Source organism: Paractinoplanes ovalisporus (assembly GCF_016834655.1).
Taxonomy (GTDB): domain Bacteria; phylum Actinomycetota; class Actinomycetes; order Mycobacteriales; family Micromonosporaceae; genus Actinoplanes; species Actinoplanes ovalisporus.
This window is the reverse complement of the sequence record NZ_JAENHP010000024.1, coordinates 115,344-156,894: the sequence shown is the minus strand read 5'-3', so window position 1 is coordinate 156,894 and position 41,551 is coordinate 115,344. Positions and strand designations below refer to the sequence as shown.

Genomic DNA, 41,551 nt, shown 5'->3' with positions numbered 1-41,551 from the left:
GCTCCAAGGCGATGGCCAGTGAGATCGTCTCGCCCTTGAGCGCCACACCCGGCCCGGAGGTGGTGGTGACCCCCAGAGCGCCGCCGTACGAGGCTCCGAGCGCGGCCCCGATGGCGGCGATCTCGTCTTCGGCCTGCATCGTCGTGATGCCGAACTTCTTGTGCTTCGACAGCTCGTGCAGGATGTCGGAGGCCGGGGTGATCGGGTAGGCGCCCAGAAACAGCGGCAGTTTCGATTTGACGCACGCCGCGACCAGGCCCAACGCGAGCGCCTGGTTACCGGTGATGTTGCGATACGTGCCCGGCTTCATGCGGGCGGGTTTCACCTCGTACCGCACAGCGAAGTCTTCGGTCGTCTCACCGAAGTTCCACCCGGCCTGGAAGGCGGCCTTGTTCGCCGCGACCAGGTCGGGGCGTTTGGCGAACTTCGCCTCCAGGAACCGCAGGGTCGACTCGAACGGACGCGAATACATCCAGCTCAACAACCCGAGCGCGAACATGTTCTTGGCCCGCTCGGCGTCCTTCTTGGCGACCCCGAGCTCGGCCAGCGCACCCACCGTCATCGACGTGAGAGCAACCGGGTGCACGGCATACTCCGACAGCGACCCGTCCTCGAGCGGGCTCACCGCGTAACCGACCTTGGCCAGGTTGCGCCTGGTGAACTCGTCGGTGTTGACGATGATGTCGGCGCCCGCGGGCAGGTCGGCCAGGTTGGCCTTGAGCGCGGCCGGGTTCATCGCGACCAGCACGTTCGGCGAGTCACCGGGCGTGAGGATGTCGTAGTCGGCGAAATGCACCTGGAAACTCGACACGCCCGGCAAGGTGCCCGCAGGCGCCCGGATCTCGGCCGGGAAGTTCGGCAGAGTGGAGATGTCATTACCCAACTGGGCGGTTTCCGAGGTGAATCGGTCACCGGTCAGCTGCATGCCGTCGCCCGAGTCGCCGGCGAAACGGATGACCACCCGATCCAGCTGTTCGACTCGCTTCGCTCCAGCGGAAGCGGACACGTTCGCAACCTCCCAATGGTGCCGGCCGGCGCGGTGAGCACGTCTGTGGGCCGGCCCGCGTAGTCATCTCCAGCCTACGTCGCCGGTCCTTACGAGCCGGGGCAAGGCCGTTGACCACAGTAGCCAGGGCGGGCTTAGTGGAACCACCGGAGTCCACTATCCGGCTACGCTGTCCGATCGTGGACGGGTATCTGGGGTCGTACGCCACGCTCGGGCTGGTAGCGGCGGCCGGCGTTCTCGTCTTCGTGGGCGCGTTCGCGGCCAACAAACTGCTGCGACCGGCCGCTCCGGCCGAGCCACCGGGCAAATACGTCTCGTACGAGAGCGGCATCGACCCGGTCGGCGGCGACTGGGCCCAGGCCCAGATCCGCTACTACGTCTACGCGTACCTCTATGTGCTTTTCGCCGTGGAGGCCGTTTTTCTCTTTCCGTGGGCGGTTGTCTTCGATCGGCCCGGCTTCGGCTGGGCCACCGTGACCGAGATGGGCGTCTTCGTGGCGGTCCTCGCGCTGGGCATCCTCTACGCCTGGCGGAAAAAGATCCTGACCTGGACCTGAGCACCCGCAGTCGGGCGTGTCGGGGTGGCGGACTCGCCACGCGCTGTCCGGCATGCCAACATCGTGCGCATGGGCCAGCTTCTCCTCTTCATCGTCGTGGCGTTGGTCGTCGCCGCGATCGTGTTCGGCGTGACCGTGATGATCGGTGGCGGCGACAACGCATTGACGCCCGTCGAGCCGGATGGCGCCGCCGTGCCGCTGCCCAGCGACCGGCCGCTCGGTGAGGAGGACGTGGCCCGCACCAAGTTCGACACGGCCTGGCGCGGCTACCGCATGTCCCAGGTCGACCAGGCGCTCCAGCGCGCCGCCTACGACATCGGCTACAAGGGCGAGCTGATCGGCGTGCTCGAGGCCGAGGTCGCGGCGCTGCGCGACGGCCGTGAGGCGGATGCCGACGTGCTCCGCCGCGCGCGCGAGGCCGCGGTCGCCCCCTCCGAGCAGGCCACCGCCCCGGCCGCGCCCGCTCCGAGCGGCGAGATCCAGATACAGGTGACGCCCGCCCAGCCCGAGGCGGTGCCCGACGACGCCCCCGTTCCGGCCGGCGAGAAGGCCCGCACCGAGCCGGCGGAGCCGCGGTGAGCGCGACCGAACCGGTCGACGGTCTCGGCGACGCCGCCCAGCCCGGCTCGGGCGAGGTGACCGCCACGGTCATCGTCAACGCCCCCGCCCGGCGGGTCTTCGACGCGTTCCTCAACTGGGAGAAGCAGTCCGACTGGATCCCGTTCACCAAGGTCCGGGTGGTCGAGGGGGACGGCGGCGAGGGCAGCCTGGTCGAGGCGGTCACCGCGCTCGGCCCTGCGGCGCTGCGCGACGAGTTGCGGGTGGTCAAGGTCAATCCGCCGTACGAGGTCAGGGTCGTGCACTGCGGCACCGTGCTGCGGGGCCCGGGCACGATGCGGTGCACGCCCATGTCGGGCGATCGCACCCAGGTCGTGCTGCACGAGTGGTTCCAGCTGCCGGCCGGCCCGATCGGCAAGATCGCCTGGCCGGTGCTCTGGCCCGGATCGAAGCTGGGCTTCACCGGCGCCCTGAAGAAGTTCGGCCGCTTGGTCGAGCAGGGCAAGCTGCCCTGAGTTTTCTGTCGTAGGTCGCCTTTACGGTAGGCGCCATGACAGACACCACCGGCCTGGTCGTCGGCGCTGACGGCCGGGCTCGCTGCTTCTGGGGCGGCAGCACCCCCGACTACCTGCCTTATCACGACTCCGAGTGGGGCCAGGTCGTGCACGGCGACGACGCCCTTTTCGAGCGGATGTGCCTCGAGGCGTTCCAGTCGGGGCTGTCCTGGATCACGATCCTGCGCAAACGTCCGGCGTTCCGGGCCGCGTTCGCCGGGTTCTCGATCGAGAAGGTCGCCGCGTTCTCCGAGAGCGACGCCGCCCGGCTGATGGCCGACACCGGCATCGTCCGCAACCGCATGAAGATCGATGCCGCGCTGGCCAATGCCCGGGTCGCGGCCGACCTGCCCGACGGCCTCGACGCGCTGCTCTGGTCCTATGCCCCGGCCCCGCGGCCGCCCCGCCCCGCGACCCGGGCCGACGTCCCGGCCATCACGCCCGAGAGCCAGGCGATGGCCAAAGACCTCAAGAAGCGCGGCTTCAGGTTCGTCGGCCCCACCACGGCATACGCGTTGATGCAGGCGACGGGGATGGTCGACGACCATCTGGCGGGCTGCTGGGTCCCACTGGTCGGTGCCCGACCGGCCCCGTGATGAGATGGTCGGCATGGCTCAGTGGGCGGTGATCATTCCGGCGGATCGGTGGGCGACCGAGCGCCTGTTCCACCACGACACCGTGGCGGTGTCGGGCGGCGCGGGTCCGATCGGTCCCGACGACGAGGTGTTGCTGGTCGCGGACGGTGAGGTCGTGGCGCTGGCCCAGGCGGTGCCGGCCGACGGCGACGACCTCGTGCTGGCCTACCTGCGCCGCGCCTTCGACCAGCCGGTCTCCGCGAGCGAGCTGGGCCTCGACGACCACGTCCGCATCGCTCCGGTCGACCCCGCGGTGTTCCGCGGCCTGGCCGAGGCGATCGGCGGGGTCACCGCCGCCGGCGACAAGAAGACCTGGCTGGTCAGCGTCGCGCTGCCGATCGAGGCGGCGACCCCGGCCGAGGCGGTGCGCCAGTTCTGGTCCCACGTGCTCGAGCTGGGCCCGGTCGAGCTGCCGACCTACGTCTGGCCCTCCGGCAACGAGCTGGCCATGCAGGCCTTCGTGCTGGGCGAGGAGGCCAACCAGGACCCCGAAGAGGAAGACGAGGACTGAGCTGAGCTTGCTGGTCGCCGCTCCGCGGCTCCGGGATTTCGCCCCGGGAGGCCGATGACTTGGGCGCTGAAAACGGCCTCGCTTCGCTAGCCGTTTTCAGAGCCCAAGTCATCGACGGGCGAAATCCGACTGTGGTTGCTGTGGGAACACTGCTGACAATATGACGGTTTTGGGATCGTTACATACATGAATCTCAATGCCTAGGCTCCTCCCCAATCGCGTTCTACCGGGCGCGCTCGTGGTGGGAGGACCGAATGGTCAAGTGGCGGATTCTTGTGAGCACGGCCGTGGCCGCGCTCACCGTGGCGGCGTGGGGCACGACCGCCGAGGCGGCGCCGACCGCGCCTCCGGGCGACGGCGTGGTCGCTCCTTCGGTGGTCGGCGGCAGCCGGGCCACCCAGGGTGAGTTCCCATGGATGGTGCGTCTGTCGATGGGCTGCGGCGGCGCCCTCTACAGCCCGACCCTGGTGCTCACGGCCGCGCACTGCGTGAGCCGCACCGGCACCAACACCTCGATCACGGCCACGCTGGGCGTCGTCGACCTGCAGTCGAGCAGCCGGATCACCCGTACGTCGAACTACGTCTACCGCGCGCCGGGCTACAACGGCAACGGCGACGACTGGGCCTTCATCCGCCTCTCCAGCCCGGTCACCGGCCTGGCCACGCTGCCGATCGCGACCAGCACGGCGAACGACTCGGGCACGTTCACGATCGCCGGCTGGGGCGCCAACCGTGAGGGCGGCGCGCAGCAGCGGTACATGCTGAAGGCGACCGTGCCGTTCGTCAGCGACTCCACCTGCAACTCGTCGTCGATGTACGGCGGCCAGGTCATCGCGGCCGAGGAGATCTGCGCCGGCTACACCGCGGGCGGCGTCGACACCTGCCAGGGCGACTCCGGCGGCCCGATGTTCCGCCGCGACGCCAGCAACGCCTGGGTTCAGGTCGGCATCGTGAGCTGGGGCGACGGCTGCGCCCGTCCGAACAAGCCCGGCGTCTACACCCAGGTCAGCTACTTCTCCGGCGCGATCCGCTCCGCGGCCGCTTCCCTGAGCTAGCTGGTCGCCGCTCCGCGGCTCCGGGATTTCGCCCCAGAAGGTCAATGACTTGGGCGCCAAAAACGGCCTCGCTTCGCTAGCCGTTTTCGGTGCCCAAGTCATTGACGGGCGAAATCCGACTCTGGTTGCGGTCAGAGCAGCTAGTAGCAGTCGAGGACGCCGCTGATAGGTGTGACCTGTCAGCGACCCTCGAAGGCCGGCTTCTGCTTGTTGACGAAGGCGTCGACGGCGGCCTTGTGGTCGGTCGTCGCGCCGCAGATGGCCTGGGCCTGGGCCTCGGCCGCCAGCGCGTCGGACAGCGTGCCCGCGTCGCCGATGGAGAGTTCCCGCTTGATCGCTCCGTAGGCCACGGTCGGGCCCGCGGCGAGGCGCTCGGCCAGCTCCTGCGCGGCCGGCAGCACCTGCTCGTCATCCTCGGTCAGACGCGAGAGCAGACCCATTTCGTACGCCTTCGCGGCCCGCACCGGCTCGGCCAGCAGCAGCAGTTCGAGCGCGCGGGCGTGCCCGACGATCCGCGGCAGCGACCACGAGATGCCGCTGTCGCCGGCCAGCCCGACGTTGGCGAAGGCCATCAGGAAACCGGTTTTGGGCCCGCCGATCCGGAAGTCGGCCAGCAGCGCGAACGATGCCCCGGCCCCGGCCGCCATGCCACGGACGGCCGCCACGACCGGCTTGGGCATGCTGGCCAGCCGCTGGGCGATCGGGTTGTAGTGCGCCCGTACGGTGTCGAGGTCGGTGCGCCCCGACTCGAGCTGCTGGGCGTGCTCGCGCAGGTCCTGACCGACGCAGAATGCCGTGCCCGCCCCGGCCAGCACGATCGCCCGGCACGACTTGTCGCTCTCCAGCGAGGCCAGCGTGTCGCGCAGCGCCTCCTTGAGGTCGACCGTGAGGGCATTCATGGCCTCGGGGCGGTTGAGCGTCAAGGTGACGACCGCGCCGGTGCGGTCGACAAGAAGATGCTCAGACTTCAGTCCGGTCACGGGTGGCGGGTGGGGTGGTTGGACGGCAGTCATGGCTCTGAGAATCCCACACGATTGCGACTGGCCGGTTGCAGGCATCGCTCGACGTAACGATCGGCGGCGGGGCGCAGACGGGACGCGTGCCGGTCGAAGAACCCGGCCGCGCTCGCCCCAGGCCAGCGCGCCGGCAGCAGTGTGGCGGGCAGCTGCGGGTCGCGGAACAGGAACGAACGCCAGGCGTGCACCAGGTGGAAGCGGGCCGCGTACGCCTCCTCGTCGCTGCTGCGGGCGTTCACCGCGGTCACCACCGGCCGCAGGTCGGAGACGAAGTCCTCGTACGACCGGGCCAGCTCGGGCAGGTCCCAGGCCTTGCCCACCACTTCGGCGGCGCCCGGCGACCCGGCCGCGTGGCTCGCGCTGAACCGTTCGTAGCCGACCCCGGCCTCGCGGAGCACGACGTCGACCTCCTCGGCCGGCCGCGGGGCCACCCACGCGAACTCACCGAGAGCGCCGTAACCCAGGAAGGCCAGACGCCCGGCCTCCCGCTTGCCGAGCTGGCCGTGGAGCAGCACCAGGTCGAACTTTCCGTCCCAGCTGACCCGGCCGGTGCGGTAGATCCGGGCCGAAGCCTCGTCGAGACGGCGCGCGGCCTTGGGGGTCAGGAGATAGCCGGGGCCGGAGACCAATCGCATAGGGTGCAGCCACCCTTGGCGCACCATGCGGGACACCGCCGTGCGCACCGCGGGCGGGGCTATGCCGAGCGGCGCAAGCAGTCTGACCAGGGCCGCAACCGGTGCGCGGCCGCCTCTCGGCCGGAGGTAGTCGCCGTACAGGTCGAAGAGTGCCGACCGCGCCTGCATGACCGCACATTGTGACAGCCCAAAAGACGATATGCTAGACGCTGTCACATCCGCCCGGGCTGGGTTTGGGTTCGCCGGTGTTCATCAGGGAAAATGTTTGATCGGCACGGTGGGCCGGGTCGCGTCAGCGCGCGCGATGGCCCCTCGGCCGCCGGTCGGAAACGAGGTACGGCGCCGCGTGGGGCTGAGCACGCGGCGTAAGAAGTGGCTGTGGGGGAACCCACCGACACCCTGATGTAGGTCTGAGGGGAGACAAGATGGCGGCGATGAAGCCGCGGACGGGCGATGGTCCGCTGGAGGTCACCAAGGAGGGTCGGGGCATCGTCATGCGTGTCCCGCTGGAAGGTGGTGGCCGTCTCGTCGTTGAGATGACTCCGGACGAGGCCAGCGCGCTGGGTGACGCGTTGAAGTCGATCGCCGGCTGACGTTTCACGCGAGCCCGCCGGTACGGTACCGCCCGGACCGGCGGGCTTTCCACGTCTTCGAGAAAGGTCACGCTCTCGTGTATCCGATCCGGTTGACCGACCGACTCGACGACGAACGGACCCGCATCGTGCCGATCGGCGCGTCGGGTCCACTCTCGCACCTCGACGGTGCCCTGGGTGCCGAGATCGCCGCACTGGCCGACACGGACCAGCCGGCGGGCACCATCCAGATGTTTCCCCGCCCGTTGCGCAGCCCTGCCCTGGTGCTGCTGGCGCACGTCGGAGCGGGTGACGAGGCCGGTTGGCGGGCGGCCGGCGCCGGTGCCGCGCGGGCCCTGCCCGATGACGAACCGGCCCAGTTTGATCTCGGGCCGGCGTCGGCCGAGGCGGTGCGGGGCGCGGCCGAGGGGCTGTGGCTGGGCGGCTATCGCTACCGCGACGCCCGCGAGGAACCTCGTACGGCCGAGGTCGAGCTGGTCACGGGCGGCGTGGAGGCGTACGGGGAAAGCCTGGCCCTGGCCCGCACGACGGCCCACGCGACCTGGCTCGCCCGCGACCTGACGAACACGCCGCCCTCGCTGAAGAACCCCGACTGGTTCGCCGAGGAGATCAGCGGCGCCTCGGCCAAGCGGGCCGGTGTCGGCGTCCGTGTGCGGACCGGAGACGAGCTGGCCCGGTTCGGTGGGCTGCGGGCGGTCGGCGGCGGCTCGAAGTTCAAGCCCTGCCTGGTCGAGATGGTCTGGGACCCGCCCGGCGCGACGACCCACGTGGTGCTGGTCGGCAAGGGCATCACGTTCGACAGCGGCGGCATCTCGATCAAGACCCGCGAGGGCATGAAGCGGATGAAGAACGACATGGCCGGTGCGGCCGCGGTCGCCGCGGCTACGCTCGCCGCGGCCGACCTGGGCCTGACCGTGCGCGTCACCACCCTGTTGCCGCTCGCGGAAAATGCGGTGAGCGGCTCCGCCTACCGCCCGGGCGACGTGATCACCCACTACGACGGTTCGACCAGCGAGTCGACCAACTCGGACGCCGAGGGCCGTCTGGTGCTGGCCGACGCGCTCGCCTACGCGGCGGCCGAGCTCGAACCGGACGTCCTGATCGACCTGGCCACCCTCACCGGCGCGGCCGGGGTCGCCCTGGGCCGGAGCTACGCGGCGCTCTACGGCGACGACGACGAGCTCACCACGGCCCTCACCGAGGCCGGTGAAGCGGCCGGGGAGCGGATGTGGCGGATGCCGCTGCACGGCGACTACCGCGAACTGCTGCGCAGCGACGTGGCCGACCGGCACAGCTCGCCCACCCACGGCGGGGGCATGGCGGCGCTGTTCCTGCGCGACTTCACCGGCGACCGGGCCGACCGCTGGGCCCACGTCGACATGGCCGCGACCTGCTGGACCGAGACCTCCGAGCTGGAGCTCACCCGGGGCGCGACCGGCTGGGGCGTACGGACCCTGGTGCGTTACCTGTCGACCGTCAGCGCTTGACCGCGGCGAGCAGGCCCGCCCGTCAGCGCTTGACCGCGGCGAGCAGGCCCGCCCGTCAGCGCTTGACCGCGGCGAGCAGGCCCGCCCGTCAGCGCTTGACCGCGGCGAGCAGGCCGGCTCCCGAGGGCACGATCGCCGGGATCCACTCCTCGGACTCGCGCACGGCCCGTACGGTCTCGCGGACGGTCAGCGTGTCGACGTCGCGGGCCGCCGGGTCGCTGATCCGGCCACCCGCCATCGCGCCGTTGACCAGCAGCACCCCGCCCGGGCGCAGCAGGCGCAGCGCGGCCTCGGCACAGGCCCCGAACTCGGTCACGTCGGCATCGACGAAGACGAGGTCGTAGGCGCCGTCGGCCAGCCGGGGGAGCACGTCGAGCGCGCGGCCGGTGATGATGCGGGTGCGGGAGGCCGCGAACCCGGCCTCGGTGAAGATGCGCCGGGCGACCCGCTGGTGCTCGTTCTCGACGTCGATGGTGGTGAGCACCCCGTCGGCCCGCATGCCGCGCAGCAACCAGACACCACTCACCCCGGCGCCCGTGCCGATCTCGACGACCGCCTTGGCACTGCCGGCGGCCGCGAGCAGGCGCAGCACCGACCCCGCGGCGGGGGTGACGCTGTCGAGACCGAGCTCGTGCGCGAGGCTGCGGGCGGTCTGGAGGACGATGTCCTCGTTGGCGTACGCCTCGGCGAACTGCATGGCCTGGCCCGTCGATGGGCCGATCGGGCGGGCTGACGGGACGATGACGACCTCCGGGCGGTTTGCGGACGCGGCGGATTCACCCGCACACATCGGATTAGAGACTAGAGCGATGCACTACCCGGATGCACGTGGCCATCGATGGGATAAACAGGCCGGGGCAGGGCGTCACCCGGGATCCGTGTCATTCTGGAGAGGCGACGCGGGAGGACTTTGAGTGGAGGCACCGACGTGACCGACGGCTGGAACGCGCGCTCCGCTCCCTATTCAGGAGGTCAGCCACCCGCCACCGGTCATCCCATGCCCCCCGGATCGCCGGGAGCGCCGGAGTCACCGTGGTGGTCCGACGCCATGCACGACCCGTGGCGTGACCCGTACGCTCCGACGGCCGTCGTCGTGCAGCAGCCGGCCATCGCGTCCGGGCCGCAGCCCGAGGTCGTGCCCAACCCCGACGCGCCCCGCCGCTCGTACACCCCGATTCTGCTGATCTGCCTGATCACGGCCCTGTTGGCGGGTGGTCTGGGTGGCACGCTGGGCTATGTCTTCGCGGTCCGTGGCGGCGTCGCGACCGGCGGCGGCTCGGCGCTCGGCGCCACCGCCGAAGACCCGCCCGCCGCGGCCAACCGCGCGCCCGAGTCGCTGGCCGGCATCGCCGCCAAGGTGCTGCCGAGCGTTGTCACCGTGCGCGTGACGGGCGCGATCGGCTCCGGCTTCGTGGTCTCCGACGACGGTTATGTGATCACCAACGACCACGTCGTGGAGGGCGCCGACGACACGATGTCGGTGGCGTTCAGCGACGGCTCCACGGCCCGCGCCGAGCTGGTCGGCCGTGACCCGCAGTCCGACGTGGCTGTGATCAAGGTCGCCAAGAGCGGTCTCACCCCGGTCGCGATCGGCAACTCGGACGCGATCGCGGTCGGTGACCCGGTGCTCGCGTTCGGTTCGCCGCTGGCGCTGCGCAACACGGTGACCTACGGCATCGTCAGCGCGGTCGACCGCACCATCGAGGCCGGCGACGCCGGCACGACCCGCTACTACGCGGCCATCCAGACCGACGCCGCGGTCAACCAGGGCAACTCGGGTGGCCCGCTGGTCAACGCGGCCGGCGAGGTCATCGGGGTCAACTCGGTGATCCGCTCGGTCGGCGGCAACGAGACCGAAGCCGGCAACATCGGCCTCGCGTTCGCCATCCCGATCAACCAGGCCCGCCGGGTGGCCGGCGACATCATCGACCACGGCAAGGCCCGGCGCACGGTGATCGGCGCCGAGGTGGTCACGGGCGGCACCAGCACGTCGGGTGCGCGGCTGCGCTCGGTCGAGCCGGCCGGTCCGGCCGCCGCCGCCGGCATGAAGTCGGGCGACGTGGTCACCAAGATCGACGGGCACGTGCTCGAGGACGGCACCGACCTCATCGCCCTGGTGCGCAAGTACGACCCCGGGGCCACCGTGTCGGTGGAGTACCGTCGCGGGACGAAGACACAGACCGCCTCGGTGACGTTGGTGGCCGACTCCAACTGATCACCCTCGGGACTGCTAACTGACGGGTTGCGTGCGTAGGCTTGGCGCCGAGACCTGGGAGGCCGGATGTTCGAGAATCTGAACTGGTGGGAGATCGGCGCGCTGCTCATGCTCGCGCTGCTGATCTTCGGCGAACGCCTCCCCAAGGTCATCGGCGATGGTCTGCGCATGCTGCGGGGCCTGCGGGCGATGGCGCAGAATGCGACCAGCGACCTCAACCGTGAGCTCGGAACCGACCTTCAGCTGCAAGACCTGCACCCCAAGGCGTTCATCCGCAAGCACCTGATCAGCGAGGAGGACGAGGCGGCCATCCGCAAGCCTCTGCAGGGCCTCCTCGACGACGTGAAGCAGGACCTGAACGGCGTGAAGAGCGACCTGACCGAGGTCGCCGAGGCCGCCGACATCAAGAACAACCGCTCGACGTCCTCCGCCCCGGCCGCTCCGGCGGCGCCGGCCCAGCGGCAGCTCGACCTCGACGCGACCTGACACACCGGCTCCAGGCCCGCCTTCGCTGCGCTTTCCCGCTGCGTTTTTGGAAGGGCCGGCGAGCATGACGAGCTAGCAGAACGGCCCCGCTGAGTCAGCGGGGCCGTTCTTTGTCTGCGGTTGTTATCGGCGCGCGTTGACCATCAGGCCCAGCGGCTTGCCGACCAGCGACTCCCGGCGGACGGCCAGCTTGTCGGCCACCTTGTCGAGGGCCTGCGCGGCCGGCGCCTCGGGAGCGGCCAGCACGATCGGCTCGCCGCCGTCGCCCGCCTCACGCACCCGGGTGTCGAGCGGGATCTGACCCAGCAGCGGCACCGAGGCGCCCACAGTGGTGGTCAGCGAGTCGGCCACGGCCTGGCCACCGCCCGCACCGAAGACCTCCATGCGCGAGCCGTCGGGCAGTTCCAGCCACGACATGTTCTCGACCACGCCGACCAGGCGCTGGTGGGTCTGCAGGGCGATCGCACCGGCCCGCTCGGCCACCTCGGCGGCCGCGGTCTGCGGGGTGGTGACGACCAGAATCTCGGCGTTGGGCAGCAGCTGGGCCAGCGAGATGGCCACGTCGCCGGTGCCGGGCGGCAGGTCGAGCAGCAGCACGTCGAGGTCGCCCCAGTAGACGTCGGCCAGGAACTGCTGCAACGCGCGGTGCAGCATCGGGCCGCGCCACACCACGGCGGCGTTGCCCGCGGTGAACATGCCGATCGAGATCACCTTCACGCCGTGCGACTGCGGCGGCATGATCATGTCTTCGACCCGGGTCGGACGGCCGTCGACGCCGAGCATGCGGGGGACCGAGTGGCCGTAGATGTCCGCGTCGATCACCCCGACCGACAGCCCGCGCTTGGCCAGGGCCGCAGCCAGGTTGACGGTGACGCTGGACTTGCCGACGCCGCCCTTGCCGCTGGCCACCGCGTAGACCCGCGTGCGCGAGCCGGGCTGGGCGAACGGGATGACCGGTTCGGCCGCGGCCGGGCCGCCACCACGCAGCGTGGCCTGCAGGGCCTTGCGCTGTTCCTCGTCCATCACCCCGAAGTCGACGCTCACCGAGGTGATGCCGGGGATCTTGGTGAGGGCGGCGGTGATGTCGTTGTTGAGCTTGTCGCGCAGCGGGCAGCCGGCCACGGTCAGCAGCAACTCGACCCGGATCGTGCCGTCGGCGACGGTGAAGCCCTTGACCATGCCGAGGTCGGTGATCGGGCGGCGGATCTCGGGGTCGTCGACGGTCGCCAGCGCGGCCTGGATCGCGTCCTCGAGGGTGGAGGCGGGTGCGGACATGGTGCCCATGCTACGTCGCGGTAATCAGCGCGCCTCGTCCCAGTCCTTGCGATCCTCCTCCCAGTCCGACCGGGCCCGCTTCTCGCGGCGGTGGGCCGCTTCGTCCAGCTCGTCGGCCAGACGGGCCAGCTCGGAACGCAGGAAGTCACGGGTGGCGACCTCGCCCAGCGCGATCCGCAGCGAGGCGATCTCACGGGCCAGGTATTCGGTGTCCGCCTTCTGCATCGCGGCCCGCCGGCGGTCCTCCTCCATGGCCAGGCGGTCGCGGTCGGTCTGCCGGTTCTGCGCGAGCAGGATCAGCGGCGCCGCGTACGAGGCCTGCAACGACAGGATCAGCGTGAGGAAGGTGAACGTGTAGGGGTCGAAGCGCAGGTTCGCCGGTGCGAGCGTGTTCCAGGCGAACCAGGCCGCGATCACCAGCGTCATCCAGACGATGAACTGCGCCGTGCCCATGTAGCGCGCGATGCTCTCGGACCAGCGGCCGAACGATTCCGGGTCGAAGCGCGGCAGCCGCACCCGGCCCGGCTCGACGGGCTGGTCCAGGCGGTCCCGGCGGGGCTCGGTCACAGCACGACCTCGTCGTCCTCGTGCAGGTCACGGTCACGCCAGTCGCGGGGCAGCGAGTGGTCGAGCACGTCGTCGACGGTCACCGCGCCCACCAGGCGGTGCGTGGAGTCGATCACGGGCATGGCAACCAGGTCGTACGTCGCCATCCGCTTGATGATCTCGGCGAGCGTGGCCTCGGGGCGCAACGGCTCGAGGTCGTTGTCGATGATGCCGCCGAGGATCGAGGAGGGCGGTTCGCGCAGCAGCCGCTGGAAGTGGACCATGCCGAGATATTTCCCACTCGGCGTCGCGGAAGGCGCTCGGGCCACAAAAACCTGCGCCGCGACCACCGGGGACAGCTCCGGCTCACGGATCCGGGCCAGGGCCTCGGCCACCGTCGTGTCGGGCGTGAGGATCACCGGCTCCGAGGTCATCACACTTCCCGCCGTGCCCGGGCGGTAGTTCATCAGCTGGCGCACCGGGTCGGCCTCGTCGGGCTCCATCAGGTCGAGCAGCACGGTCTGCTCGGCCTTCGGCAACTCACCGAGCAGGTCGGCCGCGTCGTCCGGGTCCATCCGCTCGAGCACGTCGGCGGCGCGTTCCCGGTCGAGGCGTACGAGGATCTCGACCTGGTCGTGCTCGGGCAGCTCCTCCAGCACGTCAGCCAGGGTGCGGTCGCTCAGCGCGGCGGCGACCTCGTTGCGCCGGGCGTCGGGCAGGTCCTGCAGAGCGTTCGCCATGTCGGCCGGCTTCATCTGCTCGAGCAGGGCCAGCAGGTTCGACGTGCCCTGGGTGTCGGTCGGGCCGATCAGACCGCGGACCCGTTCGTACTCGGCCTGGTAGATGTGCCCGCGGCGGGCCAGCCGGCCGGTCTGCGCGCGCACGGCGACCCGGGTCACCAGCCACTCGTTGTTGCGGTTCAGGTCCATGGCGATGTCGACCACCGTGCCCGGGGTGCCGTCGCCGTCACCGTCGTCGGGCATGACGGTCACCCGGCGGTCCAGCAGTTCCTCGACCACCAGCAGCTCGTTGGGCCGCTTCTCGAACCGGCGCAGATTGAGCGAGCCGCTGGAGAGCACGACCGCCTCGGCGTCCATCGACGTCACCCGGCCGATCGGCAGGAAGATGCGCCGGCGCAGCGCCATCTCGGCCACCAGCCCGACCACCTGCGGCGGGCGGTTGGTGGTGCGCAGGCGTACGACGGCGTCGCGGACCCGCCCGACCCGGTCACCGTTGGGGTCGAAGACGGGCAACCCGGCGAGCCGGGCCAGATAAACCCTTGTCCCCATGGTCACGGCTCCAGCCTAGGTTAGGGTCCGGACATGTCAGGAGTGGCGTACGAGATCGTCGACGTGTTCACTGATCGGCCGTTCGCCGGCAATCCGCTCGCGGTGGTCTATGACGCCACCGACCTGGGGACCGACCAGATGCATACCCTGGCTCGCGAGTTCAACCTGGCCGAGACCGTCTTCGTGCTCCCGCCGACCGACCCGGCGGCCACCTATCGCGCCCGCATCTTCACGCCCGAGGCGGAGCTTCCGTTCGCCGGCCATCCCAGCGTGGGGGCGGCTGTCACCTCGTCTCGGCGTGGCCTGTTTCCCCCGGGAGAGGTGGTGCAGGAGTGCGGCGCGGGTCTGTTGCCGATCACTGTCACCTCCTCGGGCTCGGCCACGGTCACCGGCGGGACGCCCCGGCTGGGCCCTCCCCTCGATCCCGGGCCGCTGCTCGCCCTGGCCGGTCTGACCCCGGACGATTTCGCGGGCGCGCCACCGAGGTCGGCCGGCTGTGGTCTCGACTGGATCTTCCTTCCCGTACGGCGTGAGGCCCTGGCCGACGTACGTATCGACACCCCGGCGGCCCAGCGGGCGGGAGTCACCGAGCTGAGCGTGTTCAGCTGGTCGGAGTCGTCGTCGGAGGCGCACGCCCGGGTCTTTGTGCCCGGCGCGGCCGTTCCCGAAGACCCGGCCACCGGCTCGGCGGCGCTCGGACTCGGTCTGTGGCTGGTCGCCTCGGAGTGGCTGCCCGGTGACGGCACATCCTCGTACCAGGTGCACCAGGGTCTCGAAATGAAACGGCCGTCGCTGCTGACATGCACCGTCACCGCTGCTGCGGGCGTCGCCACCTCGGCCACGGTGGGCGGGCACGTGATGCCGATCGCCCGCGGCGAGATCGCGGTCCCGCCCTTCGTCGGCTAGCTTCCCGATCCCGTACGGGCGTCGGCTCTTGCTCTTCCTTATCCCGTACGGGCGCCGGCTCTTGCTCACGTGCGGGCTAGCGCCGCTTCACCTTGTGCAGGCGGAACGGGCGGCGGGTCTCGACCCGGGCCGGGGTCTCGCGGGGCTCGGCCGCACCCGACTCGGACGGCAGGTTCGGGCGCTCGACCGGCGCTTGCTCGGCCACCGGGGTGAGCCGGACGACCACGCACCCGTCCGTGACCCAGCGGGCCATCACGTCGTCGGCCGTGCCCGAGGCGTTCAGGCGCTTGGCCGCGAGCTGCGGGGCGGCCTCGTTCCACTCGGTGCCGCCGGGCACCAGCCGCGAAACGGTCGCCTCGGTGATCACGATGAGGCCGCCACTGTCGCCGCGCAGCCGGACGGTCGCCCGGGACGCCTCGGCCAGGCCCGGCGCGAACTGCTCACCCGGGCCGCTGACCACGATCAGCGAGCCGTCGAGCGGCAGCACCCACAGCGCCAGGGCCGGGCCGTCGCCGACCGAGATCCAGGCCAGCGCGGCCTTCTTGAGCGCCTCGTCGAGCACCGCGGAAGTCACCGCGCCATCCTCGCACGCGCCGTGCCGCCGACGCCTGTTTCGTGCTGAGGCGGTCTGCGGCGCGGTCCAGCCGCGAACAGGCGTCAGGCCGGCACGTGAGCCCGGGCCCGGTCGGCGATGCGGGCGTGATCGACGAGACCCACCACCTCGGTGAGGGACCGGACCGTACGGCCGGCGAAGTTGGTGTCGGCGTCGAAGACCAGGTGGTTGACCAGGTCGGGGGCGGCCAGGCGAACCGGGGTCATGCCCACGGCGGCGGCTCCGGTCAGCTCGTGACTGCCGCCGTCACCCACGTAGAGGCACTCGGCCGGCGCCACGTCCAGCTGCTCACACGCCGCCAGGTAGATGCGGGGGTCGGGCTTGCAGACGCCGAGGCGTACGGAAAAAATCGTCGTGTCCAGCAGCGGCGCGACCGGCAGGCTGGGCAGGAACGCCGGCAGCTCATGCGTGCAGTCGCTGATCAGGGCCGTGGCGAGACCCCGTCGCTTGATCGCGGCGAGCGCGCTGACCGCGTCGGCCCGCAACCGGGTGTCGGCCTTGAGCGCGTCGACCCGCGCCGGGACCCCGGCCCGCACCTGCTCCGTAAGGGGGTGGCCCCCGGCCTGCTCGATCACCCACCGTAGGGTGGCCTCGGCGGACCCGTAGCGTCCCCGGGCGCGGGCCCGGAACGTGCGGTCCAGCACTCCGCGGACCGCCTCCGGATCGACGCCCATGGATCGGGCAATCTCGGCGTGCTGGGGTCCCCGCTGCACAGATCGGGTGAGGGTGCCGAAGAAGTCGAACACGACCGCACGGTATGCGGGCATGGCGAAGCGCCTCCTGGGGGCATCGAGGGATGTCACGGTCGAGAAACCTCGGTGACTGTAGCGACACCATCACTTTCCGTTCAATAGGGGTTCGCAAACTGTGGCGCAGCAGTCCGCAAGAAGCGACGGCCGGGGATGAATGAGCGCTCATCGCTCCATCGCGCCGGTTTACCAACGGCCCTCGCGCTGGCCGTGGCGATCGTGGCGGTGTCGTCCTCGGCCTCGCTGATCGTGTTCGCGGCCGCTCCGGCCCTGGCCATCGCGTTCTGGCGCAACGCGCTGGCCACGGTCGTGCTGACCCCTTTCGCGTACGGGCCCCGGCGCTCCGAAATTCTCGGCTCCTCACGTGGCGTGAAGATCTTCGCTGTGCTGGCCGGGCTCGCGCTCGCCGCCCACTTCGCCACCTGGATGCCCAGCGTTCAGCTCGGCACCGTGGCGACGGCGGCCGCCCTGGTCGCGACCCAGCCGGTCTGGCAGGGCCTGATCGCGGCCGTGCAGGGCCGGCGGCCCGCGCTGTCCGGCTGGATCGGCATCGCGCTCGCGGTGGCCGGCGCCGCCTGGGCCACCGGCGCCGACGTCGGTGTCTCCCGGCAGGCCGTGCTCTCCGACATCCTGGCGCTGCTGGGCGGCATCTTCGCCGCGGTCTACACCGCGCTGGGCGAGCGCGCCCGGGTCGAGCTGACCACGGTCACCTACACCTGGATCTGCTACGGCACCTGCGCCCTCGTGCTGCTGGTGGTCTGTCTGGCGGCCGGGCTGCCGCTGGGCGGCTACGACGGCACCACCTGGCTGGCCATCCTGGGCCTGGTCGTGGGCGCCCAGTTGCTGGGGCATTCGATGTTCAGCTACGCGTTGCAGCGCACGTCGGCCACCATGGTCAGCGTTCTGGCCCTGCTCGAAGTGCCGGGCGCGGCCCTGCTGGCCTGGCTGTGGCTGGGCCAGGAGCCGCGGGCGGCCGCACTGCCCGGGGTGGCCCTGCTGATGGCCGGCGTAGCCGTCTTCATCCTCGGTGCGGCCCGCGCCGCCCGCACCACAGTCGACCCCTCCCTGACCGACTGACCCCCTCAGGCGCTCGCGTGTGCTCGTTTCCGCGCTCGCGGTCGATCCCTCCCTGACCAGCTGACCTTCCCGGCGCCGCCGTCACCTGTCTGATCGGCCACGACTACCTGAAGCGGCAGGCGTCCCGACCGTCGGTCGTGCCCTCGGGCGCTCGTGCGCGTTCGTTTCCGCGCTCGCGGTCGATCCCTCCCCGACCTGCTGACCTTTCCTCGGCGTCCCGCCCGTCAGTCGCATCCTTGGGCGCTCGTTGCGCGCTCGAGCGCGTTGTTGAGGCACCCATCGGTGCGGTGCTTTCGCGCCCCGTGTCCGTTCTCTGTTTGCCGCGGGGCGGCGGAATCGCCGGAAGCGGGCGATTTGTGCCGTCAGCTCGTTGAGCCTGTCAGGCGCTCGCCTGGCGGCCTTTGCCCGGGCGCGGTAGAGAGGGGGAATGCGATGTACGGATCTCGATTCCGAACCGGCTGTCTCCTGGTGCTCGGGGCGGTCCTCGTGATCGGCGGCTGCGCCGACGCGGCCGACGAGCCACCCGCCGACACCCCCGGGCTGACCGGCGGCTGGAGCACGGCCGGCTGCGAGTTCCTGCGGCTGCCGGAACACATGGCGGTCGCCGGCGTCTCGATGCCGATCACGCCGGCCAAGCTCGAGGCCGCGATGGACCGCATCGACCGCGCCGGACGCAGCGAGTTCGCCACCATCTACGCCGGCCTGGAGGTCGACCAGGAGAACGCGCGGGCCATCGTGCACCGGGTCCCGTCCGCGGCCTTCGACGATTTCATCCGCCGCGCCGCCGAAGACACGTGCATCGTCGTCCGCGACGCCGCCCACTCCGCCACCGACCTGGCCGTCTGGCACGACCGCGTCCTGGCCGACCTGGACTTCTGGACCCACAACGGCATCCGCATCGTCTCGGTGGGCGCCCGCCACGACGGCGCCGGCGTCGAGATCGGAACCCAGGACCTCGCCCGGGCCCGCACCGAACTACCGGCCCGCTACGGCCCCGCGGCGCCGCTGATCTTCGTCGAGGAGGCCCCGGTCCGCCCGCTCGCCAACCCCACCGCCACACCCCGGATCAACTAGCTTCTGTTTCGCCGCAGCCCAACCTCAGCTACGAAACAGGCGCCGGCTCGGCTCCGACCGGAGTCATGGCGCGTGGCTCTTCCGGGTCCGCATCCGCCGGAGCATGCCCTGGCCGTCGGCAGTCCTCGACCAGGGCGGCCCGCTGGTGTCTCGCGTGGCCCCGACCGTGCAGGGCGTCGGCGGTCCTTCGAGCCGCCGGCGGCACCGGCCGACGCCACCTGCGGGGTCGGCTCTTCGGGTGGGAGCCCCGCCCTCCGGGCGCCCGGGTGGACCTCGACTGAGAGGATGTGCCCCATGCGCCGGGTCCGGCGCCGGATGTCGCTGTGGAGATTGGGGTCGAGGTGGGGGCTGAAGAGCCGCAGGAAGCGCCGGTCACGTTGCGACTGGACGGCAAGGTCGCCCTGGTCACCGGTGCGGGCAGCCCGGACGGGATCGGCTACGCGACGGCCCGCCGGCTGCGCGATCTCGGTGCACGGGTGGCGATCGTGTCGACCACCCGCCGCATCCACGAGCGGGCGGCCGAGCTGGGCATCACCGGTTTTGTGGCCGACCTGACCGACGAGGCCGAGGTGGGCGCGCTGGCCGACGCCGTCGCCGACCAGCTGGGTGACGTCGAGGTTCTGGTCAACAACGCCGGTCTGACGAGCCGGGCCAGCCCCGAGATCCTGCGGCCGGTCGCGCAGCTCACGTACGACGAGTGGAAGTCCGAGATCGACCGGAACCTGAGCACCGCGTTCCTGTGCAGCCGGGCGTTCCAGGGCGGCATGGCCGAGCAGGGCTGGGGCCGCATCGTGAACCTGGCGGCCACGGCCGGCCCGGTCAACGCGCTCCCGACCGAGGCGGCGTACGCGGCTGCGAAGGCCGGCGTGGTCGGCCTGACCCGGGCCCTGGCCATGGAACTGGTGGCCGACGGCGTGAACGTCAACTGCGTGGCCCCCGGCACGATCTACACGGCCGCCTCCACCGTCACCGAGATCAAGCAGGGCCTGGGCACCCCGATCGGCCGCCCCGGCACCCCCGACGAGGTCGCCGCCGCGATCGCGTTCCTCTGCTCACCGGCCGCTTCCTACATCACCGGCCAGATGCTGGTCGTGGACGGCGGCAACAGCGTCCGCGAGGCCGAGTTCCGCTGACCCGCTCCACACGTTCACCCGTTCCGCCTGGGACGGGTGCGCGGTTTCACCGAGATCCGCCGCGACCCCAGCGATTGCCGGCGGCGGGAACGTCGCGCTGCCGGCGGCGGGAACGTCGCGCTGCCGGCGGCGGGAACGTCGCGCTGCCGGCCGGTCTGGTGACCGGCCGGCGAGGCGGGACGGTTACGGGCTCGTGCTCGAGCCGACCGCGATCACAACCACGATCACGTAGAACGCGCAGATCAGCGCGTAGATGCTGGTGAAGATGTAGCTCAGCCAGAGGCCGGCCGTGGCCAGGCCGTCGCCCTGCTCACCGGTCTGACGGATCTGCTTCTTGGCGACGTGGCCCATGACGATGCCGGCCGGCGAGAAGACGAAGGCGAACACGAGCGACAGGATCGCCATCGTGTTGGTGGCGGCGTTGTACGCGGGCTGCCCGTAAGCCGGCTGCCCGTACGGCTGGGCACCCTTGTACGCCTCCTGCCCGTACGGCGACTGCCCGTAGGGCTGGCCGCTCGAAGGCTGGCTGCCGTAGGGCTGCCCGCTGGAGGGCGCACCGTACGGCTGCCCGTAAGGCTGGCCGCTGGACGGCTGGCTGCCGTAGGGCTGCCCGCTCGACGGGTCGGGCGAGTAGGGCGTGGTGGGGTCGTACGGCTGCTGCCCGTACGGCTGCTGTGGCTGGTATGGATCCGGCGTTCCACCGGGTGGATAAGTCATCAGGTCCTCCTCGTTCCCCGGCACGGTACTAGCCGGGTCGCAGAAGAGAACACGATAGGTGGACGTGTCCGCAGGTTGCGACGGCTATCGGACTGATCTTGCCCGATTTCCGTCCACCACGCGGCCCCGTTCAGCCGCCGCACTCGCGGTATTCGGCACGGGCGGGGACCGCATCGTGTGGCTGCGGGCCGAGCGCATTGCCCGCTGGGGTCAGGACAGCTTGGTCAGGTTGCCGATGGAGCGTTCGACGGCCAGGCAGCGGTCTTCGACGTAGTCGATGCCGGCCTCCTCAGCGATCTTCCGCGCCTCGGCCGAGACGATGCCGCTCTGCAGCCAGACCGCGGGGGCTTTGACGGCGACCGCCTGCCGGACGACCTCGACCGCGTCGCGAGCCGGACGGAAGATGTCGACCAGGTCGATCGGCTCGGTGATGTCGGCCAGCGTCGCCACCGTCTTGACGCCGAAGACCTCGTCGACGAACGGGTTGACCGGGATGATCCGCCAGCCGTACTTGAGCATCTGGAGCGGCACGGTGTGCGCCGGCTTGAACGGGTCGCGCGACGCCCCGACAACCGCGATGACATTCGCCTCGGCCAGGATCTGCTGTGCACTCCTCATGCGATCGACTGTAATCACGACAGGCTGGGCATCACGACCCGCCGGCATTACCGACCGGCCGGCACATCACGACAGGCTGGGCATCACGACCCGCCGGCATCACCGACCCGCCGGCATCACGACCTCTCACAGAAGTGTCAGCTGGCGGTCCTCCCGGGGTTCGTCGGTCGGTGTGACCGTGCGGGCCTCGCCCGGCTCGGCGCGATGCAGGCCGTGTCGCCGGGCCGCCATGCGCACCCGGGCGGTGATCTCGCGCTGGTAGGTCTGCGGTGCGTAGGAGCCGTTGCCGTAGAGCTCGCGATAGCGGGGCGCCAGGTCGGGACGGGTCTGGGTCAGCCAGGACGCATACCACTCGCGGGCGCCCGGGCGCAGGTGGAGCGGCAGCGGCGTCACGCTGGTGGCGCCGGCGGCCGCGATCGCGGCGACGGTCTCGTCGATCGACTCGTCGGTGTCGGTGAGGCCGGGCAGGATCGGGGCCATCAGCACGCCGACCGCGAAGCCGGCGTCGGTGAGGCGGCGGACCGCGTCGAGCCGGCGGCGGGGGCTGGGCGTGCCCGACTCGACCGACCGCCAGACCTGCTCGTCGAGGAAGCCGACGGAGAACGACAGCCCGACCCGGGTGACCTCGGCCGCCTGGGTCAGCAGCTCGAGGTCGCGCAGGATCAGCGTGCCCTTGGTGAGGATCGAGAACGGGTTCGCGTGGTCGCGCAGGGCGGCCAGGATCTCGGGCATCAGGCGGTAGCGCCCCTCGGCCCGCTGATAGACATCGACGTTGGTGCCCATGGCGATGTGCGCACCCCGCCACCGCGGCGCCGCCAGCTCACGCCGGATCAGCTCGCCCGCGTTGACCTTGACGACGATCTTGGTGTCGAAGTCGTGGCCGGTGTCGAGGTCGAGATAGCTGTGGGTGTGGCGGGCGAAGCAGTTGTGGCTCACCACGCCGTCGGCGATGAAGTCGCCCGTGCCGGTGGAGATGTCGAACAGCGGCAACGTGAGGCCGAGATCTTCGATGTCGACCACGGCGAGCTGACGACCGGCCCGCACGCCGACCCCGGACGCGTCGAGCGGGGCGCCGTCGATGCCGGTGAGATGGCGGAAGCGCAACGCGGCCCACAGGTCACGGTCGATCTCGACCGTGCCGGTGGCGCCGCCCCGCACCCGGACCGGGCTGCGGCTGGGCAGGCCGAGGTGGGTGAGCGCCGACGTCACGCGGGACAGGAACAGCCGGTCGCCGCTGGTGAAGCTGATCGCCAGCCGGTCGGCCGTGCCCACGGCCCCGAACGCGCCGGCCAAAAAGCCTCTGTACCACCCCGTGGTCGGCAGGTCGGGCCAGCGCAGGGCCTCGTGGAGGGGCACGTCTTCGAGATAGCCGTCGGCCCGGATCCAGGCGTCGCCCTCGCGGGACTGCGCCCCGCCGGTGTCGCCGCGGCCGGCGTCGCCCCGGATCAGGCCGCAGAGGAAACCGGCGCGGTAGTCGGGGGACTCCTTGGGCGGCTCGGCGAAGTGGCCGACCCCGAACATGAGGTCGCCCACGGCGAGCGCGGGCTGATGGGCCTCGGCCGGGCTCACGTGTCGCCAGCCGCGGTCGGTGAGGAACCGGTGGTCTCCACTGGAGACCAGGCGGGTGCCGTCGGCCAGGGTGACCCGGAAGGCGGCCTTCGTGGTCGACCAGTGGTCTCGCACGGTGGTGGGCACATAGCGCCGGGTGGAGCCCGCGCCCATGGTGCCCATGATGGAGTCGCCCCGGCGCAGATCGGCCAGGCGGCGGGTGGTGCCGTCGGCCATCAGGATCGGGGTGTCACCCGACAGGCAGTAGGCACAGGCGTGGGAGCAGCCGCGATAGGGATTGATGGTCCACTCGAACGGCACCCGGGACGCGCCCGGAACCCGGTTGATCAGGCTCTTCGCCTGGATCTCGTAGAACGTCATGCCGGCGAAGCCGGGGGTGTCGAACGTGCGGACGGAGGCGCCAGGCAGCGCCAACGGCAGGGGTGGTGCCGCCGGCGCTGCCCTGTCCAGGAGCGAGCCGCCGTCGGAAGGGGCCGACAGGTTGGACCATCGCATGGCAGGGATTCGAACACATGTTCGATCCGCTTGTCCAGTCACCTTCGGCGTGTCGCCGGCGCGGCCTCCGGCCTATGCGAAAGGCCCGCGAACCGAACCGGTCCGCGGGCCTGACGAGGAAAAACTGGTTATCAGTGGCTGTGTGCCGCGAGCTGCTGGCGCACCTCGTCCATGTCGAGCTTCTCGACCTGCTCGATCAGGTTCTCGAGGGCCGACTCGGGAAGAGCGCCCGGCTGCGAGAAGACGATGACGCCGTCGCGGACGGCCATGATCGTCGGAATCGAGCGGATGTCGAACTTCGCGGCGAGCGCCTGCTCGGCCTCGGTGTCGACCTTGCCGAAGGTGATGCTCTCGTGCTTCTCGGAAGACCGCTCGTAGGTCGGAGCGAAGCGGACGCACGGCCCGCACCAGCTTGCCCAGAAGTCGACCAGGACGATCCCGTCCTTGCTGGTGACCTCGTCGAAGTTCTCAGCGGTCAGCGCAACCGTCGCCATGATGTCTCCGTCCACGGGAAATTGGCTTTCGTGCGATGAAACCCATAGTTCACACCAGCCATTCCCGGTTCAAGGGCGGACGACACGTGGTCTGGAGCACCAAATCAGGACGCCGTGTGGGGTCTGGGCAACCCATCGTAACGATAAGTGAGGAGAGCGCTCTCGTTTACGGAGCAAGTTGTAACGTCCGTTTTGCGGCGAGGAATCCGGACATGGCCTACCCGGCCCCGACGAACCGGCGCTGACCTCGGCGTACGTCCTCGCCGAGCGTAATAGGCAACTTTCTTAAATGTGACCCGGGTCACACCTGAAATTCCTTCACGTGGATACGCAGGGTGAGGCAGACTCTGGTCCAACAGAGCGTGGGCGGCGGGTGCCGGGGAGGGCCCCGCCGCTCATTGCGTCTCCCCCCGGAAGCCCCCCGGAAGCCCCTCGCGCGGCCCTCCGGGAGCGGGCCGGAACGTCGATGAAGAGCGCGGCTGGGTAGCGTAACCGGCCATGATTGCCGCTGAGGACGAGTCGGCCGGGATCGGCGTCGGGCCGTGGGCCGGTGACCTCCCGGATGACCCACGATACGACCCTGAGCTGCTGGCCAATGGCGATCGCCGCAATGTCGTCGACCGCTACCGCTACTGGCGCCGCGAGGCCGTGGTCGAGGATCTGGACACGCGCCGGCACGACTTCCATGTCGCGATCGAGAACTGGCAGCACGATTTCAACATCGGCACCGTGGTGCGCAACGCCAACGCGTTCCTCGCCGCCGAGGTGCACATCGTGGGGCTGCGGCGCTGGAATCGGCGTGGGGCCATGGTCACCGACCGTTACCAGCACGTGCGGCACCACCCGACGATCGAGGAGTTCGTCGCCTGGGCCGCCGGCCTCGACCTGCCGGTGATCGGGATCGACAACCTGCCCGGGTCGCGACCGATGGAGACCGTCACCCTGCCGAAGCGCTGTGTGCTGCTGTTCGGCCAGGAGGGGCCGGGCCTGTCGGAGCCGGCCCGGGCGGCCTGTGCCGAGCTGTTCTCGATCGCCCAGTACGGCTCGACCCGCTCGATCAACGCGGGGGTGGCCAGCGGCATCGCGATGCACGCCTGGGTGCGCTCGCACGCGGGACCCCCGCCCGGGTGATTCTCGCTGATAGGCCCGGGTTCTACGGATCCGCTTGACGCGGCCCCGTGCGGGCCGCACGGTAAAGGGCGTGGGTGTCACAGTGAGTTGCCCCCGATGTGGTGCACAGGTGCGCAAGCCCGACCTGATGCACAGCGACTGGCGTTGCGACAACTGCGGCGACGTCCCGCCGTTCCACGTCGCGGAACACATCAGCACCGACATCGTGGACAGCATGCTGAGCCGCCAAGCCGCCACGGCGGAGCGTACGCCGTTCTGGTGCCCGTGGCCGTTGCCCGCGGGGTGGATGGTCACCGGCGCCGGTTGGGCCGGGGACGACCGGACGGGCGTACGGGCCACCGCTCTTGCCTGCAGCGGCCCCGACCCGCTCGGTGGCGGTCCGGCCGATGTCGTGCTGATCGCCGAGCAGCCCGGGGTCGGGCTCGGCACCAGATTCGCCGGGATCCCCGGCCTCGACCCGGGTCATCTGGTCGCCGACGCGCTGGCCGACGGCCACGGTCATCCGGGTCCACACGCCAAGATCAGGGCGGGTGGCCACCCCACTCCACTGTGGTGCGTCAAGTCCCCGGAGGATCGAAGCGCGTACGTGAGTGAGGCGAAAGGAATGTGGCTCTATGCGATAGCCTGGCCCGCAAGCGCGGGCTACTTCCTCGCGGAGCACGTGGAGCTTCACGATCTCTCCGAGGGTGTGCCGCCCGAGCTCGTGTACGGAGCGCCGTCGCCGTACCTGCAGGGCAAGGCCTAGCCAAGTTGGGCCCTGACCTGCGGATATGGAATCGGCTTTTCGGCCACATTGTTCACACCGAGCGACGAAGCTGATACCGTCAGTACTGCCGCGGCGCTGACCGTCACCCGAACCAACAGGAGAAGGCCCGCCATGATCAAGAAGGTTCTGACCTGGCTTGGTATCGCGTTCTTGATCTTCTTTATCGCCTTCAACCCGAACTCGGCGGCGTCGGTGTTCGAGTCCCTCGGAGGCACGATCGCCGATATTGCCCGGGGCTTCGGCACGTTCTTCACGAACCTCGTCGCTTAGCATCACCACATGGGTGGTCCAGCTGAGCCGCACGAGCCTCGAGGCGAGGGCGCCGGGCGCCCTCGGGACGACGACGAGAACTTCGGGTACAACGACCCGGCGTTCGATGAGGACCCTGACCGCCCACGGCGCCGCCCCTATTCGGACGGTCCCGGCTTCAACCCCGACGCCGGCTTCTCGCCCGACGCGGGTTACTCGGAAGACGCCGGCTATGCGCGTGACGCGGGCTACCGCGCCGGCTACGACGACGCCAGCGACGAGTACGAGCCGCCCATCTTCACCGAGGAGGAGCTCGAGGGCCTGGGCCCCGAGGGCGGAGGCGGCGGTCCGCGCCGGGTGCTTCCGCTCGAGGACGAACCGACCACTCTGGTCGCCCGTTATCTCTTCCCGACCGAGCGCTACCGCGGCGAATGGAAGAGGCACTGGATTCACCTCTCCGCGCCCCTGGGCATCGGCGCCGGCGCCACCCTGGCCCTCGGCTATCTGGCCGGGTTCCTCACCCGGCAGAACATCAACGGCCTGGTCACCGCGGCCGTCCTGATCTGGCTCGGCGTGATCAGTTGGGTGGCCTGGAAGGTCTTCGACTGGTACTTCGACCGGTTCATCCTCACCAACAAGCGGGTCATGGTCGTCAACGGCATCATCACCCGCCGGGTGGCCATGATGCCGCTGCTGCGGGTGACCGACATGAAGTACGAGCAGTCCGCGCTGGGCCGCATGCTGAGCTACGGCACGTTCGTGCTCGAGTCGGCCGGCCAGGACCAGGCACTCCGCGAGGTCAAGCATCTGCCCAACCCCAACGAGCTCTATCTGCGCGTGGTCGAGGAGATGTACGAGCCGCAGGCCGTCGAGGCACGTCTCGGCAAGGACAGCGACGGCGACGACGCTTGACCGCCGTACGGGAAAGCCGTTGTGACGAAGGGATCGTCGCGCGGTCGGGCAACCGGTGGCGCCGGGCCGGTAGCGTTCTCCGGTGACCCGAATCGACCTGCACTGCCATTCCACGGCCAGCGACGGCACCCTCACCCCCGCCGAGCTGGTCGAGGCGGGTGCCGCGGCCGGTCTCGACGTCATGGCGATCACCGACCACGACACGACCGGTGGCTGGCAGGCCGCCGCCGACGCGCGCCCCGAGGGGATGCGGCTGGTGCGTGGGGCCGAGCTGTCCTGCCGCTGGCACGGCGCCGACGAGTGGCCGATCGCGCTGCACATGCTGGCCTACCTGTTCGACCCGGCCGAACCTCGCCTCGCCGCCGACCTGGCCCGCCTGCGCACCGACCGCGAGCAACGCGCCGAGAAGATCGTGGCGAAACTGGCCGCGGACGGTGTGCCGATCACCTGGGACGAGGTCTTCGGCTATGCCCGGGGCGGCTCGGTCGGCCGGCCGCACATCGCGCAGGCGCTGATCCGGGCGGGACTTGTGCGCACCACGAACGAGGCGTTCGCGTCGCGGTGGCTGGGCGCACGTTACTTCGTACCCAAATCGGATCTTGATGTTTTCGAAGCGGTGCGAGCGGTGCGTGCGGCCGGGGGCGTGGCCGTTTTCGCACACCCCAGAGCCACCGTACGAGGGAGGGTCGTGCCCGACCGCCTGATCGTCGAGCTGGCCGACGCGGGGATGTTCGGGCTGGAAGCCGACCACGAGGACCACTCGCCGGCCGAACGGGACCATGTGCGCCGGCTCGCCGACCGGCTCGGCCTCGTGGTCACCGGGTCGTCCGATTTTCACGGCACCCACAAGACGGTTCAGCTCGGCGACTTCACCACCGACCCCGAGGCGTACGAGAAAATCGTCTCCGCCGCCACCGGGGTTCCCGTGCTGGGGTGACGTCGCGGCCGGGATGAGTCGGCGGTTCGGGTGAGTCGGCGGTTGGGGTGACGTCGGCCCTACTGGACTGCGATCGAGAGGGTCCGGCCCCTACCTTGATCGGGTGAATCTGAAGCTGCTCGGCGAGGTCTTCGTGACCTTGCTGGTGATCGTCGACCCGCCCGGCATGGTGCCGGTCTTCCTCGCGCTGACCGGCACGATGGACGGCCGCGCCCGGATGAAGGCGGGCACGCAGGCGGTCCTCCTCGCGCTCGGGGTGATCGTCGGGTTCGCGGTGGCCGGGCAGACCCTGCTCGACTATCTGCACGTGGAACTGCCGGCCCTGCAGGGTGCGGGCGGTCTGCTGCTCATCCTGGTCGCGTTGCAGTTGCTCACCGGCAAGGCCGACGAACCCGCCGAGCAGGGCGGCGGCACCACCAACGTCGCGCTGGTGCCGATCGGGACGCCGCTGCTGGCCGGCCCGGGCGCGATCGTCGCGACCATGCTGTTCGTCCAGCGGGCCGAGAGCGCCGACGAATATCTGATCATCGGCATCGGGATTCTGCTGGTCATGCTGGCCGTCTGGCTCGTGCTCCGGTTCTCCGGAGTGATCGTCAAGCTGCTGCGGCCGGCCGGGATCGAGGTGCTGACCCGCATCGCCGGTCTGCTGCTGGCGGCCATCGCGGTCCAGTTGATCGCCGACGCCATCGACGCCTTCGTCCAGCTGTACATCGCCGCGCCCTGACCCGGTTTCTGTCGTACCCGGCTGGCAGGATTGCTCCGTGCCCTCCACCAGACCGCGCAGCGGGATCCCCGAGCAGCTTGGCTTCGCCGGCATGCCCGAGCGGCTCTTCGTGTGCACACCGAGCAAGCTCGGGTCGTACGAGGACTGCCCCCGTCGCTACCGCTATTCCTACGTCGACCGGCCCACCCCGCCCAAGGGGCCGCCGTGGGCGCACAACTCGCTCGGCGCGAGTGTCCACACGGCGCTCAAGAACTGGTATGCCTTGCCCGTCGACCGCCGCGAACCCGAGGCGCTGCCCAGCCTGCTCAAGGCGACGTGGGTCCGTGAGGGCTACCGCGACGTCGACCAGGAGAGGGTGACCTACCGGGCGGCGCTGCGCTGGCTCGAGACGTACGTCCGTGGTCTCGACCCGCACGACGAACCGCTCGGCGTGGAGCGGGTGGTGGCCACGAAGACGTCCGTGCTGGCGTTCAACGGCCGGGCCGACCGCATCGATGCGCGCCAGGGTCCCGACGGTCCCGAGGCGGTGATCGTCGACTACAAGACCGGTCGTTCCGGGCTCGACGCCGACGACGCGCGGGGGTCGAGGGCGCTGGCGCTTTATGCGTACGCGGCGGGGCGGGTCTTCCGCCGGCCGAGTTACCGGGTTGAGCTCCATCACCTGCCCACCGGCACGGTGGCCGCCCACGAGCACACCCCGGAATCGCTCGACCGGCAGGTGCGCCGGGCCGAAGACATGGCCCGCGACATCATGGCCGCCGAGAAGGCGGTGGCGGGCGGCGCCGACCCCGACGTGGAGTTCCCGACCAGTCCGGGGGCGCTCTGCTCCTGGTGCGACTTCCGTAAGTCGTGCCCGGCCGGGCAGGAAGCCGTCACCAAAGATCCGTGGGAGGCGGTCAACCACCTGACTGTTTAGTTTCAGCCGCTTCGCTTCAGGCCGCTGCTGCGGCTGCCTCTGCTCGGGCCAGTGCCGCCCGGTAGACCGGCGACATGCGATAGCGGCTGGGCAGTGTGTTGATGACCGTGTCTATCAGCACGCGAAGGCCGCGCGCCGAGAGGTTCGCGGTCACGTCCGTGGTGGGCCAGCCCAGGCCGCCGTAGAGGCGGCGCGCCCACGGTGGCAGCAGGCCCATGGCCGTGCCGGCGACGCCGAGGTAGGCCCAACGGGCCGGGCCGAGCGAGAGGCCGAGGCGCAGGGCGGCCGGGAGCGATTCGGGGGCGGGCGGGACGGTCAGGAAGAGTGCCGTCTCGGCGCCGTCCTTGGTGAGAGCCAGCTCGGGGCGCATGGCCTCGTAGTAGGCGTCCACCTCGGCCGCGGTTCCGGGGACGCTCGCGGGATCGAGACCGACCAGTTCCGCCGATCTGCGCTGCTCGTCGTAGTAGCGGTCGATCTCTTCGGGAGTGAGCTTCACACCGGCCCGGGTGGCGGTGGTGAGGAACGATTCGACCTCGGCCACATGGACCCAGCGCAGCAGGTCGGGCTCGTCGATGCGAAACCTTTCCCCCGTACGGGGGTCGGTGGCAGTCATCGCCGCATGGATGCGACGCAGGCGCGAGGCGGCGCGCTCGACCTCTTCCGTGGTGCCGAAGATGACCGTGCCCACGAAATCGGAGGTGCGGTTGAGGCGGCCCCACGGGTCGGACCGGTAGCCGGAATTCTGCGCGACCCCGGCGACGGCCCGGGGGTGCAGGGCCTGAAGGTAGAGCGAGCGCAGGCCGCCCAGCAGGAGGATCGGTTCGCGATGGAGCTTCCACGTGACCGAATCCGGCCCGAACAGCCCGACGTCGACGCTCATGCCCTCCAGACTGCCACGCGAACCGAGTTATTTGAACCCGTTCGAATTCTCGGTCGCCCGTCGGGCCTGGCAAGCCGGACACAACCCCCAGAACGTGACCTCGGCCTCGTCGAGTTCAAAACCGTGTGTGCTCGCCGGGGCCAGGCAGGGGCGTTCACCGACCGCGCAGTCGACATCGGCGATCTCGCCACAGCCGCGGCAGACGATGTGGTGATGGTTGTCGCCGGCCCGGGCCTCGTAGCGCGCGGGACTTCCGGCCGGCTCGATGCGGCGAGCCAGGCCGGCCCGGGACAGGGCGCCCAGCACGTCGTAGATGGCCTGGGTCGAGACCGAGTCGAGCCGGGTGCGGGCCCGGCGGGCGATGTCCTCGACCTCGAGGTGGCCGCCCTCGGCGAGAATCTCCAGCACGGTGAGGCGCGGCCGGGTGACCCGCAGGCCGTGCTCACGCAGCAGTTTTTCACCGTCGGACATCGGTCCATGACAACACGGAACCGAGCGATCCCCAACTCCTCGATCCTTTGGCTGCCTGAACGCGCGTCACTTCGACAAGATCGGGTTACGGATGAACCGGGCGGCTTCCCACGGCGTACGCGCATACGGAAGATGCTTGCGTCGTCAGACAACTCTAGGCTGGCGGCCCGACCAGTTCATGAGGAGGAGTCGTGTTCGACCAGATCAACGGCCTGCCGGTGCACGTGCTCGTGCTGCACGCCGCGGTCGTTTTCGTCCCGTTGCTCGCGCTCGGGGCAGTGGTCTATGCGCTGGTTCCCCGCTGGCGGCCCAGAATGGGTTGGGCTCTCGCGCTGCTCGCGATCGTCGCGCCCGCGGCCACGCTTGTGGCGAAGCTCTCGGGGGAGAAGCTCTACGACCGCCTGCTCGGCCAGGGCATGAGCGGGCCCGGTAAGGAGATCCTCGACGACCACATGGGCTTCGGCGGGCTCACCTTCTGGTTCACGCTCGCGCTCGGCGTCGTGAGCCTGGTGATGGTCGCCCTGACCTGGCGCCGTGGCAGCACCCGTCTCCCGCTGATCGGCGAGGTCGGCGGGGCCGTCGTGCTGATCGCGCTGGCGGCGGCTTCGGGCTACTACGTCTACAAGACCGGCGACTCGGGTGCGACCGCCGTTTGGGGCTCCTACTAGTCCGCCCCTCTTACGCCCCGGCGCGTCACGCGGCGTGCCGGGGCTTTGCATGCCCGCGACCATGGGCCTCGTCGCCTGGTTGGGCGGCCCGCGTCGGATGGCCCTACGGGCTGGTGGGTCGCTTCGGCCGGTTGACTGCGCCACGACCGTTGGGCGGTCGGGTCCTCTGCGCCCCGCCGGGTCCTGCTGAATGTCGCTGGGTCCCGCTGGATCCCGCTGGCTCTCGCTGGGTCCCGCTGGGTCCCGCTGGGTCCCGCTGGGTCCCGCTGGGTCAGAAGATCACTCGGGCGCAGAGCAGGCACAGCAGGATCAGGGCGATGGCGCCGGCGACCAGGCCCACGCCGTACGTGACCGTGCGAGCCGAGCCCTCGGCGTCGTCCAGCGCGTCCATGTCCTGCGGCGGCATGCTGCGGGGCGGCGGCGGGTGCGCGATCGTCGGCGGACGCCAGTTCGGCGACGGCCGGGCGGTGCGCGGCGGCCCCTGGTAGTCGGGGCCAGGCTTCGGGGTGGGTGCCTCCGGCTTCGCTGGGGGCGGCGCGGAGTCGGGATCTGGTCGCTGCCAGTACGCGTCGTCCGGGACGCCCGTGGGGGAACTCACGTTCACCGACGGTACAGCCGAAGGGGGAAGACTTCCGCAGCGGCGCGGGCCTACCCTCGTAGGCGTGGACATCCTGGATGAACCCGACCGCGACAACGACGCCGAGCGTGAGGTCGATTTCGACTCGGAAGAGGCGGCCGTCCTCCCCGACCAGACCCGGGACGACACCGAGCGCGGCTGGGGTGAACGCTCCTACGACAACGACGAGCGACTCCTCGAGGACCGCCCGCCGCACTGGTGACCGCCGGCATCGAGCCGGGCCACACTCGCACCTGCGTAGGGCTGTGGGCTGAGACTGCGGCGACGGCCCTGGACGTTGGGCGGTCGGGCCCGGCGCCGTCAGTCGGGGCGGATGAGGACGGCGAAGCTCTGGCCCGGGCCCGCTACGGCTCGTTCGGCTTCGTCGGGGGCCAGGGCCAGCAGCAGGCCGCCCGTGGTGGGGTCGTCGGAGCCGGTGACCTGGAGGACCAGGGCCGACTCGGCCACCGGCGTGGTGCTGCCGTCCGACTCGTCGAGGCGTAGCAGGTCGATCCGGTTGCCGGCCTCGACCAGCGCGAGGGTCGCCGGGTCGGCCAGCCGCACCGGAACTCCGACGCTGCCGGACGGAACCGTCTGCGGCTCGGCCGGCGCGGACGCCGACGGGGAGCGCGCCGGCACCGTGTAGGTCGGCGGTTCACATGCGGGTGGAGGCGACCGAAACGCCAGAACGGCGAAGCCCAGCAGGATCGCGACCGCTGCGAGGCGTAGCAGCGTGCCGGGAGCCGGCCGGCGCCAGCGCACAGGATCGAGGCGCCCGTTGCCGCTCTCGCGACCTGGTGATCCCTGCGCCTTGGGGAGGGCAGCGCCCAACCGGGATGAGCCGGATCTGCCCATGAGACGTGCCCCTTCCGCTCGCTCTGACGTCGCAGTCCTGCGGCGCCGGGGCGAACGTTAGGCCGAGCGGAAGATCGCCCGCCGAGCCCCTGTGGACAACGCGGAATTGTGGATAACTAAAACGATCTCTGCGAGCCGCGTAGGGTTTAAATCCCCTCGGGCGGGGGGTCTTGGTGGAGGGTCCTTGAGCTGAACCAGGCTGATCTTGAGCTGAACCAGGCTGATCTTGAGCTGAATCGGGCTGATCTTGAGCTGGTCAGCTGGTCTTGGGCTGATCCAGGCTGATCTTGGGTGGGGCAGAACCAGCGGTCAGGGAGGTGCCAGGTCGGCGAGTGGGACGACCAGGCGAGAAAGCGCTACGACCCGAGACAGCCGACCGCAGGCATACGCGCTCAGGCCGACGATGGAGAAGTACCTCCGGCGGCCGGCACGACAAAACCGTGCTGCGGCCGACGAGCAGGGGGCGGGTACGACAAACCGCGCCGGGTCCCAGCTGGGCCGGCGCGGTGAGGAATGTCGGGTCAGGAAGCTGCGGGCGTCTTCGAGCTGGACGAAGAAGACGACGACGAGGACGACGACGAAGAAGAGGATGACGACGAAGAAGAGGATGACGACGTCGTGGAAGAGGGCGTCGACGACGAAGAGGAACTGTCGCTCTTCGTGGACGATGAGGTCGTCTCGGTCTTCTTCGTGGACTCGGCGCTGCCGGACTTCTCGGCGCTCACGTTGCCCGAGCGGGAGTCGTTCCGATAGAAGCCGGAGCCCTTGAAGACGATGCCGACCGAGTTGAAGACCTTGCGGAGCTTGCCCTGGCAGTTCGGGCACTCGGTCAAAGCCGGGTCGGAGAACGACTGCACGGCCTCGAGCTGGTGTCCGCACTCGGTGCAGGCGTACTGGTAGGTAGGCACGGCTCCTCCGGATCTGGTCGGCTGCTGGCACTCGCCAACTCCGAGTGCCAATGTTGCGCCATCGGAGGTCATTTCGTCCACTCGGCCCGATGGCTGAGCGGCCGTCGAAGCCGGCGGAGCCGTCAATTGCCGAAAACGGTCAGGCCTCCACCAGGGGTGATCGCGGCGTCTACCGGGCGGTCGTGCGGCTCGGCGGGGATGTAGTCGACCAGCTCACCCTCGTGCAACAACGCCACCACCAGCGGGCTCCCGAGAGAGGGCAGGCGGGACAGGGCGCGGTCGTAGGAACCGCCGCCGCGGCCCATCCGCATGCCGGAACGGTCGACCGCCAGCGCGGGCACGAAGACCAGGCCGACTTGGGCGACAGCCCCGACGCCGAGGCGGGGGCCGGCCGGTTCCAGGAGGCCCCGCCGGCCCGCGGCCAGGGGATTGGCATCCCCGAAAGAGGTGGTGCCGGGATACGCAGCCCAGTCGAGGTCGTTGTCCGGAAGGAGGACGGGCAACAGCACCCGGGTATGGGCGGAAAGCGACACCACCAGCTCGGGCCCGCCGGGTTCGCGGCCCATCGGCACGTACGCGGCGACCGAGGTGGGCTGCTCACGGCGTACGAGGGAAAGGGTTTGATCTTGGATGGCGGCGGCGGCTGAAGCGAGCGCGGAGGGTGTCAGGGCGCGACGTGCCGTGAGGAGGCGATCGCGGAGTGCGATCTTGTCGGCTCGAGATCGTTCCGCATCACGGGTTAAATCGGACATGCAACACCCCCTTTTGAAAAGCGGCAAACGGTGCACACTATGTCAGCATCGCTCCAAAGAGGGCCAGTCCCGGGAGGATGCGTGACGCTACGTGGCCGGCTCACCACCGCCTTTCTGGTGGTCGTGCTCGGTCCGGTCCTGCTCGGGTCCATCTTTGTCGCCATCACTGTCGCCACCGTGAGCCGGGACCGGACCGCCGAGCGGCTCGACCATGCGGCGGCCACGGTGCGTACGGGAATGGCGGCGGCCTGCCGGCAGCTCCAGGCAGCGGCGGACGCGGTGGCGGTGGTCTCCCCGAATGACCGATCCGCGGTGGCGGGCCAGCTGATCACGCGCGGCCTGGCCACCGACATCAAGATCAGCGGAGGAGAGACGCCGGCCAAGATCGCGGCGCCCCGCCCGGCCGGGATCACCGGCTGGCAGGATTGCGCGGGTCCGGGTGACACGCCCGGGAAAGCTCAGGCGATCGCCGCCCGGGCCGTCGCCGGCGACGAGCTGATCACCGCCGCCCAGACCGTTGACCAGGCCTTCCTCGCCCGTCTGACCGCCGCCAGCGGCACCGACGTGACCGTCACCGAGAAGGACGACCCGCCGGGGGAGAGCCGCCTGCTGCCGGCCGAACCGGGCCAGCCCCTGAGCCTGACGCTGACCGTGCCACCGAGCCGGCCCACCCTGCTGTACGCCGTTCTCCCGGCCGTGGTGCTCGCCGCCGCCCTGGCCGCGGTGCTGGTGGCGCGCTGGCTGGCCTACTCGACCACGCGCCCGCTGGGCGACCTGGCCTGGGCCGCCGACCGGGTCGCGGACGGCGCCCTGGACACCCGCGTGCCGATCCTGCGCCCGGACGAGCTGGGCCTGCTCGCGTCGTCCTTCAACCGGATGACCCGCGAACTCCAGGCCTATGTGCAGGCGCTGACCGCGAGCCGCGACCAGCTGCGCGGTCACCTGGCGATCCTCGGCGAGACCCTGTCGAGCACCCACGACCTGCACCGGATCCTGCAGGTCATCCTGCGGACGGCGCTGGCCGCCACCGGCGCCCGGGCGGGCCTCGTGCTGCTGATCGACCCGGACGCCGGCCAGCTGGTGCCGCGCTGCGGGGTCGGGCTCTCCGGCGACTGGGACGTGCCCGACACCGACCTCGAGAAGAAGCGGCTGCCGGTGGGCGAGGGGGTGCTGGGCTCGGTGGCCGCGACCGGGGAGCCGCGCCGCGGGCAGGGTTCGCCGGCCTCGGCCGAGCCGCCGTGTCTCACGTACGTCGCCGTGCCGATCTGCGCCCCGGCCGTCGCCGAGGAGCCGGGTGAGCCGCCGGCGTTCCCCGAGACGCTGGGAGTGCTGGCGCTCTATGACCGGGTCGGCGGGGACGCGTTCGACGACGCCGATCTGCACACCCTGCGTACGTTCGCGGGGCAGGCGGGGGTGGCGGTGCACAACGTGCGGATGCACGAGGAGGCCCAGCGGCTGTCGCTGACCGACCCCCTGACCGGGCTGTGGAACTACCGTTACCTGCGGGAATCGCTGCGCCGGGAGGTGGAGCGGGCGAGTCGTTTCGGGCGCATGCTGGCGGTGCTGGTGCTCGACCTCGACCACTTCAAAGAGGTGAACGACACGTACGGGCATGCCGCCGGTGACGCCGTGCTGAGCGAGTTCGCCCGGCGCATCCGGGTCGGGTTGCGTGAGGTCGACGTGGCGTTCCGCCAGGGTGGCGAGGAGTTCGTGGTGCTGTTGCCCGAGACCGACGGGTACGGCGGAGCGATCGTCGCCGAACGTCTCGGCGCGGCGGTGCGCGACCGTCCGGTCACGGTCGACGGCGTCCAGATCCCGATCAGCGTGTCCATCGGGGTGGCGGTCTATCCCGAGCACGGTGAGAATTCACCCCAGGTGCTGGCCGCGGCCGACCGGGCGCTCTACGCGGCCAAGAACGCCGGCCGGGACACGTACCGGCTGGCCGAACCCGCCGATGTGACGAAGTCACACGTTTCCTCCGGGGATCATGAAGGAAACTTTGATCAGGCCACGGCGGTCCCGAGCGGGTTGAGACCGCAGCAACACAGACGTGGCCGATAGTCTCGCGGCATACCACGGGCACGACTGAGCGAAGGTGCGGTGACCTTGATGACCACGAACGCGCATGCGTCCGGCCGTCGAGCAGTGAAGGCCGTGATCCCAGCGGCCGGCCTGGCGACCCGGTTCCTGCCGGCCACCAAGGCCGTTCCCAAGGAGCTGCTGCCCGTGGTCGACCGCCCTGTCCTGCAGTACATCGTGGAGGAGGCGGCGGCCGCCGGCATCACCGATGTCCTGCTCGTCACCGGCCGCGGCAAGACCTCGATGGTCGACCACTTCGACCGCCGGCCCGACGTCGAGGCCCGGCTCGAGGAGAAGGGCGATCTCAAACGGCTTGCGGAGGTACGCCGTACGAGCGAACTGGCCGACATCTACACCTGCCGCCAGGGCGAGCCGCTCGGGCTGGGTCATGCCGTCGGCACCGCTGCCTCGCACGTCGGGGACAACGCGTTCGCCGTCCTGCTGGGTGACGAGTTCGTCGAGGAGGACAAGCCTCTCCTTCCCGCGATGCTCGACCTCCAAGCCCGTACGGGGGGAATTGTCCTTGCCCTGGGTGAGGTGAAGCCCGAGGAGACATCCCGCTACGGCATCGCCTCGGTCAACCCCTCGGCTGAGGGCGGCGACACCGTCGAGATCACCGGGCTGGTCGAGAAGCCCGCCCCCGAGGAAGCGCCGAGCAACCTGGCCGTGCTGGGCCGCTACATCCTGCCCGCGAGCATCTTCGAGGCCATCGACAACACCAAGCCCGGCAGCGGTGGCGAGATCCAGCTGACCGATGCGATGGCGCAGCTGCTGGCCGACGGCGTCCCGGTGCACGGCATCATCTACCGCGGCCACCGCTACGACACCGGCATGCCGCTGGGCTACTTGCAGACGGTCGTCATGCTGGCGGCCAAACGGGAAGATCTCGGCGAGGAGTTCCGGAGCTGGCTGGCGGAGTTCGTCGCCGGCGGTGCGAAAGGATGACAGCCACGGCCGATGCCGAGGCGGCCGCCAACGAGCTGATGCCGCTCGCCGAATACCTGGGCAGCGTGCTGCGCAGGTTGCGGGCGCTGCCTCCGCTCGACCTCGACCTCACCCAGGCCCACGGCAACGTGCTGGCCAACGACGTGCTCGCGCCGCACCCCTATCCGGCCTTCGACCAGGCCGCGATCGACGGGTACGCGGCCCGCTGGGAAGACCTGACCGGGGCGGGGCGGGTCGGATCCCACCCCGCCTTCGGGCGGTTCGAGGGCGGTTCGCGGCCGGTGCGGCTCAACGTCGTGGGTGACCTCGGCGCGGCGAGCTGGCGTCCGGTACGCCTCACGCCGGGCACCTGTTTCTCGGTGGCGGCCGGGGCGCCGTTGCCGATCGGCTCCGACGTGGTCGTCCCGGTGCACTGGACCGACCAGGGCATGGCGGCCGTCGAGATCCTGCACGCGCCCAAACGGGGTTCGGGCGTACGCCGGGCCGGTGACGAGATCGCGGCCGGGCAGGTGCTGGCGCCGGCCGGGGCGTACGTGACCCCGGCCATGGTGGCGACGTTCGCCGCCTCGGGCATCGGGCACGTCGTGGTGCGGCCCAGCCCGCGCGTGGTGGTCGTGGCGACCGGCGACGAACTGGTCGACGTGGGCCGGCCCAGCCAGCCCGGCCAGGTCGTCGACGCCAACTCGCACGCGCTGACGGCCGCCGCGGTCGAGGCGGGCGCTCTCGCGTACCGGATCGGGATCTGCGACGACGACCCCGAGGGCCTGCGCGGGCTGCTGGAGGACCAGACCCTGCGGGCCGACCTGATCATCACCACCGGCGGCACCGGCAGCGGCCCCGGCGACATGCTGCGACGCGTGCTCTCCCGGCGCGACCCCGGCCGGGGCGCGGTCGAGTTCACCGACGTCGCACTCAGCCCCGGCGCCACCCTCGGATTCGGCACGGTCGGCGGCGAAGAGGTGCCCGTCGTGTGCCTGCCCGGCGAGCCCGGCTCGGCCCTGATCGGCTTCGAGGTGCTGGCCCGCCCGGTCATCCAGCTGCTGGCCGGCGCCGAACCGGTCTTCCGCCCCAGCGTGAAGGCGCACCTGCTCGAGACGGTGTCCTCACCCGGCGGGCTGCGCGAGTTCCGCCCCGCCCACGTGGCCGAACGGCGCGGCGGGGGACATACGGTGCAGCCGCTGGCCGGTGGGCCGTACACTCTCTCCGGCCTGGCCGAGGCCAACGGACTATTGGTGCTCGGCGAGCGCGTCACCACGGCAGCGGCCGGCTCGACCGTGGATGTGCTGTTACTCGACCGGAGGCGATAGATGCTGGGGTCCACGCCCGGATGGCCCGCCGTGCTGGCGGACGGTCCGGTGCTGTTGCGGCCCTACAAGCGCGGCGACGGCAAGAGCTGGTCCGAGGTGCGCATCGCCAACCAGGAGTGGCTCGCCCCCTGGGAATCGGCGCCGCCCGGCCCGTGGTCCGAGATGAACTCGACGCGCGCCTTCTCCTACGTCTACGCCGACATGCGCCGGGCCGCGCGGCGCGGCGACAGCATGCCGTTCGCGGTCTGCTGGCGCGAGACCGACGGCCGTGAACGGCTCGTCGGCCACCTCAACCTGGGCAACATCGTGCGGCGGGCCTTCAGTTCCGCGTACGCCGGTTACTGGGTCGACCATCGAGTGGCCGGTCGCGGCGTGATCCCCACGGCCCTCGCGCTCGCCGTCGACCACGCGTTCGGCCCCGGCGGGCTGCACCGCATCGAGGTCAACATCCGCCCCGAGAACCGGCCGTCACGGCGTGTCGTCGAGAAGCTGGGCTTCCGCGAGGAGGCCTACCACCAGCGCTACATGCACATCGACGGCGGCTGGCGTGACCACCTCGGATACGCGTTGACCAGCGAGGAGATCGCCGCCGAGGGTGGCCTGATGGCCCGGTGGCGGCGCGTCCGGGCCTGACGCCAGTTTGTGCCTTATTGATCCTTACAGCTCGACACGCCCGGCGCGGCGTGCGCATTTCCGCAGCTCGCGGCCGTAGCCTCGGGGAGATTGGGTCTTTGCGGTCCGCTTTGCTCGTGTATGCGCTCCTGGATGCCTGAGCGGGCCGCCCGAAGCTGGCGGAAGGGGAGAGGGTGCCGACCTCGGTGCTCCTCGCCGTCCTCGCCGCGGCCGGACTGCTCGCCCTCGCACCAGCGCTCGTGCGCCGGTACGACGCCACCGAGCGGTTGGCCGCGGAGCGGGCGTCGTCGACGGCGAGGGTGCTGCAGCGCCACCGCCGTCGTCGCACTGTGCCCGGACGACGCCCGATCAACCCTGGTCGCCTGGTCACGGTTACGGTTCTCGCCCCTTCGGGTGATGTTCCGGAGCGCCCGCAACGCCGCCTGCGCCTGGTCACACCCGGCCGGCGCCCCGCCCGTCGCCCGCCACCGAGGCGGCACACCCCCGCGGTCGTACGCCGTCGCCGGGTCTTCGCCGCGCTGCTGCTGCTCAACTTCATCGAGCTGATCGGCGTGCTCGCGGTCGGCCCCGGCTTCTGGATCGGCTTCGCGGTGACCGGCGCCCTGCTGGCGTTCGACCTGGTGCACCTGCGCAACCGGGCCCTGGCCGACCGCCGGCGCCGCCGCATCGAGGCCCGCGAGGCGGCGTGGCTGGCCGCACGCCAGGCCGAGGTGCGCCGGGCTCAGGCCCGCCGGGCGGCCCAGCGCCGCGAGAAGCAGAAGCAGTTGGCGGCCCAGCGCGAGGCGGCCCGCCGCACGGCGATGGGCCTCGACCGCGACGAGGATGCACCACCCCCGACCGCGCCGCCGTCGGTGTACTACCGCCGGGCGGGCGGCCTGCGCGGACGCCCCTACGAAGCGGGAGGCCGACACCACACGGCATGAGTGGGGTCGGTTCGCGGGGCGGCCGGTGGACCTGTTAACCTTGCTGCGGTTCCACGGACTGCGGTTCGCGGGCTGGTAAGGGGCTGTGGCGCAGTCTGGTAGCGCACCTCGTTCGCATCGAGGGGGTCTGGGGTTCAAATCCCCACAGCTCCACGAGCTTTGTCGCCCCGTGTCCGCTGAAGTGCGCGGACCGGGGCGCTCTCTATATCTGCTCAGGGGGCCGAGCCCCCTGAAACCCCACGGTGCGGTTGCCGGCTCGGCGAGTCGGTTCGGGTGAGTGGGTGGCGGGGCTCGCGCTTTGCGCTCGACCCGGAAACGGGCCGCGCTCCGCGCTCGACCCGGAAACGGGCCGCGCTCGACGCCGGTGCGGAGACGGCTAGAACTCGGGAACTCGCGGTTTTCGGTGGGCTGTGGCTGCTGCGGGGGTCAGCTCTGCTCTTAGTGCTTCTACGGTGGCCTGGAATGCGGCCTCGGTGGTCTGGCGGTGGTCTGCTGGTTCGCCGGGGGTGGTTTGGTAGAGCAGGTCGTTGACTGTTCTGGCGGCGGCTACTGCGGTCGGGGAACAGAGCAGTTCGATTGCGGTTCTCGCGGTGCGCATCCGGGCCCGTAGGTCTTCGCGCTCGTCCTGGTTCATTCCGGCCTCGCCGGCGCGGCGGTACTCGTTGATCAGGCGTCGTACGGCGGTCACGAAATCTACCGAGTGGCGGAGTCGCTGGTCCCGCAGCCAGTTGTCGTGTTCGCGGGCTCGATGGTGGCGGGCCGTGATGATGGCGCTGACGATGCCGATGCCGGCCACGACCAGGCCGGCGATGCCGCCCACCAGAGCCGGTCCCAGGGTCCCCATGGCGCTGAACCCTAGGAGACATCGACAGGTGTGGACATCGAACATTCGTCCACACCGGACGCTCGCTCAGCGGGAAACGGCGGCGGCTCGGGGGCAGAGGATGATGACGCAGCTGTCCACGCGGACGTCGTCGAGCAGGAGGCCATAGCCGGCGGGGGTGGTGGTGCCGGCG

49 protein-coding genes, 1 tRNA gene and 1 pseudogene (1 of these 51 running past the window's edge) are annotated in these 41,551 nt (G+C 70.6%); 30 read left to right on the top strand and 21 right to left on the bottom strand.

Features of this window, described 5'->3' with window-relative positions:
• The coding region (locus JIG36_RS42990) for a 2-oxoacid:acceptor oxidoreductase family protein (RefSeq protein WP_236049370.1) at positions 1 to 925 on the bottom strand (925 nt) is incomplete at its 3' end.
• Between the two features lie 260 nt (positions 926 to 1,185).
• Between JIG36_RS42990 and ndhC the strand changes: the two genes are divergently transcribed.
• From ndhC to JIG36_RS42960, 6 genes are all read left to right on the top strand, one after another.
• A complete protein-coding gene (ndhC, locus tag JIG36_RS42985; RefSeq protein ID WP_203382643.1) occupies positions 1,186 to 1,563 on the top strand; it encodes an NADH-quinone oxidoreductase subunit A in 378 nt (125 codons plus the stop codon).
• A gap of 69 nt (positions 1,564 to 1,632) precedes the next feature.
• Positions 1,633 to 2,142, top strand: a complete 510-nt coding sequence (locus tag JIG36_RS42980) for a DivIVA domain-containing protein (protein ID WP_203382642.1) — start codon at positions 1,633 to 1,635, stop codon at positions 2,140 to 2,142.
• Entirely contained in the window at positions 2,139 to 2,636 is a 498-nt protein-coding gene (locus JIG36_RS42975; protein ID WP_203382641.1) for an SRPBCC family protein, read from the top strand. Before JIG36_RS42980 ends, JIG36_RS42975 begins: the two co-directional genes overlap by 4 nt.
• A 35-nt stretch (positions 2,637 to 2,671) precedes the next feature.
• Complete coding sequence (locus JIG36_RS42970; RefSeq protein ID WP_203382640.1) at positions 2,672 to 3,271, top strand: DNA-3-methyladenine glycosylase I; 600 nt, start codon at positions 2,672 to 2,674, stop codon at positions 3,269 to 3,271.
• 13 nt (positions 3,272 to 3,284) lie between these two features.
• The gene (locus tag JIG36_RS42965; protein WP_203382639.1) at positions 3,285 to 3,821 is read left to right on the top strand and encodes a hypothetical protein; all 537 of its coding nucleotides are present in this window, start codon (positions 3,285 to 3,287) and stop codon (positions 3,819 to 3,821) included.
• A gap of 254 nt (positions 3,822 to 4,075) precedes the next feature.
• The gene (locus JIG36_RS42960) at positions 4,076 to 4,876 is read left to right on the top strand and encodes a S1 family peptidase (protein WP_203382638.1); all 801 of its coding nucleotides are present in this window, start codon (positions 4,076 to 4,078) and stop codon (positions 4,874 to 4,876) included.
• Between the two features lie 179 nt (positions 4,877 to 5,055).
• Here JIG36_RS42960 and JIG36_RS42955 read toward each other — a convergent pair whose 3' ends face one another.
• Together JIG36_RS42955 and JIG36_RS42950 are read right to left on the bottom strand one after the other, a co-directional pair.
• Positions 5,056 to 5,889: an enoyl-CoA hydratase/isomerase family protein gene (locus JIG36_RS42955; protein WP_203382637.1), complete on the bottom strand. Its 834-nt coding sequence runs from the start codon at positions 5,887 to 5,889 to the stop codon at positions 5,056 to 5,058.
• Positions 5,886 to 6,695 carry a PaaX family transcriptional regulator gene (locus tag JIG36_RS42950; RefSeq protein ID WP_203382636.1) on the bottom strand — a complete coding sequence of 270 codons (810 nt, stop codon included), beginning with the start codon at positions 6,693 to 6,695 and terminating at the stop codon, positions 5,886 to 5,888. The genes JIG36_RS42955 and JIG36_RS42950 overlap by 4 nt, the downstream gene beginning before the upstream one ends.
• Positions 6,696 to 6,952: 257 nt before the next feature.
• On the opposite strand from JIG36_RS42950, the gene JIG36_RS42945 reads away from it, so the two are divergent.
• Both JIG36_RS42945 and JIG36_RS42940 read left to right on the top strand, forming a co-directional pair.
• Positions 6,953 to 7,120, top strand: coding sequence for a DUF3117 domain-containing protein (locus tag JIG36_RS42945; protein ID WP_014694782.1), 168 nt, complete (start codon positions 6,953 to 6,955; stop codon positions 7,118 to 7,120).
• A gap of 92 nt (positions 7,121 to 7,212) precedes the next feature.
• Positions 7,213 to 8,607: a leucyl aminopeptidase family protein gene (locus JIG36_RS42940; RefSeq protein ID WP_236049323.1), complete on the top strand. Its 1,395-nt coding sequence runs from the start codon at positions 7,213 to 7,215 to the stop codon at positions 8,605 to 8,607.
• Between the two features lie 88 nt (positions 8,608 to 8,695).
• On the opposite strand, the gene JIG36_RS42935 is transcribed toward JIG36_RS42940, so the two are convergent.
• Positions 8,696 to 9,304: an O-methyltransferase gene (locus tag JIG36_RS42935; protein ID WP_203382634.1), complete on the bottom strand. Its 609-nt coding sequence runs from the start codon at positions 9,302 to 9,304 to the stop codon at positions 8,696 to 8,698.
• Between the two features lie 231 nt (positions 9,305 to 9,535).
• On the opposite strand from JIG36_RS42935, the gene JIG36_RS42930 reads away from it, so the two are divergent.
• A complete protein-coding gene (locus tag JIG36_RS42930) occupies positions 9,536 to 10,822 on the top strand; it encodes a S1C family serine protease (protein WP_203382633.1) in 1,287 nt (428 codons plus the stop codon).
• 66 nt (positions 10,823 to 10,888) lie between these two features.
• Entirely contained in the window at positions 10,889 to 11,308 is a 420-nt protein-coding gene (locus JIG36_RS42925) for a twin-arginine translocase TatA/TatE family subunit (protein ID WP_203382632.1), read from the top strand.
• Positions 11,309 to 11,431: 123 nt separating this feature from the next.
• Here the strand turns inward: JIG36_RS42925 and JIG36_RS42920 are convergent, their stop codons facing one another.
• Genes JIG36_RS42920 through JIG36_RS42910 form a run of 3 tightly spaced genes read right to left on the bottom strand, consistent with a single transcriptional unit; the run spans position 11,432 to position 14,424 of the window.
• On the bottom strand, positions 11,432 to 12,583 hold the full coding sequence (locus tag JIG36_RS42920) for an Mrp/NBP35 family ATP-binding protein (protein ID WP_203382631.1): 1,152 nt from the start codon (positions 12,581 to 12,583) through the stop codon (positions 11,432 to 11,434).
• Positions 12,584 to 12,607: 24 nt separating this feature from the next.
• Complete coding sequence (locus JIG36_RS42915; RefSeq protein WP_203382630.1) at positions 12,608 to 13,150, bottom strand: DUF1003 domain-containing protein; 543 nt, start codon at positions 13,148 to 13,150, stop codon at positions 12,608 to 12,610.
• Positions 13,147 to 14,424, bottom strand: a complete 1,278-nt coding sequence (locus JIG36_RS42910; RefSeq protein ID WP_203382629.1) for a magnesium transporter MgtE N-terminal domain-containing protein — start codon at positions 14,422 to 14,424, stop codon at positions 13,147 to 13,149. Before JIG36_RS42910 ends, JIG36_RS42915 begins: the two co-directional genes overlap by 4 nt.
• A gap of 27 nt (positions 14,425 to 14,451) precedes the next feature.
• On the opposite strand from JIG36_RS42910, the gene JIG36_RS42905 reads away from it, so the two are divergent.
• A complete protein-coding gene (locus JIG36_RS42905; RefSeq protein WP_203382628.1) occupies positions 14,452 to 15,324 on the top strand; it encodes a PhzF family phenazine biosynthesis protein in 873 nt (290 codons plus the stop codon).
• 76 nt (positions 15,325 to 15,400) lie between these two features.
• On the opposite strand, the gene JIG36_RS42900 is transcribed toward JIG36_RS42905, so the two are convergent.
• Together JIG36_RS42900 and JIG36_RS42895 are read right to left on the bottom strand one after the other, a co-directional pair.
• Entirely contained in the window at positions 15,401 to 15,898 is a 498-nt protein-coding gene (locus JIG36_RS42900) for a hypothetical protein (protein WP_203382627.1), read from the bottom strand.
• 83 nt (positions 15,899 to 15,981) lie between these two features.
• Positions 15,982 to 16,704 carry an HAD family hydrolase gene (locus JIG36_RS42895; protein WP_203382626.1) on the bottom strand — a complete coding sequence of 241 codons (723 nt, stop codon included), beginning with the start codon at positions 16,702 to 16,704 and terminating at the stop codon, positions 15,982 to 15,984.
• Between the two features lie 135 nt (positions 16,705 to 16,839).
• On the opposite strand from JIG36_RS42895, the gene JIG36_RS42890 reads away from it, so the two are divergent.
• From JIG36_RS42890 to JIG36_RS42880, 3 genes are all read left to right on the top strand, one after another.
• Entirely contained in the window at positions 16,840 to 17,763 is a 924-nt protein-coding gene (locus JIG36_RS42890) for a DMT family transporter (protein WP_203382625.1), read from the top strand.
• Between the two features lie 432 nt (positions 17,764 to 18,195).
• Positions 18,196 to 18,837, top strand: a complete 642-nt coding sequence (locus JIG36_RS42885; RefSeq protein WP_203382624.1) for a hypothetical protein — start codon at positions 18,196 to 18,198, stop codon at positions 18,835 to 18,837.
• Positions 18,838 to 19,160: 323 nt separating this feature from the next.
• Positions 19,161 to 19,970: an SDR family NAD(P)-dependent oxidoreductase gene (locus tag JIG36_RS42880; RefSeq protein WP_203382623.1), complete on the top strand. Its 810-nt coding sequence runs from the start codon at positions 19,161 to 19,163 to the stop codon at positions 19,968 to 19,970.
• Between the two features lie 183 nt (positions 19,971 to 20,153).
• Here JIG36_RS42880 and JIG36_RS42875 read toward each other — a convergent pair whose 3' ends face one another.
• The 4 genes from JIG36_RS42875 to trxA form a co-directional block, all read right to left on the bottom strand.
• A complete protein-coding gene (locus JIG36_RS42875) occupies positions 20,154 to 20,687 on the bottom strand; it encodes a DUF4190 domain-containing protein (RefSeq protein ID WP_203382622.1) in 534 nt (177 codons plus the stop codon).
• A 210-nt stretch (positions 20,688 to 20,897) separates the two neighbouring features.
• Complete coding sequence (locus tag JIG36_RS42870; protein ID WP_203382621.1) at positions 20,898 to 21,305, bottom strand: CoA-binding protein; 408 nt, start codon at positions 21,303 to 21,305, stop codon at positions 20,898 to 20,900.
• Between the two features lie 126 nt (positions 21,306 to 21,431).
• On the bottom strand, positions 21,432 to 23,369 hold the full coding sequence (locus JIG36_RS42865) for an intein-containing Rv2578c family radical SAM protein (protein WP_203382620.1): 1,938 nt from the start codon (positions 23,367 to 23,369) through the stop codon (positions 21,432 to 21,434).
• A gap of 131 nt (positions 23,370 to 23,500) precedes the next feature.
• Positions 23,501 to 23,863: a thioredoxin gene (gene trxA / locus JIG36_RS42860; protein ID WP_203382619.1), complete on the bottom strand. Its 363-nt coding sequence runs from the start codon at positions 23,861 to 23,863 to the stop codon at positions 23,501 to 23,503.
• A 498-nt stretch (positions 23,864 to 24,361) separates the two neighbouring features.
• Here trxA and JIG36_RS42855 point away from each other — a divergent pair, with 498 nt between their 5' ends.
• The 7 genes from JIG36_RS42855 (at position 24,362) to JIG36_RS42825 (ending at position 29,498) form a co-directional block, all read left to right on the top strand.
• Positions 24,362 to 24,994 (top strand): TrmH family RNA methyltransferase, encoded by a 633-nt coding sequence (locus JIG36_RS42855; RefSeq protein ID WP_203382618.1) that lies wholly within the window; start codon positions 24,362 to 24,364, stop codon positions 24,992 to 24,994.
• A 70-nt stretch (positions 24,995 to 25,064) separates the two neighbouring features.
• Entirely contained in the window at positions 25,065 to 25,739 is a 675-nt protein-coding gene (locus JIG36_RS42850; RefSeq protein ID WP_307873139.1) for a DUF6758 family protein, read from the top strand.
• 132 nt (positions 25,740 to 25,871) lie between these two features.
• The gene (locus JIG36_RS42845; protein ID WP_166661190.1) at positions 25,872 to 26,030 is read left to right on the top strand and encodes a hypothetical protein; all 159 of its coding nucleotides are present in this window, start codon (positions 25,872 to 25,874) and stop codon (positions 26,028 to 26,030) included.
• A gap of 9 nt (positions 26,031 to 26,039) precedes the next feature.
• Positions 26,040 to 26,921 (top strand): PH domain-containing protein, encoded by an 882-nt coding sequence (locus JIG36_RS42840; RefSeq protein WP_203382617.1) that lies wholly within the window; start codon positions 26,040 to 26,042, stop codon positions 26,919 to 26,921.
• A gap of 82 nt (positions 26,922 to 27,003) precedes the next feature.
• Entirely contained in the window at positions 27,004 to 27,858 is an 855-nt protein-coding gene (locus JIG36_RS42835; protein WP_203382616.1) for a PHP domain-containing protein, read from the top strand.
• 103 nt (positions 27,859 to 27,961) lie between these two features.
• Positions 27,962 to 28,582 carry a MarC family protein gene (locus tag JIG36_RS42830; protein ID WP_203382615.1) on the top strand — a complete coding sequence of 207 codons (621 nt, stop codon included), beginning with the start codon at positions 27,962 to 27,964 and terminating at the stop codon, positions 28,580 to 28,582.
• A gap of 91 nt (positions 28,583 to 28,673) precedes the next feature.
• Entirely contained in the window at positions 28,674 to 29,498 is an 825-nt protein-coding gene (locus tag JIG36_RS42825; protein WP_203382656.1) for a RecB family exonuclease, read from the top strand.
• A gap of 16 nt (positions 29,499 to 29,514) precedes the next feature.
• Here the strand turns inward: JIG36_RS42825 and JIG36_RS42820 are convergent, their stop codons facing one another.
• Both JIG36_RS42820 and JIG36_RS42815 read right to left on the bottom strand, forming a co-directional pair.
• Positions 29,515 to 30,378 (bottom strand): oxygenase MpaB family protein, encoded by an 864-nt coding sequence (locus tag JIG36_RS42820; RefSeq protein WP_203382614.1) that lies wholly within the window; start codon positions 30,376 to 30,378, stop codon positions 29,515 to 29,517.
• Positions 30,379 to 30,405: 27 nt separating this feature from the next.
• Positions 30,406 to 30,849, bottom strand: coding sequence for a Fur family transcriptional regulator (locus JIG36_RS42815; RefSeq protein ID WP_203382613.1), 444 nt, complete (start codon positions 30,847 to 30,849; stop codon positions 30,406 to 30,408).
• A 191-nt stretch (positions 30,850 to 31,040) separates the two neighbouring features.
• On the opposite strand from JIG36_RS42815, the gene JIG36_RS42810 reads away from it, so the two are divergent.
• Positions 31,041 to 31,517: a DUF2231 domain-containing protein gene (locus JIG36_RS42810; protein ID WP_203382612.1), complete on the top strand. Its 477-nt coding sequence runs from the start codon at positions 31,041 to 31,043 to the stop codon at positions 31,515 to 31,517.
• A gap of 271 nt (positions 31,518 to 31,788) precedes the next feature.
• Here JIG36_RS42810 and JIG36_RS42805 read toward each other — a convergent pair whose 3' ends face one another.
• Positions 31,789 to 32,115, bottom strand: a complete 327-nt coding sequence (locus tag JIG36_RS42805; protein ID WP_236049321.1) for a translation initiation factor 2 — start codon at positions 32,113 to 32,115, stop codon at positions 31,789 to 31,791.
• 64 nt (positions 32,116 to 32,179) lie between these two features.
• Here JIG36_RS42805 and JIG36_RS42800 point away from each other — a divergent pair, with 64 nt between their 5' ends.
• On the top strand, positions 32,180 to 32,356 hold the full coding sequence (locus JIG36_RS42800) for a hypothetical protein (RefSeq protein WP_203382610.1): 177 nt from the start codon (positions 32,180 to 32,182) through the stop codon (positions 32,354 to 32,356).
• Positions 32,357 to 32,454: 98 nt separating this feature from the next.
• Here JIG36_RS42800 and JIG36_RS42795 read toward each other — a convergent pair whose 3' ends face one another.
• Positions 32,455 to 32,895, bottom strand: coding sequence for a hypothetical protein (locus tag JIG36_RS42795; protein WP_307873138.1), 441 nt, complete (start codon positions 32,893 to 32,895; stop codon positions 32,455 to 32,457).
• A gap of 606 nt (positions 32,896 to 33,501) precedes the next feature.
• Here JIG36_RS42795 and JIG36_RS52825 point away from each other — a divergent pair.
• Positions 33,502 to 33,741 (top strand): hypothetical protein, encoded by a 240-nt coding sequence (locus JIG36_RS52825; RefSeq protein WP_236049371.1) that lies wholly within the window; start codon positions 33,502 to 33,504, stop codon positions 33,739 to 33,741.
• A 62-nt stretch (positions 33,742 to 33,803) separates the two neighbouring features.
• Here JIG36_RS52825 and JIG36_RS52820 read toward each other — a convergent pair.
• Both JIG36_RS52820 and JIG36_RS42785 read right to left on the bottom strand, forming a co-directional pair.
• Positions 33,804 to 33,968: pseudogene (locus tag JIG36_RS52820) on the bottom strand (FmdB family zinc ribbon protein); the annotation flags it as partial.
• A gap of 50 nt (positions 33,969 to 34,018) precedes the next feature.
• Positions 34,019 to 34,648, bottom strand: coding sequence for a 5-formyltetrahydrofolate cyclo-ligase (locus JIG36_RS42785; RefSeq protein WP_203382607.1), 630 nt, complete (start codon positions 34,646 to 34,648; stop codon positions 34,019 to 34,021).
• Positions 34,649 to 34,729: 81 nt separating this feature from the next.
• Here JIG36_RS42785 and JIG36_RS42780 point away from each other — a divergent pair, with 81 nt between their 5' ends.
• The 6 genes from JIG36_RS42780 (at position 34,730) to JIG36_RS42755 (ending at position 40,688) form a co-directional block, all read left to right on the top strand.
• A complete protein-coding gene (locus JIG36_RS42780; protein ID WP_203382606.1) occupies positions 34,730 to 36,709 on the top strand; it encodes a sensor domain-containing diguanylate cyclase in 1,980 nt (659 codons plus the stop codon).
• A 48-nt stretch (positions 36,710 to 36,757) separates the two neighbouring features.
• A complete protein-coding gene (locus JIG36_RS42775; RefSeq protein ID WP_203382605.1) occupies positions 36,758 to 37,672 on the top strand; it encodes a UTP--glucose-1-phosphate uridylyltransferase in 915 nt (304 codons plus the stop codon).
• Positions 37,669 to 38,979 carry a molybdopterin molybdotransferase MoeA gene (locus JIG36_RS42770; RefSeq protein ID WP_203382604.1) on the top strand — a complete coding sequence of 437 codons (1,311 nt, stop codon included), beginning with the start codon at positions 37,669 to 37,671 and terminating at the stop codon, positions 38,977 to 38,979. The genes JIG36_RS42775 and JIG36_RS42770 overlap by 4 nt, the downstream gene beginning before the upstream one ends.
• A complete protein-coding gene (locus tag JIG36_RS42765; RefSeq protein ID WP_203382603.1) occupies positions 38,980 to 39,612 on the top strand; it encodes a GNAT family N-acetyltransferase in 633 nt (210 codons plus the stop codon). It abuts the gene before it with no gap.
• 173 nt (positions 39,613 to 39,785) lie between these two features.
• Positions 39,786 to 40,535, top strand: coding sequence for a divisome protein SepX/GlpR (sepX, locus tag JIG36_RS42760; protein ID WP_203382602.1), 750 nt, complete (start codon positions 39,786 to 39,788; stop codon positions 40,533 to 40,535).
• Positions 40,536 to 40,614: 79 nt separating this feature from the next.
• Positions 40,615 to 40,688: transfer RNA gene (locus JIG36_RS42755), tRNA-Ala, on the top strand.
• Between the two features lie 223 nt (positions 40,689 to 40,911).
• Here JIG36_RS42755 and JIG36_RS42750 read toward each other — a convergent pair.
• Both JIG36_RS42750 and JIG36_RS42745 read right to left on the bottom strand, forming a co-directional pair.
• Positions 40,912 to 41,379, bottom strand: coding sequence for a hypothetical protein (locus JIG36_RS42750; protein ID WP_203382601.1), 468 nt, complete (start codon positions 41,377 to 41,379; stop codon positions 40,912 to 40,914).
• 66 nt (positions 41,380 to 41,445) lie between these two features.
• Positions 41,446 to 41,551 carry the 3' end of a DUF642 domain-containing protein gene (locus tag JIG36_RS42745; RefSeq protein ID WP_203382600.1) on the bottom strand. It continues 464 nt past the right edge of the window, so 106 of the gene's 570 nt are visible here — the last part of the coding sequence; its start codon lies beyond the right edge, outside the window — the gene reads right to left on this strand; it ends in the stop codon at positions 41,446 to 41,448.

Coding starts and splice junctions, on each gene's coding strand:
- JIG36_RS42935 (WP_203382634.1), bottom strand. CDS start 9,304: ATGCAGTTCGCCGAGGCGTACGCCAACGAGGACATCGTCCTCCAGACC.
- JIG36_RS42970 (WP_203382640.1), top strand. CDS start 2,672: ATGACAGACACCACCGGCCTGGTCGTCGGCGCTGACGGCCGGGCTCGC.
- JIG36_RS42890 (WP_203382625.1), top strand. CDS start 16,840: ATGAATGAGCGCTCATCGCTCCATCGCGCCGGTTTACCAACGGCCCTC.
- JIG36_RS42855 (WP_203382618.1), top strand. CDS start 24,362: ATGATTGCCGCTGAGGACGAGTCGGCCGGGATCGGCGTCGGGCCGTGG.
- JIG36_RS42770 (WP_203382604.1), top strand. CDS start 37,669: ATGACAGCCACGGCCGATGCCGAGGCGGCCGCCAACGAGCTGATGCCG.
- JIG36_RS42845 (WP_166661190.1), top strand. CDS start 25,872: ATGATCAAGAAGGTTCTGACCTGGCTTGGTATCGCGTTCTTGATCTTC.
- trxA (WP_203382619.1), bottom strand. CDS start 23,863: ATGGCGACGGTTGCGCTGACCGCTGAGAACTTCGACGAGGTCACCAGC.
- JIG36_RS42785 (WP_203382607.1), bottom strand. CDS start 34,648: ATGTCCGATTTAACCCGTGATGCGGAACGATCTCGAGCCGACAAGATC.
- JIG36_RS52825 (WP_236049371.1), top strand. CDS start 33,502: ATGTCGGGTCAGGAAGCTGCGGGCGTCTTCGAGCTGGACGAAGAAGAC.
- JIG36_RS42920 (WP_203382631.1), bottom strand. CDS start 12,583: ATGTCCGCACCCGCCTCCACCCTCGAGGACGCGATCCAGGCCGCGCTG.
- JIG36_RS42825 (WP_203382656.1), top strand. CDS start 28,674: ATGCCCGAGCGGCTCTTCGTGTGCACACCGAGCAAGCTCGGGTCGTAC.
- JIG36_RS42965 (WP_203382639.1), top strand. CDS start 3,285: ATGGCTCAGTGGGCGGTGATCATTCCGGCGGATCGGTGGGCGACCGAG.
- JIG36_RS42875 (WP_203382622.1), bottom strand. CDS start 20,687: ATGACTTATCCACCCGGTGGAACGCCGGATCCATACCAGCCACAGCAG.
- JIG36_RS42895 (WP_203382626.1), bottom strand. CDS start 16,704: ATGCCCGCATACCGTGCGGTCGTGTTCGACTTCTTCGGCACCCTCACC.
- JIG36_RS42870 (WP_203382621.1), bottom strand. CDS start 21,305: ATGAGGAGTGCACAGCAGATCCTGGCCGAGGCGAATGTCATCGCGGTT.
- JIG36_RS42950 (WP_203382636.1), bottom strand. CDS start 6,695: ATGCAGGCGCGGTCGGCACTCTTCGACCTGTACGGCGACTACCTCCGG.
- JIG36_RS42765 (WP_203382603.1), top strand. CDS start 38,980: ATGCTGGGGTCCACGCCCGGATGGCCCGCCGTGCTGGCGGACGGTCCG.
- JIG36_RS42955 (WP_203382637.1), bottom strand. CDS start 5,889: ATGACTGCCGTCCAACCACCCCACCCGCCACCCGTGACCGGACTGAAG.
- JIG36_RS42960 (WP_203382638.1), top strand. CDS start 4,076: ATGGTCAAGTGGCGGATTCTTGTGAGCACGGCCGTGGCCGCGCTCACC.
- JIG36_RS42905 (WP_203382628.1), top strand. CDS start 14,452: ATGTCAGGAGTGGCGTACGAGATCGTCGACGTGTTCACTGATCGGCCG.
- JIG36_RS42945 (WP_014694782.1), top strand. CDS start 6,953: ATGGCGGCGATGAAGCCGCGGACGGGCGATGGTCCGCTGGAGGTCACC.
- JIG36_RS42980 (WP_203382642.1), top strand. CDS start 1,633: ATGGGCCAGCTTCTCCTCTTCATCGTCGTGGCGTTGGTCGTCGCCGCG.
- JIG36_RS42820 (WP_203382614.1), bottom strand. CDS start 30,378: ATGAGCGTCGACGTCGGGCTGTTCGGGCCGGATTCGGTCACGTGGAAG.
- JIG36_RS42865 (WP_203382620.1), bottom strand. CDS start 23,369: ATGCGATGGTCCAACCTGTCGGCCCCTTCCGACGGCGGCTCGCTCCTG.
- JIG36_RS42750 (WP_203382601.1), bottom strand. CDS start 41,379: ATGGGGACCCTGGGACCGGCTCTGGTGGGCGGCATCGCCGGCCTGGTC.
- JIG36_RS42885 (WP_203382624.1), top strand. CDS start 18,196: ATGTACGGATCTCGATTCCGAACCGGCTGTCTCCTGGTGCTCGGGGCG.
- JIG36_RS42815 (WP_203382613.1), bottom strand. CDS start 30,849: ATGTCCGACGGTGAAAAACTGCTGCGTGAGCACGGCCTGCGGGTCACC.
- JIG36_RS42840 (WP_203382617.1), top strand. CDS start 26,040: ATGGGTGGTCCAGCTGAGCCGCACGAGCCTCGAGGCGAGGGCGCCGGG.
- JIG36_RS42775 (WP_203382605.1), top strand. CDS start 36,758: ATGACCACGAACGCGCATGCGTCCGGCCGTCGAGCAGTGAAGGCCGTG.
- JIG36_RS42925 (WP_203382632.1), top strand. CDS start 10,889: ATGTTCGAGAATCTGAACTGGTGGGAGATCGGCGCGCTGCTCATGCTC.